This window comes from Streptomyces camelliae, assembly GCF_027625935.1.
Taxonomy (GTDB): Bacteria; Actinomycetota; Actinomycetes; order Streptomycetales; family Streptomycetaceae; genus Streptomyces; species Streptomyces camelliae.
This window is the reverse complement of the sequence record NZ_CP115300.1, coordinates 7853319-7910989: the sequence shown is the minus strand read 5'-3', so window position 1 is coordinate 7910989 and position 57671 is coordinate 7853319. Positions and strand designations below refer to the sequence as shown.

Genomic DNA, 57671 nt, shown 5'->3' with positions numbered 1-57671 from the left:
CGCCTCGACGGCTTCATGACGTACCGTCAGTTCCGTCAACTGCCGCCCGGGGGACGGCGATCGCCGCGCCGAATCATCGCGCGTGGCGTCCCCGGCGGCAGGCCCTGCCGGCCGCGTGGCGGGTTCGGCGGCAGGCTGCGGAACGGCGGCGGTCAGCACCCCGTGCCGCGGAGCGGTCTGTTCGCGCAGCACCAAGGGCAGGTGCTGGAGGACGGGCTGAACGGGGCCGCTGCGCGGCATGTCCTCCACCGGACTACGGCGCGCAGCCGGTTCCTCCGTACGCCCTGCGGGCTCCGCCCACTGCCGCTCCTCGGTATCCGGTCCGAGTGGCTCCACACGCGCGCCGAAGGCGTCCATCCGCTCGAACGGACCCGGCAGGCGCGGGCGCACCCGCACCACACCGGCGTCCCTCCCGCCGTCCGCCCCGCCGGCCGGCGCGGCCGCAGGAGCAGCCCGCCCCACCAGGCGGTCGAAGTGGTCAGACATCCGCACACAGCTCCAGGTAGTAGCGGCGCCGCAGCGGGCTGAGCGCCAGGATCTCGGACTCGCTCCATCCGTAGTGGCCGGCGAGCAGATGGACGTCCTGCAGGGTGCCCCGCGCCCAGGCGTCCAGTTCGGCCCACAGGTACGAGGCGATGTCCAGTTCGGCGGTGGCCGCATGGCCGCAGGCCGGGCAGGCCAGGTTGAGCCGGATGTCGGCTGCCGGGTCGGCCGCGGCCGCGGCCTGGGCGACGCGCCGGCGCACATGCTCGGGCAGTGCGTCGGCCGCCACCTCGGTTCCGGAACGTTCGGCGTGCAGCACGCAGCGGGCGACCAGTTCGGCGCCGGCGTCCGCGGAAGGCGAGGCCTCGACCGCCGCCAGGTCTCCGGCCGTCGGCAGCCGGAACCGCACCGTCCAGCCGTCGGCGTCGACGGACAGCGGTCCGTCCGCGACCTCGGCCGCCCCGGCGCCGATGACGTCCTGCACGCCGAGCGTGAACTCCATCTCCTCGGCACACTGACGACACGTCACACGCAACTCCAGCCGTTCGCCGAAGAGTTCGCGTCGCAGCGCGAACAGATCGGCGTCGCGGTGCCCGACCGGGACCGACAGCAGTTCCTCGCTGCCCGCCGCCGGGCGGGCGGCGGAGTGCAGCAGCAGGGCGCGCTGGGCGTACCCCGCTGCCAGCCCCGCCTCCCAGACGGCCAGCAAGCCGGCCGCGCCGACCGAACGCTCGGAACTCACGGTCGGCTACGCGGGGTTGGTGTACGTAGGCTCCTGCGGCTCCGGGACCGACCAGTCCCGGTCCCAGCCCTCGCACTCCAGCTTGAGGCTCTGGATGGCGACCGCGTTGGCGTTGGCGTCCATCTCGCCGAGCACCTGGTACTCGCTCGGCCAGGCCCGGAACACCTTGTGCGCGACGGCCACCTGTCCGGCCTCGTTGAGCACCTGGATGACCAGGTCCTTACGGAAATCGGCGAGGGAGACCTCGGCACCCGGACCGGCGCCGACCTGCCAGACCTTGTTGGCCCAGCGGTCGAACTCCGGATCGTGGGTGACGCCGCGCTCCAGGGTGATCGCCTCGAACTCGGTGCGGCCCGGGGACTTCCGCGGCGAGCTGGGATCGCCGCCGTTGCGGTGCTTGACCACCTCGGTGGTCCGCTTCAACGGGCTGATCTTGCTGATGCCTGCGACCACCCGGCCGTCCCAGACCACCAGGAACTTGAAGTTCTTGTAGGGGTCGAATCGGTGCGGGTTGACAGTGAACTCGGCCATGAAAGCTGCTTCCTAACCCCTGAACCTATGCCTCGAACTGCCCGGCCATCTGCTCGATCTGGACGACGACGAACTCCGCGGGCTTCACCGGGGCGAAGCCGACCAGCACATTGACCACTCCGCGGTCGATGTCCGCCTGCGTGGTGGTCGTGCTGTCGCACTTGACGAAGTACGACGTGCGCGGAGTCGTCCCCTGGAACGCCCCCTGCTGGAAGAGCCGCTGCAGGAAGGCCTCGGCGTTGAGCCGGATCTGCGACCACAGCCGCTCGTCGTTCGGCTCGAAGACCACCCACCGCAGCCCGCGGTACAGGCTCTCCTCGATGAACAGAGCCAGCCGCCGCACCGGAACGTACTTCCACTCGGACTGCAGCGCGTCCGAACCCGCCAGGGTCCGCGCGCCCCACACCACCGGGCCGACGACCGGGAAGCTGCGCGCGCAGTTCAGGCCCAGCGGGTTGAGCAGCCCGTTCTCCTTGTCGGTGAGCTTGACGCCCAGTGCCCGTACCCCGGAGAGCGGGGTATCCGTCCCGGCCGGCGCCTTCCACACCCCGCGGGCGGCGTCGGTCCGGGCGTAGACCCCGGCGACCGTGCCGGACGGCGGGAAGGAGCGCAGTCGGCCGGTGAGCGGGTCGACCAGCTCCAGCTGCGGGAAGTAGAGCGCCGTATGGTCGCTGCGCACCGGGTCGAAGGCGGACAGGCCCGCGCGCGCCGCGTCCACGCTCGACCAGGTCTGCGGGGCGTCGGCGATGACGAAGAGCCGTTTCTCCTCGGCCAGCGCCTGCGCCGCGGACAGCACGGTGAGCTGATCCTCGATGTCCGGGTAGGCCGCGATCTCGGGCAGCACCAGCAGATTGACGTCCTGGACGTCGCGCAGCGCCTGGATGCCGCTCTTGGCCTGCTCGCTGCCGATCAGGTCGGTCGGGCCGGGCGCAGCCCCGTCCTCGCCGCCGGCCAGTGCGAAGACCGGCGGATTGACACCGGCCTCCAGGCCGAGGTTGTTGGCGGCCTCGCCGACGAAGCGCACGGTGTCGGCGGGGTCGGTGGAACCGGCCACGATCTGCAGGCGCTTGCCGAAGGCGGTGACGGTGGTCCCCGCGAAGACCCGCCGGCCCGGGGCGTCCGGCAGCGCACGCAGCTTGCGCTCCAGCAGCAGGGCGAGATCGGTGACGGTCTTGGGGGCGTCGCCGTCCCGCTCGGCGTCGTAGATGCGGAAGGTGCGCGCGACCTGCCCGATCTTGACCTCGATCTCCTTGGTGAGGTCGGGCAGGGTGGCGGCGAAGGGCTTGGAAACGGTGCCCACCGGGTCCGGGCGCTGCGAGGCGAGCACCTTCACCCTGATGGCATCGGACCCGCTGTTGACCACGGTCTCGGCGAAGTTGGGGTCGCCTGCGGTGACCGACAGCCCGGTGAAGAACTCGCTGACGCCGCCGGTGACGTCGAAGACCCGGAGGTTGAAGGTGCTCTCCGGAGCGGTGGTGTCGTAGTCCACGAGGAGCCGCAGGCCCGCACCCCAGGCACCGGGCTGTTCGGCGGTGACCTCCAGGACCGGGGTCTCGGTGCTGCTCTCGGTCGAGTGCAGCGTCACCGCAGCCGACTTGCCGGTGCCGGCCGCCACCGCGCGGACGATGACGGCGACGGTGCCGCCGTTGACGAAGAACTGCTGCACGGCGTAGCTGACCGGGCTCTGCGGGTCGAGGCCGCCGTACTGCCGCTCGAAGTCGGCGAAGCTGGTGATGGTCACAGGCCGGTCGACGGGTCCGCGCCGGGTGCGGCCGACGAAGGCGGTGACCGAGGTGGTCACGGTGCCGATCGTGCGGACGCTGCTGGGCAGTTCCTCGATGTAGACCCCGGGATAGGTCGGTGTCGTCGTCAATTCCCCCTCCATTCCCTTGTCGCACCTGGGGACAGGAAGAAGGAGGAAGGCGCGCGAACCGGCTGGCGGCGCCGAGTGCGCTGTCGCCGAACGTGCGTGGAGTCACGACACGCGAGCACCGGAAGAGGCTCGGTGAGGCCGTTACTGATTCCCCCGTCGCAGCCCCCGCGGCACCCGTACCGCGGGGGGTTGCGCTCGTTGTGCAAGAGGTCCCTGGTGCCTGAATGCAGGATGAGTCTCAGGTCCGATCGCGCGCCAGTCAAGGACTACAGTCGGTCACTTCCGGTCATTCCCGACCCGGAGACAGTGATCTGCACGCTTCACCCCAAGGTCCTTCACAACTCACCTGATTGCATCAAGTCTCGGTAATTGACGCACTCTTGACGTGTCGTCAGCCACCTTCGGGGAGCTTTGTGTAGTCGATCGCGTGACTGCCGGCGGCGGAAGCAGCCGCGGGTGCGTAGGCGGGCGGCCGGGCCGCTCCCAGGAACCAGCCCCAGCGGGCCCCGTAGCGGTGCTCCAGCACACGGAAGACGGCGTAGTAGACCGTGCCGAAGCCGGTGGTGAGGGCGGAGTTCACGGTGGCGTTGTTCAGATGGATGCCCAGCCGGGCCGCCTGCAGTACGACGAAGGCCACCAGGTAGGGCACGCAGGTACGCCAAAGGGACAGGACGATCTGGTACATGACGTTTCCTCAGTCTCGGGCGGCAACAGGTCACTCGACGGCGAAGCCGTGCGCATGGCCGAGCCTGGTCAGCGAGTCCTTGCCGGGGATGCCGTCGGCCATCATCCCGGTGTAGCCGTAGCGCTTCTGGAGCTCCGAGTAGGCGGTGACGGTCTTGGTGCCGAAGGAGCCGTCGACCCACTTGCGGTCGAGCAACCGCTCATCCGCCAGGGCGAGTTCGACGGTGAAGACGTCGTCCGGGTTGCTGGTGGCGCCCTGGGGGGCGCCCGGGTCGTGCCGCGCCGAGTCGACCACCTTGGCGTGCGCGACCGTGGCGAGCGGGATCGCCCCGTGCAGCAGGGAACGCAGCGAGCGCTCACCGGGGACACCGTCGGCGTCGGCGCCGGAGAAGCCGAGACTGCGTTGGTAGTCGGCGTAGTTGAGGGTGTCCGCGTCGGTCCACTCGGGGCCGGGACCGTCGTGGTAGTGCTTGCCGAACCCGGCGCCGACCAGCGCCCGGCCGACCGCGGTGACGTGCATGCCGTTGGCGCCGAATCCGTAGTGCAGCCCCCCGATGGTGACCTGACGGCGTGTCGGTGGCTCGGGGCTCGGAGTGGGCTTGGGCTGGGGCTTCGGAGTGGGCTGAGGCTGAGGGCTCGTGCCCGAGCCCGACGGCCTCGGCGCCCCTTCGCGCACCCATGCGTAGAGCACCGGCCCGGGGCAGTCGGTGGCATACCCGTCCCGATGGCCCTTGATCTCCGGGCCGGCCGGGCCGTGCTTCTGGCAGTACTCGATCGCGTCCCGCAGGCCGTTGAGCTGGTCCCAGGTGGGCGAGGTGGACCCGGAGGAGCCGACCAGCGCGCAGACCGCGTAGTGCGCCTCGTTGAGCGGCACGTTTCCGTTGGCGCTGTTGCGTCGCTCCAGGCCTCGGCCTTCGAAGACCACGCCGTGCTCGCAGACCACGAAGCTGTAGCCGATGTCGGACCACTTGTCGAAGTCCATGTGCCCGGCCTGGATGCGGCGCACATAGGCCGCGCAGGTGGAGTGAGGGCCGAAGGTGTACGGCGTCCCCAGGTAGTGGACCTTCACTCCCTTGCGCGGCTCGTGGTACGGGATCGACCCGTTCGGCTCCCGCCAGGGGCGGGCGCCCCATTCGGCGCGCGAGACCAACTGCAGGCCATGCCATGGCTGGGGTTTCGGCTGCGGTTTCGGCTGGGGTCTGGGCTGCGGCTTGGGCTGTGGCGCAGGGCCCGGCTTCGCCGCGGCGCCCGCCCACTCCCGCAACTGCTGCATCGTGCCGTGATACACATCGGTGTCCATCGGCCGGTCGGTGTACTGGTGGAACTTCCACGGAGCCCGGATCCTGGGCGCGCCCGGTGTGACGTAGTCCGCGATCCAGAGGAAGTCACCCGCGTTGTCGTCGGTCCGGAACCAGAAGTCGCGGTCGACGTAGAGGCCGACCCGGTTGTCCGGGTAGTGCCGCTTCACCGCGGCCAGCCACTCGTTCTTCACCTGGGTCGCGTGCCCGTCGCTCACGTTCTGGCCGTACGGCTCGAAGTCCAGCGCCAGCAGCTCACCCGGCGGCACATGGCCGACGACCCGGCAGAAGTGGTCCACCTCGTCCGCCACCGCGTTCTCCGCGTGCAGGAAGTGGTAATGCCCGACCACCAGTCTGCGTCGTCGGGCCTCGCCCAACTTCGCCTTGTAGCCGCTCTGTTCGGTGTGCGCCCCCTCGGTCGCCTTGATGAAGACGAAGCCTGCGTCCCCCGGTATGCCCGACTGGAAGTCGGATACGTCGTATCCCTTGGCGTAAGCCATCGACAGTCCTCCCGTTACCCTGATCACCGCCACGCCTGATCCCGGCGCCGGTCCATGGGTAACTCCCAGTAAAGCCACACCCGGAGCCCGACGTCACGCGGCCCTCAGGACTTTCATCGGTCGGCCAGGCCGGTCTCCACACATCGTCCACATGTGCAACTCGCTGGCCACAACGGCGAGTTGCACGTGCGGCGGCATGGGCAAGATCCCACCGTGCGCCAGTGGGCGACCGGGCGCGCGGGCTCGCGGGCACGCGGGCACGCGGGCACGCGGGCACGCGGGCACGCGGGCACGCCGAGGATGCTGGAACCGGCTGAGCCAGGGCTACACGGTGTCGGCCGCTGTGGTGTTCGGGGCCCTGGTGCCTGTGCTGCCGAACCGAATGCCCTTGGCCTCCTTGCCTGCAGCGCTCAGCACGATCACCGCGGCCAGGGCAGGCACCACGGTCCATGTCATCGCCGCCGGATAACCGTGCCGTCCGGCGACGGCCTCCTGGATCGGCAGGTTGAGGGCGGCGATCAGGTTCCCGAGCTGGTAGGTGACGCCCGGATAGAAGCCCCGGATCGCATCGGGGCTCATCTCGGTCAGGTGCGCGGGGATGACGCCCCAGGCCCCCTGTACGCACACCTGCATCAGGAAGGAAGAGAGCATCAGCCAGCCCACGGCCGTGGACAGCACGAAGAAGGGCACCACCAGCAGGCCCCCGGCCGCCGCGATCATGATCGTACGACGGCGCCCCAGCCTCTCGGACAGGGAGCCGAGCAGTGCGCCTCCGATGATGGCGCCGACGTTGTAGACCACCGCGATGGCGATGGACGTGTCCGCGGACAGGCCCAGCCCCTTCTTCACGAAGGTCGGGTAGACGTCCTGGGTGCCGTGCGACATCCAGTTGAAGGCGGTCATCAGCGCGACGAGGTACACGAAGCGCCGCAGCACCGCCGGGTTCTTGAACACCTGGTACGCGGGGGTGCGGTTGACCTTGACGCTCTGCTCCCACACCTCGCTCTCCTCCACCCGGGTGCGCACCCACAATGCCACCAGGGCGGGCACCAGGCTGAAGGCGAACAACCCCCGCCAGCCGAAGACAGGCTCGATACCGAAGAAGGCGACAGCGGCGAGCAGGTATCCCAGCGAGTAGCCGCTCTGCAACAGGCCCGACCAGAATCCGCGCCTCGCAGCCGGGATCTTCTCCATGGCGAGAGCCGCGCCCAGGCCCCACTCGCCGCCCATGCCGATGCCGTAGAGCAGGCGCAGCACCAGCAGCACGGCGTAGTTGGGCGCGAAGGCGCAGGCGAATCCGACGACCGAGTAGAAGACCACGTCCACCATGAGCGGCAGACGGCGGCCTCGGCGATCCGCCCACATGCCGAAGAACAAGGCACCGACCGGCCGCATCACGAGGGTGGCGGTGGTGAGGAAGGCCATGTCGGTGAGGGACACATGGAAGTCGTCGGCGATCTCGCTGTAGACGAGGACCACCAGGAAGTAGTCGAAGGCGTCCATCGCCCAGCCCAAGTAGGCGGCGACGAAGGCGTTGCGCTGATCCCTGGTGAGACCCGTCGCCTGCTCCCGGACGGTCTTCAGCATGCCTGCCCTCCCGCGGTTCCAGGTGAGGCTAGGTCCGAGCAACGAAACGGACAACGCAAGGTCCGGCAAAGCACGGACCACAATCACACAAAGAGACGCACGCGCCGGTGAGTTCGTCAGCCATGGCGTCTGACGGCTGGATGACGGTGGGCCGTTCGACGCAGTCGGACATGACACCGGACGCGACGGTACGGCGGTAGCCCATGGCCGAACCGCGGAGGCCGGCGATACCGGATCCGGCTGCCGGTGATGTCTTCGTACGGGGACACACCCGCTGGAACACCGCCCCCCGGGACCAGTACATCGTGGAGATAGGGCAGTACGTGGTCCACTACCGCGCGAGGCCCGATTCCACCGTGTCCCCGCTGCCTCGCCCGAGGCGTTCGTCTTCCACGGCACCGCGGGCAGCGGGAGGACGGCCCTCGCCCAGGACGTCTTCGACGAAGCCGTGAAGCGGGCGTGGTGGGACTGTGGGCGAACGCCGCCACCGAGGTCGCGCTCCGCGCCGGCATGCCGGCCGTCGCCCTCGACCGAGGAGCCGACCCGGGACGCGTGGAGGCGGCGCAGGTCTGCCGACGCCCAGCCGTCGATCTCGCCCGGCAGCACCTCGAAGCCTCCGCCCAACCACGGCTGTTCTTGTCCGCCAACCTCCGTTATGGCATCCCTAGGCTGACCGGGTCGCGATCGCGCACCCAGCGTCGGTGCCGTCGTCATCCCTCACGGACCAACCACGCCGGCCGCGACGGCGCCGACTCCGCGGCCGCGCCAACTCGTGGGAGATCCTGAGGGCACCCGGTCCCCAACGGGGGTGCCGGCGGCGCAGCTCGCAGATCTCGGCTATCGACTTCGGCGGACAGGGGGTGGGGCTGTGGGATGCACCGCGAAGATCACGTTTGCGCGCATTCCTCTACTGGGTCGCCCAGACGGGCGCCGCCTTCCTCGCAGCGCCGACCCGTCGTCCTCGGGGCGGCGACCATGAGACTGATCGCCTGGTCCAAGGTGTGGACATGGCTGGTGGCCAACACGGCGGCGGGCATCGTCGCGGGCTTGGTCTTCAACCTGCTCAAGAAAGGGCAATCTCAAGTGCGCCCGGCCTCAACCGGTCGAGGGCCACAGGTCTTCGCCGTCTGTACGGAGTCGGCGCCGATGCCCCTGCCCACGAGTGTCCCGGCGAGTCACCCCGGGGTCGGCGAGGCTCGGCGGCCGTCCGCCCGCTGAGAGCGTGCCACCGAGTGTCAGGGCGCGTCAGACCGCACCGTCACGACCTGTCTGGTCGGCCCGATGACCGGCACCAGGCGGAGCCGTCCCACCGGGCAGACCTTCACTGGTGACGAAGTAGAAGACAGGGAGCAGGACGAACACGGCGATCGCCAGCAGCGGTGCGATGAGCACCCCCAGAAGCCCGGCCACGGTGTAAGCGAGGGCGCCTGCCCAGGAACGAAGCCGCCCGTGCCGCACGTACGTCTCCTCCACATCAGGGTCCAGCAGCTCGGGCCGGCGGGAGATCTGTTGGTAGAAGGCCACCCAGCTCAGGCACATCGCCGCGGCGATGCCGGCGTACAGAGCGACGGCCACCCGCGCGTCCGCGCCCATGGGATCTGCCTGCAGCGCGTCCGCCACCACCGCGGTCGGAAAGGACAACAACCCCGTGGTGAGCAGCAGAAACAGGTTGGCGGCATGCAGCCCGCGATCCATGGTCCTGATACGGACGAAGGCCTGGTGATGGTTGAGCCAGATCACCGCGACGTAGCCGAAGGACGCCACGTAGCCGAGGTAGGCAGGCCACTGAGCCAGCAGAGCCGGGCCAAGGCCGCCCGGTTTGTGCGGAGGGTCGGCGAGATTGAGAACGAGAAGCGTGACGGCGATGGCGAACACACCGTCGCTGAAGGCCTCGGCCCGTGTGGTCTCGGAACGTGAGAACTTGCGGGGGTGGGTACGGGACAAGCCGACTCCTGACGTACTGCCTCGTGTCGTTCACAAGTATCCGTGCGCTGTCTCTTTCAGCGCATCCACCGAGCAGGGCATTGTGCACTTCTGGACACGAAGAAGGCGCGGGTGAGAAGGCGGCAGTGGCCGCGCCGGACGCTGGAACCTGGCACCCGGCCGGCCCCACCGGCGAGCCGACGACCGCTGACAGAGGCCGTAGCGGCATCCGCGCCCGTCGTCAGCTGCCGCCCACTCCCCGTGTCGCCGGCAGCACCAGCGTCGCGGACAGGCAGGCGGATCCATGGTCCAGGGACCCCGGCCGGTGCACGATCCGCGAGGCGCTGTCGAGGCCAAGCTGGGCCCGTCACCCCGCCGCGTGAAGTCTCATACGGCAGCGAGATCGAAGCCGCGGCCGGCAAGCGAGCTCAAGCCACCTGTGAGTTATGCCGATGCCCTGCATATGCATGCGCGGTGATTCAGTGAAGGAATAAATGAAGAGCGCGTTCGAATTCACGAACACTCCACGTTCTTCACGGAATGCATTGCGCGGATTGTGGTGGGGAGGTCCGTTCTCACAGTCGGACAGGGGGCGAATATGAGGCAACGAAACGGGCGATTAACTGACGCGTAGCGGCCGGGAATCCTCATCCCGGTCCACTCCTGGGCACTGCCTTTCACGCACAGCGTCAGGAGGGGCCATGTCCTTGTTCGCCAAGGCGTCCTGGCCGGGAGACCATCGCGACGAGATAGTGGCCGGTGCCCTGGTCGCCGCGGTGATCGTCGTACTCGGGTACGCGTCCGGCATCGGCGCTCCCGCGCCCACGACCTTAGACACAGCCGCACCGCCGGCAGCACCGGCCCCGTCGGCCTCCGCCGACCCGTCACAGGGGACGGCGTCCGGGGATCCCGGCAACCCTGGCGGCGATACGGGAGCCGATTCATCAGGGAATTCCTGGGCCGGAGGCGGCGGTCCCGGAGTTCCGATCGCAAGCGACACGTCGTCTGGCGACGGGCACGGCGGGCAACACGCAGGCGGCGGAAGCGGAGGCTGGATGCCGACGCCCGGCCCCTCCGATTCGGCGTCGCATTCCCCCTCACCGAAGCCTTCCCCCAGCCCTTCTCCAACGCCGTCGGACGGCTGCCAGAAGGGCGAGGTGCACCTGGTCCAGCCGCTGCTGAACGGCACACTCACTTCGCTGACCGACCTACTGAATGGCCTGCTCGGGCCGGACGCCTCCGGAGTCACCGCTTTCCCCGCGCCCTCTCCCTCCTCGTCACCGTCGAGCACCGACCTCTCGCCGCTGTGCGCAGACGTTGCACCGTCACCCTCGGTACTGCCGGAGGTGCTCCGGTGAGACACCATGCTGTGCGCCTATGGACCACCGCGCTGGCCGCTGCTGTGACCTTGCTGCTGTTTGCTCCAGCCGCTTCTGCTCACACCGAGCTGGTGTCCTCCTCGCCCAAGGACGGCACCCGGCTCACGCACACACCGGCCACGGTACGGCTGACCTTCAGCGAACCGGTCGACCTGCCCGACGTCCGCGTCACCGCAGGTGGCAGTCGGCTCGCTCTGTCCCGTCCGGACCACGGCGATCGTCGGAACAATGGTGTCGAGGTCTCCGTTCCCAGGATGGCCGGGCAGAACCGGCTCGCCTTGGTTTGGCAGGTGCGAGACATGGAGGACGGTCATCCGACCTCCGGGACGCTCTTCTTCCCCCTCACCGCGAAGACGAAGGATGCCTCCCCCTCTGATGACGCCGCGGCCGCACCCAAGCCTTCTGACAGCGTGCGCAAGGCTTGGGCGGCCGCCCGCTGGGCCGGATACCTCGCCCTCGCCCTCTACGTCGGTGGTCTCGTCTTCCTCGCACTTCTCTGGCCACAGGGTGCCCAAGACCGCCGTACCCGCCGCATCCTCACGCTGGCCTGGGCGGGTGGGCTCGTGGCAAGCCTGGTCACACCGGGACTGCAGGGTGCGTACGGTGCGATGGGCACCCTCGGCGACACGTACCGCCTGACCACGTATCGGGACCTGCTGGGCACGGAGGTCGGCATCGTGGCCGCCTGCCGGGTGCTGATGTGGGTGCTCGCCGCCATCGTGCTCGCCGCGTTGCTCCAGGGCGGCGAGCGGGCCGCCCGCTCACCGGGCTGGCGGGTCGGCGCCCTCGCCGTCACGCTCGGGCTGCTGCGTACGACCGGCATGGCGGGCCACAACGCCGAAGGCACGCATCCCGGGTGGGGCGCGGTGGCCGACCTGGTGCACCTGCTCGGCGTGTCCGTGTGGCTGGGCGGGCTGACCCTGCTGCTCCTCGGGGTATTGGCCAGGCGCCGCCCGGAGGACCTGTCGGCCGTCGTCTCCGGCTACTCCACGCTGGCCGGCGTGTCCGTCGCGGCGATCGCGGTGGCCGGCGCGGTTCTGGCCTGGCAGGTCGTCGGCTCGTTCGGGGCCCTGTTCCACACCGGCTACGGCCATCTGCTGCTGCTCAAACTCGCCGTCCTGGCCGCGGTGTTGCTCATCGCCCAGGGCAGCCGGAGGTGGGTGCGCACCCGACTCGACATCGCCGTACTGCTGCGCGGTGACCGCGCCACCGTACGGCCCTTCGTCTACTCGGTCGCGGCCGAGACGGGGCTCGTCCTCGTCGTCCTCGCCGCGACGAGTCTGCTGGTCACGTCCGCCCCCGGCCGCTGACCAGCCCTCACTGCCCCACCCCCCTCACCTGACAAGGAGAGACGCACGATCATGCGTACCGACGACACCACCGCACCTCCGCCACGCCACCGGCAATCCCGGGCCGGCAACCGGGTGCTGCTGGCCACCGGCGTGGGCGCCGGCCTCTCAGCCGTCGCCTGTCTGAGCCTTCTCCAGGCATCCAGCGGCGCCGCCGCTCCGGCCACCGCCGCTCCGGCAGCCGAGGTCCGCTCCATGGCCCAGGCGCAGTCGGCTGCGGCACAGACCAAGGCGGCCGACTACACCATCAAGATCACGAACTACAAGTTCGCCCAGCAGGCCCTGACCATCAAGGCCGGCCAGACCGTGAAGTGGATCAACGAGGACTCCGCTCCGCACACGGTCACCACCACCAGCGGCCCCGCCAAGTTCGACTCCGGCACCCTGAACAAGGGCGACAGCTGGTCGTACACCTTCACCAAGCCCGGCACGTACAAGTACTACTGCGCCGTCCACCCCGACATGACCGCCTCCATCACCGTCGTCGCTGACAGCGGCGGCGGTACGGGAGGTTCGACCAGCGGTTCCGGTGGTTCGACCGGCGGCTCCACGGGCGGTTCGACCGGCGGCTCCACGGGCGGTTCGACCGGCGGCTCCACGGGCGGTTCGACCGGCGGCTCCACCGGTGGGTCCACGGGCGGCTCCACCGGGGGCAGCACGGGCGGATCGAGCTCCGGCGGCTCCAGCGGCGGCTCGCACGGCGGCAGCAGCGGCTCGGGCGGTACGGGCGGAGGCAGCGGGGACGGCGGCAGCGAGCAGTGCGTCAGCATCCAGCAGGTCCTGCTGCCGATCCTCCAGCACATCGACAAGGCTCACCTGGAGGAGTCCCCGGGCCAGCAGGTCCAGGACGCGCTCAACCTCGACAGCTACATCAAGATGCACACCGTCTGGGTGGAGTCCATCCTCGCCCCGGCCGTGAACGGCGCCGGCTCCGTCGGCGACGACACCCTCACGGTGCTTCTCCAGCACATCAACTCCGCGCACCTGGACGAGTCCCTGGGCCAGCAGGTCTCGGACATCCTCAACCCCGACGCCTACGTCAAGATGCACACCGTCTGGGCCGAGCACATGCTCGCCCCGACCGAGGACTACCTCACCAACTCCTGCTGACACCAGGGCGATGAGATGTGGCGGGCCGGCCGAGTCGCAGTCGGCCGGCCCGCCACCACCGCCATTGTCCCCGATCCGGCAGGCGTCCGCCACGAGCCCGAGGTACCGCCATGACCACCGAACTCCCGCCCACGCAACCGCTCCGGGTGCATACGTCGTCGCCCACCGCGACACTGCCTCCGCAGCCAGGCCGTGACTGGCTGCCCCGCCCCGGCGCGTACGCAGCCGCCGCCGACCGCATCATCACCGAACTCACCTACCGCACCGGTCCATTGGTCACCCTGCGCCGACGCGCCGACGTCGTGGAAGTGGCACTGACCGTCGCCCCCGACCCCGAGGACTGTGTCCTGAGCCTCGCGCTGGGCGGCGACGCACTCGGCGGCGAACTGCTCACCTTCACCAGCACCGCCATCGAACCGGTGGCGGGCGGGACGCGGCTGCGCGTGCCCGGGAGCCTCGGCACGGGCGACACCACGCTGGAGCACGTCCCCGCCACGCTGCTGCTGCGCGTCGTCGAACGCGCCGACGCCGATCTCCTCGTCGTCGGCACCGCACGCGTCCCCTACGGCCCGCTGCACCGCACGACCGGATTCGCCCTGTCCCGGACACGCCCCGCACGCCACCTCGGGCTGCTCGTCGCCGCGGAGTTCACATGCATCCCTTGACCGCCCGGCTCCGGCTCGTCCACACCGTACGCCTGCTGCTGGCAGCCCTGCTCCTGGCGAGCGCCGTCACCTTCCTCGCCCCCCGCCCCGCGCACGCTGCCACGTCGTACCGTGTCGTGATGTCCGGCTACGCCTTCAGCCCGCGCAGCCTGACCATCACAGCCGGCGACACCGTCACCTGGGTCAACGAGGACCAGGCCCCCCACGACGTGAAGACCACTTCCGGTCCGGAGTCGATCCACTCCCCACTGCTGAACAAGGGCGGCTCCTGGAGCCACACCTTCACCACGCCCGGCACCTTTGGCTATGTCTGCACCGTGCACCCCGGCATGACAGCCCAGCTCGTCGTCAGGGCCGCCGCCGCACCTACTCCCACCACGCACCCGACCACCCAGCAGCACTCCGGTTCCGCCCCCTCGGCCGCACGGCCCGCCCGGTCGGCTCCCGCGGTTGTCCCCACCACGCACGCCGGCCACAGCGTGTCGGCCGCCGCGCCCGCGTCGGGCAACCCGTCTGCCTCCGCCACAGCGGCAGCCGCCGCGGCAGCGCCGACCCAGCAGGCGGCCGCACCGGCCGACAGCACCACCTCCGCGGCCCGCCCGCTCGATCCGCTGCTCCTCCTCGCCGGGGTCGTCGCGGGGGTCGCCGTGCTCTGCCTGCTCCTGGTCGGATCACGCTCGGCCGCCACAGGCGCGAGCCGCGACACCGCCTCGCCGAGCTGACGTACCAACGGCCGCTCGCTCTCTGCGCGCGCTCAGCGCATGCAGCATGATGACGACCCTCCACAGCGATACTCGGGTAACGCCGGGCGGGTGATGGTCCAGCCGGTCGGGGTTGATCCGCATCGATCGTCGACTCCGCGGCTTCAGCGGCATGGTCAACGCCCTCGGTGGCGTCCCGCTACAGCATCGGCGACGGCTCCGACATCGGCCGCATCGGCCACCAGCAGGAGTTCATGCAGTGCCTCACCTGCCCGGGCTTGCACACCCGAGCCGACACCGCATACACGCGCACGGACACCGCCCCGCCTACGAGCCCGTCTCCCATCAGCTGCATCGGGGTTTCGTCATATGGAGCCGGGTGCCCGATGGGATCGAGCACCCGGATCCACCCTGTTGTCAGGGGTTGCGATCAGTTCTGCTGACACTCAGTCGCCCCAACCCCAACCCCAACCGTCGTCGCCCCAGCCCCAGCCGTGGTCGTGGTGTCCTCCACCCCAGCCCCAGCCGTGTTCGTGGTGTCCTCCACCCCAGCCCCAGCCGTGCTCGTGGTGTCCTCCGCCCCAGCCCCAGCCGTGTTCGTGGTGTCCTCCACCCCAGCCCCAGCCGCCGTGGTCACCCCAGCCCCAGCCGTCGTCTTGGTGGAACGAGGCGACGTGGGTGGGCGCGGCGGTGACGGCTGCGTGGGCGGCTCCGGCTCCGGCGGCGAGGGCCAGGATCGGTGCTGACGCGACCGCGATGGCCACTCTCTTGATACGGGTGTTCGCGCGCATGATGAGCCCCTCTCCGAGGGTGTGCTTGATCTACGGCGGCCTCGACGGGCCGTCCACTTCGCTCAGAGCCTGCGCGTAGCTCTGTGCGTCCCCCGCCGCCCGCGAAGCCCGCTCAGGCGGCGACCGTCAATTCCGACATGAAACGGACATAACGGTTTTCCTTTAACGTACGACCAGCTTGCCGCGCAGTCAATCAAAGCAGGACCGACGTCGGCTTGGAGAACAGGCAAAAGACCGGAGCAGAGTCCGGACCTGCCAGGGCATGGAGATTGTGAGGACATCCATGGGAACGGGACAGCCCGCGCAAACACCGCTCTGAAAAGGTGGTCCACGGGAAGTGGCCGTGCGCGGTGAGCCACAGCGGGGAGACGCCGTAGCGGGCGGGCCGGGCTCGCATGCCGCCGCCGACGGATACCCGCCGCAATGATCGGCTACAGTCCGAGCCGCCGCTTTGCCTATTGAGTTGTCGCGCGTCAGATCTTGACAGCGGCGCTCCGTGACTGGTCAAGCTCGCTTCCAATGCCATCACCGGCCGCGCCCTCGGCGTCACTCAGGTCCATCCCGATTGGTGGATCCACCGGGAAATGCGCCGACGCCGAAACGCTTTTCCATACCGCGGGGAATGGCAGTACAAGACGCAAGATGAGATGATCGGCACGTTGCATCCGATCTGGAACGGCACGGGTGCTCACTGAGGCGCCCGCGCGAAGGTGGTTGAGGCACCAAGTATCAAGTATTTCCGGTCGGGGTCGCTGCGCCGGGAGTACTTCCTGGACAGTCCGCCCCACGGCAGTGGGCCCGCGGACGGGGGGCGGCCGTGAGCACGCCGCTGCGCGTCGACGGCCGACTCACGACTCAACACTGCGTAGCCCGGTACTGCCTCCTCGCCGACAGCATCGAAACCACGTCGGAAGGACGTGACGGCTGGAGGCCCTGAGCAGGCGTCGCAAGCCGTAGCACCAAGGGCGGCCGAGAAGTCGGCGCGCAATCTTTTGCCGGGGCCCTGCCCCAGCGGCTTGCGCCTGTGGAGAGGAGACTCCGATGGCCGGGGCGGTCGTGCTGTGCGGCGGGGGGAGCCTGGGTGCCATCCAGGTGGGCATGCTGCCGGCGCTGGCCGACCACGATGTCGTCCCCGACCTTCAGACGCACACGCATCAATGATCGGTTGCAGCCTTCGCGGGCTGCCGACGTCAGGGTGAGGAGGTCAGGCAAGTCGGAGGTGTTCCGGATGGGAAAGTGCTCTTCAGGATCGGCCGCCGGCGAGCGGCCGGAGCGCCATGACGGGTACGCGCCGCTGCGGGAGTACGCGGCCATCGGGGACGGCCGCACCGTCGCGCTGGTGGCCCGCGACGGTGCCGTGGACTGGCTGCCGGTGCCCGATCTGGACTCCCCAACGGTATTCACCGCGGTCCTCGACAGTCATCACGGTGGCAGCTGCACTGTGCGGCCGACCGTGCCCTGGGCAGTGGCCCGCCGCTACCTGCCTGGCACCAACGTGCTGGAGACCACCTTCACCACGGCCCTGGGCACGGTCCGTGTCACCGATGCGATGACAGTGCCGGACACCCGTCTGACGCCCATGCGGGAACTGCAGCGCCGGGTCGACGGGCTGTCGGGAAGCGTGCCGATACGCTGGAGCGTGACGCCCCGCTTCGGCTACGGCAGCGGCCCGACGCACATCCGCACGCGGGCAGGGGCCCCGGTGGCCTCCTGCGGGGCGGACGCGGTCGCGGTCTGCACCTGGCAGGCCGGCCGACCGCAGTGCACCGAGTCGGCGATCAGCGGCCACTTCGAAACCCGGCCGGGGTCCCGCGCACTGATCGCCTTGTCCTTCGCCCACCAGGAGCCGCTGATCCTCCCCTCGTGTGTCGAGTGCGATGCGCGCCTGGTACACACCTGCACCGTCTGGCGCCGCTGGCTGGGCGAGCGCAGCTGCGGCGGGCCATGGCAGCAGGCGGTGGAGCGCAGCGCCCTGGCGCTGAAGCTGCTGGACTTCGCCCCCTCGGGCACGATCGCGGCAGCCGCCACGTCCTCATTGCCCGAGCAGATCGGCGGGATCCGCAACTGGGACTACCGGTACTCCTGGATCCGGGACTCCGCCTTCACCCTGGACGCGTTCCTGCGGCTGGGCTGCGCCCGCGAGGCGCACGCCTACTTCTGGTGGCTGATGCACGCCACCCAGCTCACCCATCCGCGCCTGCGCGTGCTCTACCGGCTGGACGGCGGCGCCCGCGCGATCGAGCGGACGCTGCCGCTCCAGGGCTACCAGGGATCCGCGCCGCCCCGGATCGGTAACGCAGCCTCCGACCAGCTGCAGCTGGACACCTACGGTGAGCTACTCCAGACCGCGTGGCTGTACGCGCAGGCGGTGGGACGGCTGGACGCCGACGTCGCTCGCCGCGTCGCAGAGATGGCCGACCTGGTGTGCAGGCTGTGGCGGGAGCCGGACGCGGGGATCTGGGAGGTCCGCAGTCGCCCGCTGCACTTCACCCAGTCCAAGATGATGTGCTGGGTGGCCCTGGACCGCGCCACACGCATGGCCGACCTGCGGCTCATCCCCGCCCGTCACGCCGACCGGTGGCGGCGGGAACGCCAGGCGATCAGGCACTTCATCGAGACCCGCTGCTTCAGCGACCGCAAGCGCAGTTACACCCGCACCGCCGACAGCGAGGAGGTGGACGCCAGCCTGCTGCTCGGCCTGCTGTACGGCTACGCCCACCCCGGCCAGCCGCGGCTGCGCGGCACGGTCGAGGCCATCCGCCGCGAGCTGGCCTTCGGCCCGTTCGTCCACCGCTACAGCGACGCCGACGGCCTGCCCGGCAGCGAGGGCGCGTTCCTGGCCTGTTCCTTCTGGCTCGCCGAGGCGCTGGCCGACTGCGGACGCGTCATGGAAGCAGCCGACCTGATGGACCAGCTGATCACACAGGCCAACGACGTCGGCCTGTACAGCGAGGAGATCGACCCGGCCGACGGCACGTTCCTGGGCAACCTGCCGCAGGCCCTGAGCCACCTGGCGCTGATCAGCGCCGCCTGCGCCCTCACCGAACGGGACCAGCGATGAGTGTGACAGCAGCGCTCGCAGGCGGGTTCCTCGGGACCCTGGTCCTCACCACCATGCTGCGGGCGGCGGGCGAACTCAGGCTCACCCGCATCGACCTGCCCTTCCTCCTCGGCAGCGCCTTCACCGTCAACCGCACCCGCGCCAAGGCCCTCGGTTACCTGCTGCACTTCACCATCGGACTGCTCTTCGCCCTCGGCTACTACGCCCTGTTTCTTGCCCTGGGCCACAGCAGCTGGTGGCTGGGGGCGCTGTTCGGACTCGCCCACGGCGTGTTCGCCGGCACCGTACTGGTCAACATCCTGCTGCCCCTGGTCCACCCCCGTATGGGCACCTCCCTCACCAGCGCCCCCGATGTGGCACTGCTCGAACCTCCCGGCTTCCTCATGCTCAACTACGGCCTGGCCACCCCGATCGTCACCCTCGTCGCGCACCTCGCCTACGGCGTCATCGTCGGCGCCTTCATCTCCCTGAGCGCATAGCCCGCCCGGGCTCGGCATGGCCACGGCGTCACTACGCCTCCCGACGCGCACGCATGGCGGCAGCCTCAGGCCGCAGGCCCGGCGAAGCCGGTGAACCCCGAGCAAGAACATGACGCCGATCAGCAGGAACAGGCGGACGAAGAAGCGCCGGGGCCGACCCCTCGCCGGCCTTCCTCTGCAGGCGGGCGCCGACCAAGGCACCGTCCACCACCCCAGGGACCGCCCACACCGCCAGGTTCCACGGGATCGCAATCAACCGCGCACATGACAACTCCCCCTGTTCATGTGTACGCAGCGCACCAGCCGAGGCAACCTGCGGGCCGCGAGCGGCAAGCACGGACACGGCTCACCGCTCGCAGACGCCACCCCACTCCGATGTGCCGCCCGCCGTGTCGTCACCGCGCAGTTCGACGCAGCATACGCCGGGCCTCGGGGCGAGTACCGCTGTGGTCTTGTCGCTTCCCAGACCGTGCAGGTAACCGGCCAGGAAAGCCTGGTTGACGGCGCAGACCAGCTCGGGGGCCTTGGCCGCCATGGGGTGGAAGGGACAGTTACGCAGGCTCATCAGGGTGGGCCCGATGCGCTCCGGCTCGTAACCGAACTCATCGAGTGTTTCGGCCGCTACGGTCAGTCCGCGCTCAGCACCGAGGCGCCCGGGACGCACCCGCTCACGTTTGGTGGTGCCCAAGGTCTCCCCGCGCCGGTATGCCACGCGGAGCGCGGCCTCGCGAGCCGACTCCTCGTCCGTCTCGGTGAGCACGGCCTCGGTGAGGACGTCGGCCAGCATGCCGTAACGACGCTCGGGAATGGTCACCCCGATCGCCTCGTCCACCGGCTCGTACACCTTGGGCCTACGGCCGACCTTGCGAATACCCCCGGGTGAATCGACGCGCGCCTGGAGCAGGCCGACCGCCACCAGCTTGTCCAGGTGGAAAGCCGCCAGCTTGCGGGAGATGCCAAGGCTGTCGGCCATCTCCTCACGCGTCACCGGCCGCCGCCCTTGCCGGATCAGCTCGAACATGCGGCGCCGCGTGGCGTCGCCCAGGGCGGCCAAGCTGGTCAGCGCGGCGTGGTCAAGTCCCACTCAGTCAGTATATCGATCATAAGAATTTGCAGAATTTCTCGGTGATGTTGTTGGGGAGAGGGCTTTGCCTCCTGTGAACTCATACGGAAATGCTGTTGCAGCGGCGCCGTACGCCGTCGTGACGGTGACCGTCGATGACGGGGCGCTCGCCTGTGTCCTGGGTTCCTCCGGTTGCGGCAAGAGCACCTTGCTCCGTGTCGTCGCCGGCTTCCACTCCGCCACCCAGGGGAGGGTCACCCTGCACGGCCGCCTCCTCGACGACGGCGCCACGAGGGTCCCCGCCGAGCGCCGGCGCATCGGCTGTGTACCGCAAGAGGGCGCTCTTCCCGCACCTGACCGAGATCTGCCGTCGCGTCGTAGTTTCGACGGCGGAGCGATCCCGACGAAGGAGAGGCCGGTGGTGCAGATCCAGAACTGGGTGGCAAGGATCTCGGTGCCGGTCGGGCGCAGCAGCAGCGTGGCGACGAGTTCGGTGCTCGCGGGGAGGGTGACCATTGCGAAGGCCGTGCCGAGTCCGGGCAGGATCAGCGGCAGAGCGCCCCGGCCCAGGACCGCGATCCTGCGGGCGCCGGGCGAGCGCGCCACGTCCTCGACTGCGTACGGCACATGCGCGAGGGAGGCCCGCACGGAGGTCAGAACGAGCGTCACCCCCACCACTGCCGCCGCCGCGCCTGCGGAGACCGGCTTCCAGCGGCCCCAGGCCATCGGGGTGCAGCCCCGCGCACGAGTCGAGAGCCACGAGGACCAGGGCGAGGCCGACCAGGGCGGGGGAGGGTGAGCGGCAGCGTGACCCGCCACAGGGTGGCGAGCCTGCCACGGCCCAGGCTGCGCGCGACCTCCTCGGCCGAGGCGTCGGTACAGCCACCGGCAGGAACACCAGCGGATACAGCGAGGATGTCATCACCAGCACCGCGCCCAGTACCCCTGGACCTGGGTCAAGAGCGAGGGCCAGGAGTAGCCGTGGACGAACCCCGGCACTGCGAGGAAGGGAACGTACGACGTGCACTGCCCGGTCGGCAGTCACAAGCAGCTCGGGATGGACCGGCACATCGAGGTCCGCTGAGCCCTTGATGACGGGCTGCGAGCACCGGCCTGGCACCGGCAGCCTGGCGGGGTGTGGGCCGGGCCATGGTGGGTCAGTGCTCCTCAAGCCACCTGGCCGTCGCCGCCGTTGCCACGCGGGCCCAGCCGCACACAGCATTCGCCCGGCTCTGGGGCGAGGACGACCTGGAGGCCGTTGACCTTGAGGCCGTCGAGGTAGCCGCTGAGGAAAGCGTGGTTCATGCCGCACACCAGGGCGGGGGCCTTAGCGGCCAGCGGATGGAACGGGCAGTTGCGCAGCCGCAGCTGGGTGGGGGTGTCCCGGACGGGTTCGTAGCCGTACTCATCCAGGAGGTGCTCGCACGCAGTCAGCCCCCGCTCGGGGCCCAGGCGGCCCGGGCGGGTCTCCTCCCGCGCGGCCTCGCCCAGCTGCCGGCCACGCTGCTCGGCGGTCCGCATGGCCGCCTGCGAGGCGTTTTCGTCCGCGCCCTCGGTCAGAACAGCGTCCAGGAGCAGGTCGGCCAGGAGCTCGTGGCGCCGGTCGGGGATGCTCACGGTGATCTGGGCGTCGGTGGGCTCGTACACCTTCGGCTGCCTGCCGACCTTGCGGATCCCGCCGGGCGTTTCGTAGCGCGCCCGGAGCAGGCCTGCGTCGACGAGCTTGTCGAGGTGGAAGGCGGCGAGCTTGCGGGAGATGCCGACGCTGGCGGCGGCCTCGTCGCGGGTGACGGCGCGGCGGGCCCGCCGGATGAAGGTGAACATGCGCCGCCGCGAGTCCTCGCTCAGGACGCTGACGGAGTCGATGGCGCTGTCGGCTGCGTCGGCCTGCGTACTCGGATCTGAAGCCACGCGACCACGGTAACTCCCACCTACGTGGGTACAAGCGTTCTTCACTCCTTCTGGCTGCGCACCTTGACGCCCACCTTGAATAAGACCAACAATTGTTGGTGAAACTAGAGGAGAGGAGGTTGCGATGGTCCATGAGTCACGACTTCAGGCGAAGCGTCCGGTCAACGCCGCGCTCGCCGGCCCGTACGGCCACCCGTTCCATCCGATCCTGGTGACCGTGCCGATCGGTGCCTGGGTGACGATCCTGGTGTTCGACATCGCATCTCACGTCGTGCACCGCCCGGGATTCCTGACCCAGTCCTCCGAGTGGTTGATCGCAGTCGGGGTGATCGGTGCGGTGCTGGCGGCCATGGTCGGCTTCCTCGACCTGTTCGCCGTCCCCGCCGGCACCCCGGCCTTCCGTACCGCCCTGGTGCACATGACGCTGAACCTGCTGGTCATCGCCGCCTACGTCGTCAACTTCCTGTGGCGCCACGGCGACTACGCCGACGGCGCAAGCGTCGGGATCGGACGGCTCGTCCTGTCCGCGCTCAGTGTGACGGTTCTGGGTGTCTCGGGATTCCTGGGCGGCAAGCTCGCCTACCGCTACGGCGTGCGCGTCGCCGACGAGAGCACCCAGACCGAGGGATACACGCCCGCCGACGGGAGCGCCCGCACCCCGGCCTGACCCGGCCCCACCCTGCCACGGCGGCCGGCCTCCCCCTGCTGCCTCCAACACAACCTCACCCGGGAGTTCGCTCATGGACATCGCCGCACTGATCACCTGGGTGGTCACCGCTCTCGGCGGTTTCTACATGCTCGGCACCTGGATCCAACGCGGCGGAATCCGCCGGCACCAAACCGGCACCAGCCGCTTGCCCGCACCCGTCGTCTTCGGCCACTTCGCCCTGGCCGCGATCGGACTGGTGGTGTGGATCATCTATGTCGTGGCCGACAAGACCGCCCTGGCCTGGACCTCGTTCGGCCTGCTCCTGCCGGTCGCGCTCCTGGGTTTCGTGATGCTGGCCCGATGGATCCCCGTCTACCGTGACCGCGCCACGGCCACCCCGGCCGCCGCTGCTGCGGGGGCGGAGGGGAGCGTCCCGGCCGAACGGCACTTCCCGCTGCCCGTGGTCCTGGCCCACGGCCTGCTGGCCGTGGTCACCCTCGTCCTCGTCCTGCTCACCGCCCTCGGCATCGGCGGCAGCTGACATGACCGAGTCCTCGCACCGCGCCACAGCCCGAATACGCCCCGCCGACCAGGAAGAACAGGCATCCGCACGACCCGCCGCCCTGCGGGTTGTCCACGAGCCCGACGGCATCGACCTGGACGCCGCCGAACGAGCAGCCGGTCAGTTCCTGAAAGCCCTCGGCATCTCCACCTCGTCGGAGAGCCTGCGGGGAACACCGGGCCGCATGGCCCGCGCGTATGCCGAACTGTTCAGCCCCCGCCCCTTCGACCTGACCACGTTCCCCAACGACGAAGGCTACGACGAACTCGTGCTGGCCCGCCGCATCCCGGTCCGGACCGTCTGCGAGCACCACATGCTGCCGTTCGTCGGCGTTGCACACGTCGGCTACCTGCCCGGCGACCGCATCGTCGGCCTGTCGAAACTGGCCCGGATCGTCGAGCACTTCGCCTGCCGACCGCAGGTCCAGGAGCGTCTGACCAAGCAGGTCGCCGACTGGCTGCAGACCCACCTGGAGCCCAAGGGCGTCGGCGTGGTCATCGAGGCAGAGCACACCTGCATGACCCTGCGAGGCGTCCAGTCCACCGGCTCCAGCACCCTGACCTCCACCCTGCTCGGCCTGCTGCGAACCGACGGCCGCTCCCGCAGTGAATTCCTCGCCCTGACCGGCGCGAACCCCTGACCACGCCTGACGTCACTCCCGCCGGCCGGCACCGACCGGAGTGCAGTGCGCCGCTGTCTGGAGCAGCCACCGACCGTGAAAGAGATCGAACAGGTGCTGCGAAGGCTGGATCTGGAACCCTGGGACATCACCCGCACCGGAGAGCCGGCTGCGGTCGATCTTGGCATGGCGACCTGGGAACGCAACGCCGCACACCGCGACCGCTGGATCCGGGCCCTGGCCGACCATCCGATGCTCGTCCAGCGTCCCGTCATCACGGCGGACGACGGAACGACGGTGGTGGGCCGTTCCAACGACGCCGTCCGGTCCCTCCTTGCCTGAGTCGTCCGGTCGCCGGGCAGGCGCAGCGTTCCGACGACGACCGCTGGCGTTCGGCCCGGTGGCGCCGGCTTGAGCCGTAGCAGCTCGCCGCGCGCTCTGGAAAGGCGACGTGGTCGCCCGCGGGTCATGGTGCCGGCTGATAGACCAGGAGGGCCGGGTGGCCGCCTGTGCCGTGGGGGATGGGGTAGTAGCTGCGATGGGTGGTGGAGTCGACGGCGACGACGTGGGCGCCGTCGGCGAGGTGGGCGCGGCCGGTGACGGTGAGGTGCCGGTCGTGGGTGTCGGCGGTGGTGACCCAGCCGGATTCGGCGGCGACGTAGAGGTGGCGGGCGACGGGGTCGTAGGCGAGGACGTCGGGGTCCTGGCCGACCCGGTCGGTGCCGGTGACGTGCCAGGTGTTCAGGTCGACGGTGAGCAGGCGGGCGTTGCCGTCGCAGGCGACGAAGGCCAACCGGTCGGCGGGGGCGAGGATGAGGCCGTGGTCGTGGTCGCAGCCGGGCAGGGACACGCGGCGGGTGATTCGGAGGGCAGCCGGGTCGATCACGGCGAGCTCGTTGCGGGTCTGGACGTCGACGAGCATCTGCCGGGTGGTGGGGTCGTAGGCGACGTTGCCGGCCTCGCCGCCCAGGGTGACGGTGCCGCGTACGGCTCCGGTGGTGGCGTCGACGACGGTCTCCGAACCGCCGGTCTCGTTGGTGGTCCACACCGTGTGGTGCACGGGGTCGTAGGCCAGTCCATCCGGGGTGTCGCCGGTGGGGCCCCGGTGCAGGACCTTGCCGGTGGTCTCGTCGATGGCGGCGACCTGGTTTGCGTCACTGGCGGTGGCGTACACCCGGTGCAGAGCGGGGACAACCAGGACACCGTGAACGCCGGGCAGGTCGTAGATGGTGCGTACGACCTTGTCCGCGCGAGTGTCCACCTCGATGACCTGGCTCGCGCCGAGGTGGGCGATGAACAGCAGGCCACGGCCGGGGTCGAGGCTGGCGTAGTCGAAGCGGGAGCTGTCACCCGGCAGGGAGATCTCCTTGACCAACCGGAGGGGCAGCGCCACCTTGGACGGCTGGCCGCCGTCCCGGGTGAGCGTCACGCCGGCCACGGCGGCGGCGATCGCGAGGACCAGGCCGGCGGCCAGGGCCAGCAGGGCGCGGGGACTGCGACGACGGATCATCTGCGGGTGCTCCCGAGGTCGGCGGTGAGCCGGCGAGAGCCGTCCCGCCGCCCGTGGGTCAGCCGATGCCGGTACGGCTCGGCTGGGGGGCCAGCGGGCCGAGCGGGTGGCCGAGGGAGGGGGCGGCGCGGGTGAAGACGCCGCAGCCGGTGTCCCACCGGCTGATGGGGAAGACGGTCGCGGGTGGATCGGTGAGGAACCGGCCTCCGCGGGCAGACCACAGGATGGCGTTCCAGGCGAGGGGCCGACGACTGCGGCGACCGCACAGGCCATCGCCACCGCTCGGGTGCGGCCCCGGGCGGCGACGACGAGGACGGCGGCGAGGAGCCGACAGCACCGCGCCGCAGCCGATCTGGCCCGGCCGATCCGGGCCCGGGAGCCGGCGGGGGCGCGTCCAGGGCCGGGCGCAGGGCCTTGGCCAGGGTGGCTCCGTCGGCGGTGGCCACATCCACACGAGCAGCATGTCATGTAACCCTGTCCACTGATGCAAGCCGGCCCGGAGTGTCTGACTGCGTGACGACATCGACGCACAGCCACGGACTAGCGCGGACGCCTGCGGACCTTCAGCGCAGGTGAGAGGCAGAGCAGCCCAAGGCGGATCTGCCGTCCAGATTGCTTCGGGAAGAAGAGGTCGTAGGTTCAAGCTCCGACACGCGACTGTGTTTGTGTCCGCCAACCTCCGTTGAAGCAACCGTCAGGACAGCGAGGCGGGCCGGCTCCGGCCGGAAGACGGGTTCGTCCTTCTACACGTACCAGCGAGTGTGGCGATGCCGCCAAGTGGCGCTGTTCAAGGGCGAATTCAGCCGGACCAGCACCCACGGCGGCGCTGCCGTGGGGTGACTCTCGCGGCGCCCGCCAGGTCCTCATCCGCGCCTCCTCGCCCAGCCCAGGTGGACTCCACGGGGACACGGCCAGCCCATGTGGACTCCACGGGGACACGGCTCGGTGAGCGGCAAGGCCCACGTCCAGCACGTTCTCACGGCAATCGCCGTCACTATCGAACGCCTCAGCGCGCAGGAACCCACCGACACCGCCCGCCGACCGCGTTCCAGCAATACCTCGACGCCCACGGACCACCCGACCCCGCTGGTGCGCCAAGGGCAGTGAGCCCTGCCCTTTCCAACCTGCCTCACATGCCGGCCAGTTGGGCTGACGAACGAGTGAAGCCCCTGACAGACGGGTTTTCGACCGAGAAGAACCGTCTCCGCCAAAGACTTCGCGTGCTTGTCCACCCGTCCGGGCTGAACCCGTCCAGCTCTGCCCTGCGCTTCCTCACCACTGGCCTGCGAGAACACCGCCGGGTGCTCGGCGCCCGATGGCGGCGCCTGAGCGCCGGCCGGTACGGAGATTCGGCGGCCGCACTCAGGACGACTTTGCTCAGCCCAGGAAGCTCAGTCGAACCTGACGGTTGGCATTGTCCTTGTTCGTGTCCACCAGGCAGACGGACTGCCAGGTGCCCAGTTCCAGGCGTCCGCCGATGACGGGCAGGGTCGCATGCGGCGCGACGACGGCCGGCAGGACGTGGTCGCGGCCGTGGCCGGGACTGCCGTGGCGGTGCTGCCAGCGGTCGTCGGCGGGGAGCAGGGTGTGCAGGGCGGCGAGGAGGTCGTCGTCGCTGCCGGAGCCCGTCTCGATGACGGCGATCCCGGCGGTGGCGTGCGGGACGAAGATGTTGAGCAGCCCGTCGCGGCCGGCCGCCGCCTCGCGCAGGAAGTCGTCGCAGTCGGCGGTGAGATCGACGACGCGCTCCCGGGAACCGGTGGAGACGTGCAGCGTACGGGTGGTGAAGGCATCTGGCATGCCCCCATCCTGACCCATACGCCAGGCTTCCCTTCGGCGGCACGACCGCCTGCCGATATCCGAGGTCCACAAGGCGAGACACCATTGACCGTGGACCACCCGGCTGGCTACGTTCTGCCGCATGTTGCGTTCAGCCCTGCTCACCACGCGCGGTCACATCGACCTGCTGCGGGTGGCCTCCGCCGCGTGTCGCCGCGGCTGCTGACGCCCTTTTCCCGCCTCACCCTTCCGGCGTGTCCCGCCGTCGCTCCCGTACGCCTGTGACCAGCCGTTCCCGGAAGCCGCGACCGGCCCTTGAGACAGGCGTGACGCGGTGGTGCGCCGTTCGCCGCCCCTCCGCTCTCCTTTCACCCCACACCCGCTTCACCCCATCCCCACCTCAGCCGCCCCTCACTTCACCGCCACCCCGCTGACCCCTCTCCGCGGAGCATCCATGAGCATCAGCCACGCCCCACCCAACTCTCCAGAACCCGATATTTCTGGCATATCCAAGTACGAGGATCCCGCAAGAGGGCGCTCCACCCCCACCGTCCCCGACCTCCAGCCCGTCGTCCCCGCCCCCTCCCGTTCCCTGCGCATCCCGCGCTGGCTGCGCCGCACCGCGGGCCCGATCCTGCTGCTTGCCCTGTGGCAACTCCTGAGCGCCACCGGCGTGTTGACGGCCGACGTACTGGCCTCTCCGGGCCGGATCGCGCAGGTCGGCTGGGATCTGATCAGCGACGGCTCGCTGCCGTCGGCCATGGGGACCTCGCTCCAGCGCGTCGCTCTCGGACTGCTCTTCGGGACCCTGACCGGCACCGGACTCGCCCTGGTCTCCGGGCTGTTCCGGATCGGCGAGGATCTGGTGGACGCGCCGGTGCAGATGCTGCGGACGGTGCCGTTCGTCGGTCTCATCCCACTGTTCATCATCTGGTTCGGCATCGGTGAGGCCCCGAAGATCGCCATCATCACCCTCGGCGTGACCTTCCCGCTCTATCTCAACGTGTACGCCGGCATCCGTGGCGTCGACGCCCAACTCATCGAGGCGGGCGAGTCCTTGGGCCTGTCCCGGTGGGGGCTGGTACGGCACGTCGTCCTGCCGGGCGCCCTGCCCGGCGCGCTGACCGGGCTGCGCTACTCGCTCGGCATCGCCTGGCTGGCGCTCGTCTTCGCCGAGCAGGTCAACGCCGACGCCGGCATCGGCTTCCTGATGGTGCAGGCGCGGGACTTCCTGCGGACCGACGTGATCGTGGTCTGCCTGATCGTCTACGCCTTCCTCGGCCTGCTCGCCGACTTCATCGTCCGCTCCCTCGAAAGGCTGCTGCTGCAATGGCGACCGACGTTCACCGGCCGGTGAGCCCCACGAGTTCCACCGGGTCCCCCGGGTCCCCCGTGTCCGCGGCCGTGCACGTCGAGGGGCTGACCCGCTCCTTCGACGGCCGTACGGTCATCGACGCTCTGGACCTCGACATCGCGCCGGGCGAGTTCGTCGCCCTGCTCGGCCGCAGCGGCTGCGGCAAGTCGACGCTGCTGCGCATCCTCGCGGGCCTCGACCGGGACATCGAGGGCACCGCGCTGGTCCCGCGCCGCCGGGCCGTGGCCTTCCAGGCGCCCCGGCTCATGCCCTGGAAGAAGGTGTGGCGCAACGTTCTGCTCGGTCTGCCCGGCAGGCCCGAACGCTCCGTCGCCGTGCGGGCGTTGGACGAGGTCGGCCTCGACCACCGCGTCGACGCCTGGCCGAGGACCCTCTCCGGCGGCGAGGCCCAGCGTGCCTCCCTCGCCCGGGCCTTGGTGCGCGAGCCCGATCTGCTGCTGCTCGACGAGCCGTTCGGCGCCCTCGACGCGCTCACCCGGATCAAGGCCCAGCGCCTCGTCGGGGAGTTGTGGCAGCGGCGCGGCTGCGCCGTACTACTGGTCACGCACGACGTCGAGGAGGCGGTACTGCTCGCCGACCGCGTCCTGGTGATGGACGGCGGCCGGATCGCCCACGAGCAGCGCATCGACCTCGACCGGCCGCGCGAGATCACCGACCCCCGCTTCGCCGCACTCCGCACCGGACTGCTGGAACGGCTCGGCGTCCACACCGCCGCAGAAGCCGCCTGACCTTCCTCCCGCCAACTCCCCCCGACATCCCTACCTCGGCATTCCGCCCTAGAGGCCTCTCCCCCGAAGCCCGTCCCGAAGTCCCTGTACCGCTCGAATCTCCCGCACATGAACGGAACCGTCATGCGACGACGCCTCCTCCCCGCCGCAGTTCTCCTCCCCTTCGCGCTCCTGCTCACCGCCTGCGGCGGGAACTCGTCCGCGAGCACCGGAAGCGGCACCGACGGACAGGGATCCGTCACCCTCGACGTCGGGGACCAGAAGGGCGGTTCGGAGGCCATTCTGCGTGCCGCCGGCGAGCTCAAGAATCTGGACTACAAGATCAAGTGGTCCACCTTCACCTCCGGCCCGCCGCTGCTGGAGGCGGTCAACGCGCAGGCCGTCGACATCGGCGGTGTCGGCAACACCCCGCCCGTCTTCGCGGCCGGCGCCGGTTCGAAGATCTCGGTCGTGGCCGCCTGGCACGGCACGTCCAAGGGCGATGCGATCCTCGTGCCCAACGGCTCCTCGTTGACCGGGCCGAAGCAGCTCAAGGGCAAGTCCGTCGCCGTCGCACAGGGTTCCTCCGCGCACTACCAGCTGATCGCCTCGCTCAGGGCGGTCGGACTCAGTCTGGCCGACGTCAAGGTGAAGTACCTCCAGCCGGCCGACGCGCTGGCCGCGTTCACCTCCGGCAAGGTCGACGCCTGGGCGGTCTGGGACCCGTACACCTCCCAGATCCTGCGTGCCAAGCAGGGCCGCGTGCTGACCACCGGCGAGGGCATCACCAACGGGCTCACCTTCCAGGTGGCCGCGCCCGCCGCGCTGAAGGACCCGAAGAAGGCCGCCGCCATCAAGGACTATCTGGCCCGGCTGCGGCGGGCGACCGCCTGGGTCCACGACCATCAGCAGGAGTGGGCCACGGTGTGGGCCAAGGACACCGGGCTGCCGTACGACGTGGCGCTGGACTCGGTGAAGCGAACCAATTCCACGCGCTTCGCGGTCGCCGTCGACAAGCCGCTCGTCGCGTCCGAGCAGCAGATCGCCGACGCCTTCACCGAGCTGAAGCTGATCCCGAACAAGGTCGACTTCGGCGACTTCGTGGACACCCGCTTCAACGACGCCCTCCCACCGTCGACCACACCGGTCAAAGGCTGACCCCGGCCAAGGGGTGACCCCGGCCAAGGGGTGACCCCGGCCAAGGGGTGACCCCGGCCAACGGCCCGTTCCGGCTGAGGACCGGCTCCGGTCAGGGCCCGGCATTCGGGAAGATCCGGCCCCTCCCCCCGGTTAGTAGAAGCGTGAACGAATCGCGCGAGGTCGAGGTAGTCGTCATCGGCGCTGGTCAGGCCGGGCTGTCCAGCGCCTACCATCTGCGACGCACCGGCTTCGAGCCGGACCGCGACTTCGTGGTGCTCGACCACTCCCCCGCACCGGGCGGTGCCTGGCAGTTCCGGTGGGCCTCGCTGACGTACGGCAAGGTGCACGGGATGCACGCGCTGCCCGGCATGGAGCTGACGGGCGCCGATCCGGCGCGGCCGTCGGCGGAGGTCATCGGTGAGTACTTCGACCGGTACGAGCGCGCCTTCGACCTGCGGGTGCGGCGGCCCGTCGACGTACGGGCCGTCCGGGAGGGTGACGGCGGCCGACTGACCGTGGAGACCTCCGCCGGCAACTGGTCCACGCGGGCGCTGATCAACGCGACCGGCACCTGGGACCGGCCGTTCTGGCCGCGCTACCCCGGCCAGGAGACCTTCCGCGGGCGGCAGTTGCACACCGCGCAGTACAGCGGTCCGGAGCAGTTCGCCGGGCAGCGGGTCGTGGTCGTGGGCGGCGGCGCCTCGGGCACCCAGCATCTGCTGGAACTGGCTCCGTACGCGGCCGCGACCACCTGGGTCACCCGGCGGCCTCCGGTGTTCCGCGAGGGGCCGTTCGACCAGGAGGCGGGCCGTGCGGCGGTCGCGCTGGTCGAGGAGCGGGTGCGCCAGGGGCTGCCGCCGCGCAGTGTGGTCTCGGTCACCGGGCTGCCCCTCAACGACGCCGTCCGGCAGGGCCTCGCGGACGGGGTCCTGGACCGGGAGCCGATGTTCGACCGGATCACCCCGGACGGCGTGGCATGGAACGACGGGCGCCACGTCGACGCCGACGTGATCCTGTGGGCCACCGGGTTCCGGCCCGCGCTGGACCATCTCACCCCGCTGCGGCTGCGCGAGCCGGGCGGCGGGATCCGCGTCGAGGGCACCCGGGCCGTCGCCGATGCACGCGTCCATCTCGTCGGCTACGGCCCCTCCGCGAGCACCATCGGCGCCAACCGTGCCGGACGTGCCGCCGTCCGGGACATCAGGCGGCTGCTGGCCGAGGAGCAGCCGGTCGCCGCCTGAACCGGTCATCGCGTCTCCGAGTCCGCGTGCGGGCGAAAGCCGCCAACCGGGCCGAGCCCGTGAGTCCCGCCGGCTCAGCGGACCGAGGGCTGCGCCGGGACCGAGGACCGGGCCGGGCTCCGACCGGACGTCTGCCCCTGACCTGTGCCTGGGTGGAGGGCGTTGAACTCCGCCACGTTACGCATGTGCGTCCTGTAGTCGGCGGAGAAGCGGGTGTCGCCCGGCTTGACCGTGACGAAGTACAGCCAGTCGCCCGGCGTCGGGTTCAGCGCGGCACGCATCGCCTCCTCGCCGGGGTTGTCGATCGGTGTCGGCGGCAGCCCCATGCGCCGGTAGGAGTTGTACGGGCTCCCGATGCGGGTGTCGTCCTGACTGGTGCGGACCGTGTCGCGGTTCAGCGCGTAGTTGATGGTGGAGTCCATCTGCAACGGCATCCCGTGCTCCAGCCGGTTGAAGACGACCCGGGCGACCTTGCCCATGTCCGCCTTCGTCGCGGCCTCGGCCTGGATGATGCTGGCGATGGTGACGGCCTGGTAGATGTTCATCGCGTTGCGCTGTGCCCCGGCGGCGATCGGCGCCGCGTTGAACCTCTTGTTGGCCGTGTCGGCCATGGAGCGCAGCAGGGACTCGGGGGTCGCTCCCTTCCCCAGGGGGTACGTCGCCGGGAAGAGGTATCCCTCCGGGTTGCCCCGGGCGTCGCTCGGCAGCTTCAGGCGCGCTTTTCCCAGGGAGTTGCGGGTGCTGCCCTGAGGCAGTTCGAGGGCCTTGTCGATGGCGTCGTACACCTGGCTCGCGCGCCAGCCCTCGGGGATGACCAGCGCGGCGGTCCGGGACTGCGCAGAGCGGTCGGCTTGCATCAGCAGCGGCACCGCCACGGCGATACCGGCCACGACGGCGGCGGCCACGCCGAGGACGAGTCTGCCCCGGCGTGTCAGCCGGATCGTGCTCCGTGGCGGAATGTTCGTCTGCATGCGGGAACGTTAATACGCATAACCCCCTAGTTGCGGCATATGTTCAGTTTGTCGGCTCCAGTTGCGCGTCCCGGCGCACCAGGGCCGCGTACCGCCCGTCCTGCTCCAGCAGCTCCTCGTGCGAGCCGCGTTCGGCGACCCGGCCGGAGTCCAGCACCACGATCTGGTCGGCACCGCGGATCGTGGACAGACGGTGCGCGATGGTGATCGTCGTCCGGTCGGCCGACAGGGCGTCGATGGCCTCCTGGACCGCGGCCTCCGTACGGGTGTCGAGCGCGCTGGTCGCCTCGTCGAGGATGAGGACCGGCGGATCGCGCAGGATGGTGCGGGCTATCGCGAGCCGCTGCTTCTCGCCGCCGGAGAAGCGGTGACCGCGTTCGCCGACAACCGTGTCGTAGCCCTCGGGCAGCGCGGCTATGTGGTCGTGTATCTGCGCCGCTTCGGCCGCCGCGTGCAGCTCCTCGTCGGTGGCATCCGGCTTGGCGAAACGGAGGTTGTCGGCGACGGTGGCGTGGAAGAGGTACGTCTCCTGCGAGACGACGCCGACCGCGCGGGCGAGGGTGTCGAAGTCGAGGTCACGGACGTCGATGCCGTCCAGCGTGACCCGGCCGCCGGTGACGTCGTAGAGCCGGGGCACCAGATAGCCGAGCGTGGACTTGCCGGCGCCGGTCGGGCCCACGACGGCCAGGCTGCCGCCCGCCGGCACGGTGATGTCTATGCCGTCGAGGACGGGGCGGGCCTTGTCGTCCTGGTCGTAGCGGAACTCGACGCCCTCCAGCCGGACTTCACCCTTGATCTGGTCGAGCCGAATGGGCCGCTCGCGCTCGGTGATGTCGATCGGCAGGTCGAGGTACTCGAAGATGCGCTGGAAGAGCGCGAGGGAGGTCTGGATCTGGACGCCGGTCGCGAGCAGGCTCACGGCCGGGCGGAACAGGCCCTGCTGGAGCGAGACGAAGGCGACGATGGTGCCGAGGGAGACCTTCGGGCCGCCGAACTGCAGGGCGAGACCCGCGGTCCAGTAGATGACGGCGGGCATCGCGGCCATGACGATCGTGATCACGGCCATGCGCCAGCGCCCCGCCATGTTCGACCGCACCTCAAGGTCGACCAGGCGCTCCGACTCATCGACGAAGGACGCGGTCAGCGAGTCCGAGCGGCCCATGGTGCGACCGAGCAGGATGCCGCTGACCGAGAGCGACTCGGTGACCGTGGCGGCCATCGCGGCCATCTGCTTCTGCCGCTGCGTGGTGATCTTCTTGCGTTCGTTGCCCACGCGGCGGCTGATCCACACGAACACCGGCAGCAGGAGCAGCGAGACGATCGTGAGCCGCCAGTCGAGGGCGATCATCGCGACGATCGTGGCGACCACGCTGGTGGCGTTGGAGACCAAGGAGGTGGCCGTGGAGGTGACGGTGGCCTGCATGCCGCCGATGTCGTTGGCTATGCGGGACTGCACCTCGCCGGTGCGGGTGCGGGTGAAGAAGGCGAGCGACATGCGCTGCAGCCGGCCGTAGACGGCGGTGCGCAGGTCGTGCATGACGCGCTGACCGACGGTGGTCGAGATCAGCGTCTGCAGGACGCCGAAGACGCTGGAGAGGACCGCGCTGAGGATCATGCCGAGCGCGAGCAGACTCAGCAGGCCCGTGCGGCCCTGGGGGATCGCGACATCGAGGGTCTCCTTCAGCAGGAACGGCGTGGCCACCGAGACCAGCGAAGAGGCGCCGACGAGCAGGCCGACGATCGCGAGCCGCCCGCGGTAGGGGCGGAAGAGCTTCAGGATGCGGCGCACCTGCCGGGGATGTTCCTTGGCATCGGCAGGCGGGGTCCAGGACGTTTCACGGTCGGGATGCATGGGCTCCTACGGAGGTGAACGGGCGCCGGCCAGGGGTCGGCCGACGATGACTGACGGATCGTAGCTCATTGTTACCTATATTCACAATGAACGGCATCCTGATATTGTTCCCGCATGAGCACCCCAGATTCCGACGGCCTGCTCGCCGAGCAGTTGCTGCGGCTCACCCGCCGGGTGCACCGCATCCAGAAGCGCCATCTGGAACAGCGCGACCTGGGCATCACCCCGGCCCAGTCCCGGCTGCTGCGCACCCTCGCGCACTATCCCTCTCCCCCGCGCATGGCCGACCTGGCCGAGCGCCTGGAGGTGGTGCCGCGCGCGGTGACGACGCTGGTCGACGGCCTGGAGGCGAGCGGGAAGGTGCGGCGGGCGGCGGATCCGGCGAACCGCCGCGTGACCCGGATCGAGCTGACCGACGAGGGGCGCGCGACCCTGCGCGAGCTGCGCGGCGCCCGCCGGTCGGCGGCCGAGGAGATGCTCGCTCCGCTGACCGAGAAGGAGCGCGAGGTGCTGGGCGTCCTGCTGGACACGCTGATCGACGGGGACACGGCGAAGACCTGCTGACCGCGGCGCGGCCCCGCTCCGCCGAGCAGGCAGAGGGGGCCGCGCGCACCCGATGGAGGCGGTGTCAGCCGGCCTCGGGAGCGGCTTCCTTCACAGCCGGCCGTACCGTCGTCGCGCCCCCGGCCTCCTGCCTCTCCTCCGGCACGAAGGCGATCTCCCCGTCCAGCACCTTCTTCGCCCGCACGGTGTCCAGCGCGCCCTCCCAGCGGGAGACCGCGAAGACGGCGACGCAGTTGCCGAGCAGGTTGGTGGTGACCCTCATGGAGTCCATGATCCGGTCGACGCCGAGCAGCAGGGCGACCGCTCCGGCGGGGATGACGCCCAGCGAGGTCGCGGTCGCGGACAGCGCGAGGAAGGCGGAACCGGGCACGCCCGCCATCCCCTTGCTGGTCAGCATGAGCACGAGGACGACGGTGAGCTGCTGGCCGGGGCTGAGGTCGACACCCACCGCCTGCGCGATGAAGAGGGTGCCGATGGAGAGGTAGAGCGAGGCGCCGTCGAGGTTGAAGGAGTAGCCGGTGGGCAGCACCAGACCCACGGCGTCGTCGCGAGCGCCGGCCTTGCGGAGCTTGTGCATCACCCGTGGCATGACGGACTCGGTGGAGGCGGTGCCGAGCGCGAGCAGCATCTCCTCACGGATGTAGCGCAGGAACTTCCACAGGCTGAGCCCGGTGACCATGCGCAGGGCGACGGCGAGCAGCACGATGAACAGCGCCGCGGCCGCATAGCACAGGACGATCAGCTTGGCGTACGTCTCGATCACGCCGAGCCCGTACTGGCCGATCAGGACGGCCATCGCGCCGAACACCGCGATCGGCGCCAGTCGCATGACGAAGCCGACGATCGCGAAGATGATCTCCTGGGCCTGCTCGACGGCGGGCAACACCTGCGGCACCTTGGTGTGCCCGAGGTGCAGCAGCGCGGCGCCCACCAGGCAGGCCAGGATGAGCACTTGGAGCAGGGAGTTCTCGGCGAAGGCGCCGATGAAACTGGTGGGCAGCGCATTCACGATGAACTCGGTCGTCGAGGGCAGTGATCCGCCGCCCGTCTTCGCGTCGACCGCCTTGGCGCTCAGCGCGGACGGGTCGACGTGCATTCCCGAGCCGGGCTGGACGACGTTGGCAGCGATCAGCCCGATGATCAGCGCCGCCGTACTCGCGACCTCGAACCAGATCAGGGCCTTGAGCCCGATCCGGCCGAAGGCCTTGAGGTCACCGGCCTTGGCGATGCCCACGACGACAACGCAGAACACCAGCGGGGAGATGATCGTCTTGATGAGACGGGTGAAACCGTCACCGAGCGGCTTGAGATCCGTGGCCACGCCGGGCCACAGCCTCCCGACGACGATGCCGAGCACGAGCGCGCAGGCGACCTGCGCGAAGAGGGAGGTACGCAGTATGCGTGCGACGCGTCGCGGCAGGGACGGTACGGACTGCGGCACGGGCACTCCTAGGGGATGTCGACTTGCGGAAGCCGAGCGGGACTTCTGCGATACGGAAAGCGGCTTCCGTGCCGATCACTCTGGAGGTGTCGTTGATCCCTTCTGAGACGCCCGTGTCACAGCCGTGTAAATCACGCCGCCGGTGGCGCATCCCCCAGCGCCACGCTCAACAGCCCTCGCGATCCTCCGTCAGCACCCCCTGAGCCGTGGCCAACGACCGGTCGTAGCAGCCGTCGGAGCCGTCCAGGCGGTAGCGCTCACTGGAGGTCCCGACCGCATGCCGCTGGTCACGCGGGACGTTGATCGTGTACGCCGCGTCACCGTTGTAGGTGTCGTCGAGCCGGGACCACGCGGTGCGCCGGCCGCCCCGCCGCTCCGTCACCGACGCGCGGTCGCCCAGGGTCAGCACCGTACGCAACCGGTTGTCCGTACCGATGGTCGTCGCGCCGTCCATGGTGTACGTCCGCTGCGTCCGCGTCGTCCGCGCGGGGCCGTGTCCGCCGACGGTCACCGTCTGGTCGTCGGTCCAGGTCGCGTCCAGCCCGTCCGTGTTCTCACCGTCCGTCCAGCGGTGCACGGAGGTGTTGGCGAGCGAGCGGGTGACCGTGGTGGTCACGCGGCCGTGCGAGGTGTCGAGGTATCCGGAGACGGTGAGCCGGTGTCCGGCCTCGGTGTTCACCCGGTTCTCCGAACCCGGCGTGTAGCTGGAGGAGTTGGCGAGGTCCGTCGCGTCGTCCGCGGTGAGCGCTCCGGTGATCTGGGCGCGGTGGGCGTCCTGCCAGACCAGCACATTGACCGGCGCGCTCCAGCCCGGCTGCCCCGCGGGCACCCCGACGACGGAGACCTCGACGCGGTGCGGGCGGCCGTCGTCGAGGAGGCCGGCGAAGGGCGTGAGGTCGTACTCGATCGGCCGGACGTCGAAGGCGTGCGGGGCCGGGACGACGTACCAGAGGAAGGGGTTGGACCAACCGCCCGTCCAGACGTTCGGGAACGGCGCGGCGATCCCGGCGAGCCGGCCGTCAACCTTGATCTGCACCTCGCGGTAGGGGCCGCGGTCGGCCTTGCAGGAGTACGACGCCGGGTCGGCCACGGTCAGGTACCAGAACTCCTCGCAGCCACCCCCGGATCCCGTCGCGTACACCTCCGCGACGATCCGCTCGCTGTTGCGCGGGGTGGTGAGAGTCGTGCCGTCGGGCGTGTCGGCAAGCGTGAGGACGCGGTCGGGGGTGCGCTCGGCGGGGCGGCCTGCATAGAAGGTCAGCGTGACGTGCACGTCGATGACGCCGGTGTACGTGTCGTCCACGACGTTGCCGATCAGCATCTCGACGTCCCGCGCGCTGCGGAAGGTGTCGCTGTAGCGGGTGACGTCCTTCTCGACGTGCCACTCGATGCCGTCGGGCGAGGGCTCCGGGGTGGACGTGCGCAGAATCTCGACACCGCCGATGTGCAGATAGCCGAGACGGTCGTACTGACGGCCCTTCACCTTGCCGTCGAGGCGCAGGACGACCTTGCTCCAGCGATCGCCGCAGCCCTGGGGCGGGGTGTACGTCCCCCGATAGGGTGTGAAGTCGCGGAACTGGGCGTCGGCCAAGGTGACCTGGCAGGACTTGGTGTGCGGCCGGTCGACGGGCGGTGCCGCGGTCACCGGGTCGTGCCAGTCCGTGCCGAACTCGCCGGGGACGTCGGCCGCTTGGGCGGCAGCGGCCCCGGTGCCGAAGAGCGCGCTCGCCAGGAGGGTCGCCCCCGCGAGCATGGACATGACTATCCGTCTTCTCATGGCCCGTGTTCTACGGGGAGTCGAGCCCGCCCCGCAATGACGCCTCGTCGCCTCAGGCGCGCAGTGCCTCCTTGTCCCCCATCACCATCACCGGATGCCGGGCCGGGTCGAGCGTGCGCAGCAGGAACTTCATCGCTCCCTTGGGAACGCTGACACAGGCGGCCGTGCCGTCGCCGTGGTCGGGATGCAGCCAGACGCCGCCGCCCTTGTCGTCGCCGTCGGGGCGCGTAGGGTCGTGCGGAGGCGTGCCCGGCAGGCGGTTGTAGTCAATGGCGATGACGTAGTCGAAGACATGCTCGTACGCTTCGGTGTCGATCGTCGGCGCGTAGGCGTACTCGTCCTGGTCGTACGGCAGCATGCTGCCCGGGTCGTCGAGCACACCGCCCGCGTCGGAGAGCCCGAACACGCCGACAGGACTGCGCTCGTCACCCGAGTGATGGTCCGTGGTCCAGCCGTTCCGGCCATTGTGGCCGGCCCAACGCGCCACCGGCCGCCACTCCGGTCCCTCCTTCATGTACAGCACGACCGTGGAGTCGGGTGAGTCCTCACCCTTGCCGTACACGGCGACGACCTGACTGGAGTCACGAGGGATCCACCGATGCAGACGGTCGCCGACGCCCGGGATACGGGTCGGGTCGGTCGCAGGGATGGCCGACACCACCGGGTGACGGGGGCCCTGCGCGCCCTCGGCGTCGACAGGGCCGGATCCATCGCTGCCGCACCCGGACAGGGTCGTCAGGAGAGTTCCGAACGCCGTCACCGCGACTGCACAATGCCGCACACTGTAGATCGCCACACGTCCATGGTGGCATCACACACCGAACGACAATGTGACTTATCTGGGCATTTCACCGGGTTGGCTGACAGCATCGCCGGGGTGACCTGCGCGGAGCGGGGTCACCCGGCCGCCGACACCGGCCGGAGTCCTGGTGCGAGCGCCGGCATCGGCCACGTCCTCGTGAAACCGATGGCCGGAAGGCCGGTGGATGCGGCCGGTCCCTCAGGAAAACCGTTTGAAATTCACCACTCTGCAACGCGAACCTTTCACGGCTTGTTGCCACTCCTCATCGCCTCCCCCTCCCTGACACGAGCCACTGGGACGTCATGCAGATTCAAGACCTTCCGTATTCCGATCCGGGCGTCCCAGACGTACGTTCGGGCCCCCGATTCCTGTGGTGGCTCTGGCGGAATCAGCTGGGCGGGCAGCTGAAATCACTCGCCTGGGGCCTGTTGCACTTCGTCTCCGTCTCGGCCCTGCCCTTTTGTGTCGGCCTCGCCGTGCAGGCGGTCGTCGACCGCTCCGGCACCCGGCTCGCCCTGACGGGTGGTCTGATGCTGCTCTGCGGCACGGGCATCGCCGTCGGCGACACCTTCCTGCACCGGGCCGCCGTCACCAACTGGATCACGGCGGCCGCTCGCGTCCAGCAACTGCTGGCCCGCAAGGCGGCCCAGCTGGGCTCCGCCCTGACCCGACGGGTCGCGGCCGGCGAAGTCGTGGCCGTGTCCACCGGTGACGTCGAGAAGGTGGGCTGGTTCGTCGAGGCCGTCTCCCGGTTCACCGCGGCCGCGCTCACGGTCGTGGTGGTCGGTGTCGGCCTCCTCGTCTACCAGCCCGCTCTCGGCGTGATCGTCGCGATCGGGCTGCCCGTCGTGGCGTTCGCGGTGCTGCCGCTGCTGCCCCGGGCCACGCGCCGCGCCGACCTCCAGCGGGAAAAGGCGGGCCGGGCCACCGAGCTGGCCTCGGACACGGTCGCCGGGCTACGCGTGCTGCGCGGCATCGGCGGCGAGGAACTGTTCCTCGACCGCTACCGCCGGGCCTCGCAGGAGGTGCGGCACGCCGCGGTGCACAGCGCCCGGATGTGGTCCCTGATCTCCGCCGTCCAGGTGCTGCTGCCCGGACTGCTGCTCATCGCCGTCGTCTGGCACGGCATCCATCTGGCCCGCCAGGGCCGGATCACGGTCGGCGAACTCGTCACCGTCTACAGCGCGGTCATGATCCTCAACTACCCGCTGCGGCACTTCGAGGAGATCGCCATGGCGTACTCCTTCTCCCGCCCGTCGGCCAAACGGGCGGCCCGGGTGCTGTCACTGGAGCGCGCCACGGCCACCGACGGTACCCGCGAGGCCGAGGTGCCGACCGGGGATCTGTACGACCCCGAGACCGGTCTGCTGGCTCCCGCCGGCCGGCTCACCGCCGTGGTCTGCGGCGACCCGGACGCGGCGGGCAGGCTCGCGGAACGGCTGGGCGGCCATCCCACCGAGCCGGGCCGTTCGGTGCTGCTCGGCGGCGTGGCCCTGGACGAACTCCCGCTGGACAGCGCCCGCAGTGCCGTCCTCGTCCAGGACAAGGACCCGGTGCTGCTGTCCGGCACGCTGCGCGAGCTGCTCGACGTGCCCGCCTCCGGAGCCGTGGCGGCCACGGACGCGCTGGCCGCGGCACAGTGCGACGACGTCCTGGACGCGCTCGTCCAGGGATCGCTGGACGCCACCGACCCGATGGACGCCCGTATCACCGAGCGCGGCCGCTCCCTGTCCGGCGGCCAGCGCCAGCGGCTGGCACTGGCCCGGTCGCTGGTCACCGATCCCGAGGTGCTGGTACTGGACGAGCCGACCTCCGCGGTCGACTCGCACACCGAGGCCCGGATCGCGGACGGGCTGCACCGGCTTCGTTCGGGCCGGACGACGGTGGTGTTCACCTCCTCGCCGCTGCTGCTCGACCGCGCGGACCTGGTCGTCCTGGTCCACCAGGGCGAGGTCGTGGCGGTCGGCGCGCACCGCGAACTGGTCGACGGCGAGCCACGGTACCGGGCCGTGGTGACGCGTGAGACGGACGAGGAACTGGCCGCGGCCGACGAAGGGGTCCTGCTGGACGCCCTCCAGGAGCTGGAAGAGATCGAGGAGAGCGCATGATCGGCGTTGCGCCACCGGCGTACGACCCGGCGGCCCCGACGACCGCCACCACCCTGCCCGTCGGCGCGGCCGCGACCGTGCGCGCCTACGTCACCGAGCTGTTCCGCCGGCACCGGCGGGCGTTCCTGCTGCTCATCGCGGTGAACACGGTGGCCGTGATTGCCTCCATGGTGGGTCCCTACCTGCTCGGCGGCCTGGTCGAGCGGGTCTCCGACCGGTCCCGCGATCTGCAACTGGGCCTGACCGTCGGGCTGTTCGTGCTTGCGCTGGCCGTGCAGGCCGTGTTCGTACGGCAGGTCCGGCTGCGAGGCGCGGTGCTCGGCGAGCGGATGCTGGCCGACCTGCGCGAGGACTTCCTCGTCCGGTCCGTCGGCCTGCCGCCGGGCGTGCTGGAGCGGGCGGGGACCGGTGACCTGCTCTCCCGCATCACCACCGACATCGACCGCCTGGCCAACGCGATGCGCGAGGCCGTACCGCAGCTGGCGATCGGTGTCGTGTGGGCGCTGCTGCTGCTCGGCGGGCTCGTGGTGACGGCCCCGCCGCTGGCGGCGGCCGTGCTGCTCGCCGTGCCGGTGCTGGTGGCCGGGTGCCGCTGGTACTTCAAGCGGGCACCCTCCGGCTACCGCTCCGAGGCCGCCGGGTACGCCTCCGTCGCCGCCGCGCTCGCCGAGACCGTGGACGCGGGCCACACCATCGAAGCGCACCGCCTGGGCGCCCGCCGCGTCACCCTGTCGGAGCGGCGGATCAAGGAGTGGACGGCCTGGGAACGCTACACCCTGTGGCTGCGGTCCGTGCTGTTCCCGGTCATCAACGCCGTCCACGTCATCGTGCTCGGCTCGGTCCTGATGGTCGGCGGCGTGTTCGTGCTGCACGGCTGGATCGGGGTGGGCCGGCTGACCACCGGAGCCCTGATCACGCAGATGCTCGTCGACCCGGTGAACCTGATCCTGCGCTGGTACGACGAGGTGCAGGTCGCCCAGGTGTCGCTGGCCCGCCTGGTCGGGGTGCGGGACATCGAACCGGACGCCGGGGACGCCTCGCTGGCCCCCGACGGGCGGGACGTGTCCGCCGAGCGGGTGCACTTCGGCTACCTCGACGGTGTCGACGTCCTGCGCAAGGTGTCCCTGGAAGTCGCGCCGGGCACCAGGATGGCCCTGGTCGGTCCCTCGGGAGCGGGCAAATCCACGCTGGGCAGGCTGCTCGCCGGTATCTACGCGCCCCGGGAGGGCAGGATCACGCTGGGCGGCGCGGAACTGTCCCGGATGCCGGCCGAACGCGTCCGCTCGCACGTCGCCCTCGTCAACCAGGAGCACCACGTCTTCGTCGGCTCGCTGCGCGACAACCTCCTGCTGGCCCGGACCGGTGCCACAGACGCCGAGCTGTGGGCGGCCCTGGGCGCGGTCGACGCGGACGGCTGGGCGCGGGCCCTGGACGACGGCCTGGACACCGAGGTCGGCTCCGGCGGCCTGGCGCTCACCCCCGCCCAGGCCCAGCAGATCGCGCTGGCCCGGCTGGTGCTGGCCGATCCGCACACGCTGGTCCTGGACGAGGCGACCTCGCTCCTCGACCCGCGCGCGGCACGCCATCTGGAACGCTCCCTGGCCCGCGTCCTGGACGGCCGCACCGTGGTCGCCATCGCGCACCGCCTGCACACCGCCCATGACGCCGACGTGATCGCCGTCGTGGAGAACGGCCGCATCAGCGAGCTGGGCAGCCATGACGAGCTGGTCACGGCTGACGGGGCGTACGCGGCGCTGTGGCGGTCCTGGCACGGGTGAGGGTCCGCCGGGCCTGACGGTGGCCGGTACGGCGGTGGAGGACCTGCCGCCGACGCCGGCCACCACGGCCACCACGGCCACCACGGCCACCACGGCCACCACGGCCACCACGGCCAGGATGGTCACGGTGGCTGAGCCGGTGGCAACACGGCGCAGCGGGATCACGATGCCGCGACTGGCTGGGATCAGCCGTACCGGGGTGCCTTCGGCCTCCGGAACGCGAGGCGCCCCTGCCTCGTCCGACTGGTCCTGCGCGGAGGTTTCGGCAGTCGCAGGGTGGACCGGCCGGGTCCCGTCACGCCAGCCTGCCCTGGGGACTTCCCTGGCCGAAGCGTGCCGCGACCAGGGCCCGACGAGCCGCATCACGGTGCGCCACGCCGGGTTCCCGTACCCATGCGCAGGTCCTTGCCGGAGGTCGTGCCGTTGCGCCTTCCCGAGCCGGAGTGGAAGGCTGGAGAGCGGCACCGGTTCGGGGAGCGCCGGCGGACCGTCCGGTTCGCGGTGTGTGACACCCGTGCCGCGCATGCCGGCGGCCCATCGCCCGGCGCGGTGGTATGCGGCCGTCCTCATCACCCGGAGGTACTCGTGGACAGCGCCGACAGCTGGGGGGACGACGTCTACCAGCCCGATTCCTCGGAGATCCGGGAGGACTCGGGACTCCTCGACGTCGAGGACACACTGGAGTCCGACGGCGTCGACGACCCGCTCGACCGCGGCTGGTCCCCTCCTGAACGACCGTGGGCGGTGGAACACACCGGTGTCACGGCGGCCGAGCGCCAGGCGGGCGAGACCCTGGACCAGCGGCTGGCCGAGGAACAGCCCGACCTCGTCGTACCCGACGGCGACGACATCGGTGACCGCGACATCGACGGGGAACTCCTGGACAACGAGGTCGGCAACCTCCGCTCCGGCCGCCTGGTCGCCCCCGACGAGGGGGCGCACGAGGACGACGAGGCCGCCCTGGTCGCCACCGATGTCGGCATCGACGGCGCCGCCGCCTCCGCCGAGGAAGCCGCGATGCACATCGTCGACGAGGACTCCTTGTCCGGCTGACCCGCCCGCCGCCGGTCCGACCGCCCCGCACGAGGAGCCGCCATGCAGCAGGACAAGCACCCCGACTACCACCCCGTGGTCTTCCGTGACCGCGCCGCCGGGTACGCCTTCCTCACCCGGTCGACCGCGCAGAGCGAACAGACCATCGAGTGGGACGACGGCGAGAGCTACCCGGTGATCGACGTGGAGATCTCCTCGGAGAGCCACCCCTTCTACACGGGCAAGGCCCGGACGGTCGACACCGAGGGCCGCGTCGCCCGCTTCGAGCGCCGGTACGGCGGCGGGGCCGAGCCGGGCGAGGTCGGCTGACCGGGAGCGATCACTCAGCCCCCGTGGGCCGGAGCGGCGGGACGGACCGCAGGGAGCGTCCCGCGGCCGAGGCCGGCAGGTCAGATCACATTGAGCGCTGCCGCGCAGCCGACGCCGCCGAGCAGCATGAACGCGGGCATCAGCACCTTCAGCTCCACCCAGCTGCCGGCCCGGAACCGCATCGCCTTCGGCGGCCCCACCGGGTACCAGCGCTTGCGGCCCACCGGGATGGGCCACAGGATCGGGCAGCCGGACACGGTCAGCGCGTCCCCGATGTCGTGGACCAGCGCGCCCAGCACGATCGGAAGCCCCAGCCACAGGTACCGCTGGTCCGACGCGGTGAACAGCCAGTCGGAGCCGTTGCCCGGCTTGTCCAGTATTCCCGCGAGGATCCATGCGCTGGTCGCGGCCAGCAGCCAGACCAGGACATCGCTGCTGGAACCCCGGGCGGCCCGCCACAGCAGACCCTCGATCGCCAGCACCATGTGCACGAAGAGGATCGCCAGCACCGCCCAGCGGCCCCCCGTGATCGCCGCCGCAGAGCAGCCGGCACCCAGCAGGACCGCCCACACCCAGGTGTGCGTCAGCGTGCGGTGGCCGCCGTTGCGGCGCGGGTCGCCCTTCATGCGCGTCGCCTTGTAGACGGCGTAGGACAGCTTGTCCACGATCTCGCAGATCCCATGGGAGATGGGCCCGAAGGAACGCGAGATGGTCGCGGCCTTGTGGTCGAGGTCCGGGGCGAGTGCGGCACCGGCACAGATCAGCGCGCCGACGAGGAGAACGGGCCAGGGCATCGGGTGCCCGGCCGCGGCGGCGGCCGCTCCGACACCGAGCCAGGCCGCGGCCCCCGACAGTGAGTGTGCTGGTCCCATCATGGCTGCTTCCCGCCCCATTCCTCATGTGCCGCTGTCCAGTTGCCCTGGTGCACTGACGCCCCGTCGGCGACACAGCGTAGCTGCCATGATCTTCGTCCCCGCAGCCGATTCCCCTCTCCGGCACAAGGCCAGGCAAGATGGGGGCGTGACCCTCATCGATCAGCTGCCGCCGACCGCCGACCCCGACGCCCTGTACGAAGCCTTCGAGTCGTGGGCGCAGGAGCGCGGTCTCACCCTCTACCCCCACCAGGAGGAGGCGCTGATCGAGGTGGTCTCCGGGGCGAACGTGATCGTCTCGACGCCTACCGGATCCGGCAAGAGCATGATCGCCGCGGGCGCGCACTTCGCAGCCCTGGCCCGGGACGAGGTCACTTTCTACACCGCCCCGATCAAGGCACTGGTGTCGGAGAAGTTCTTCGAACTGTGCAAGATCTTCGGCACCGAGAACGTCGGCATGCTCACCGGCGACGCCTCTGTGAACGCCGACGCCCCCGTGATCTGCTGCACCGCCGAGGTACTGGCGTCGATCGCGCTGCGCGACGGCAAGAACGCGGACGTCGGCCAGGTCGTCATGGACGAATTCCATTTCTACGCAGAGGGCGACCGCGGCTGGGCCTGGCAGATCCCGCTGCTGGAGCTCCCCCAGGCACAGTTCATCCTGATGTCGGCCACTTTGGGCGACGTGTCCTTCTTCGAGAAGGACCTCACGCGCCGCACGGGCCGCCCCACCTCGGTGGTCCGCTCGGCCACCCGCCCGGTTCCGCTCTCCTACGAGTACAAGCTCACCCCGCTCACCGAGACGCTCACCGATCTGCTGGAGACCAGGCAGGCCCCGGTGTACATCGTCCACTTCACCCAGGCCCAGGCCGTGGAGCGGGCACAGGCGCTGATGAGCATCAACATGTGCTCGCGTGAGGAGAAGGACCAGATCGCCGAGCTGATCGGCAACTTCCGCTTCACCACCAAGTTCGGCCGCAACCTCTCCCGTTACGTCCGGCACGGCATCGGCGTGCACCACGCCGGCATGCTGCCCAAGTACCGCCGCCTGGTGGAAAAGCTCGCGCAGGCCGGTCTGCTGAAGGTCATCTGCGGCACAGACACGCTGGGCGTGGGCGTCAACGTGCCGATCCGCACCGTGCTGTTCACCGCGCTGACCAAGTACGACGGCAGCCGCGTGCGCACCCTGCGCGCCCGTGAGTTCCACCAGATCGCGGGCCGGGCCGGCCGGGCCGGCTTCGACACGGCCGGTCTCGTGGTGGCGCAGGCGCCCGAGCACGTCATCGAGAACGAGAAGGCTCTGGCGAAGGCGGGCGACGACCCGAAGAAGCGCCGCAAGGTGGTGCGCAAGAAGGCACCGGAGGGCTTCGTCGGCTGGACGGAGAACACCTTCGAGAAGCTCATCGCCTCCGAGCCGGAGCCGCTGACCTCGCGCTTCCGGGTGACACACACGATGCTGCTGTCGGTGATCGCCCGTCCGGGCAACGCCTTCGAGGCGATGCGCCATCTTCTGGAGGACAACCATGAGCCGCGCAGGCAGCAGCTCAGGCACATCCGCCGGGCCATCGCGATCTACCGATCGCTGCTCGACGGCGGGATCGTGGAGAAGCTCCACCAGCCGGACGCCGAGGGCCGCATCATCCGGCTCACGGTCGATCTCCAGCAGGACTTCGCGCTCAACCAGCCGCTGTCCACGTTCGCACTCGCCGCGTTCGAACTCCTCGACCCCGAGTCGCCGCCCTACGCGCTCGACATGGTGTCCGTGGTGGAGTCCACGCTGGACGACCCGCGCCAGATCCTCGTCGCCCAGCAGAACAAGGCGCGCGGCGAGGCCGTGGCCGCGATGAAGGCGGACGGCGTCGAGTACGAGGAGCGCATGGAGCGTCTCCAGGACATCACGTACCCGAAGCCGCTGGAAGAGCTGCTCTTCCACGCGTACAACACCTACCGCAAGAGCCACCCGTGGGTCGGCGACCACCCGCTGTCCCCGAAGTCCGTCATCCGCGACATGTACGAACGGGCGCTGTCCTTCACGGAGTTGGTGTCCTTCTACGAGCTGGCCCGCACCGAGGGCATCGTCCTGCGCTACCTGGCCAGCGCCTACAAGACCCTCGACCACACCATCCCCGACGACCTGAAGTCCGAGGACCTGCAGGATCTGATCGAGTGGCTCGGCGAGATGGTGCGCCAGGTGGACTCCAGCCTGCTGGACGAGTGGGAGCAGCTGGCCAACCCGGAGGAGATGACCGCCGAGGAGGCCCAGGAGAAGGCCGACGAGGTCAAGCCCGTCACCACCAACGCGCGTGCCTTCCGGGTGCTGGTCCGCAACGCCATGTTCCGCCGCGTGGAGCTGGCCGCGCTCGACCAGGTCGACGAACTGGGCGAGCTGGACGCCGAGGCCGGCTGGGACGCCGAGGCCTGGGGCGAGGCGATGGACAAGTACTGGGACGAATACGAGGACCTCGGCACCGGCCCCGACGCCCGCGGCCCCAAGCTGCTGGTGATCAAGGAGGAGCCGGAGAACGGCCTCTGGCGCGTCCGCCAGATCTTCGACGACCCGAACGGCGATCACGACTGGGGTATCAGCGCCGAGGTCGACCTCGCGGCCTCGGACGCCGAGGGCCGTGCCGTCGTCCGTGTCACCGAAGTCGGCCAGCTGTGAGCCGCTTCCGACCAGGTGTGACCCAAGGAGAGACCCGCCGATGACGAACCCGGCCGAGAGACTGGTCGACCTGCTCGACCTGGAGCAGATCGAGGTCAACATCTTCCGTGGCCGCAGCCCGCAGGAGTCCCTGCAGCGAGTCTTCGGCGGCCAGGTGGCGGGCCAGGCGCTGGTCGCCGCCGGCCGCACCACGGACGGCGACCGCCCCGTGCACTCGCTGCACGCGTACTTCCTGCGCCCGGGCCGTCCGGGCGTGCCGATCGTGTACCAGGTGGAGCGGGTCCGCGACGGCAGATCGTTCACGACGCGCCGGGTCACGGCCGTGCAGCAGGGCCGCACGATCTTCAATCTGACCGCCTCCTTTCACAAGCCTGAGGGAGGATCGTTCGAGCACCAGCTGCCGCCGGCCCGCGATGTGCCGGACCCGGAATCGCTGCCCACGGTCTCCGAGGAGATCCGCGAGCACCTGGGCGCGCTGCCCGAGCAGTTGGAGCGGATGGCACGCCGCCAGCCCTTCGACATCCGCTATGTCGACCGGCTGCGCTGGAACGCCGAGGAGATCAAGGGGGCTGAGCCGCGCAGCGCCGTGTGGATGCGCGCGGTCGGACCACTGGGGGACGACCCGTTGGTCCACACGTGCGCGCTGACGTACGCCAGCGACATGACCCTGCTGGACGCGGTCCGCATCCCGGTCGAACCCCTGTGGGGTCCGCGAAACTTCGACCTGGCCTCGCTGGACCACGCCATGTGGTTCCACCGGCCGTTCCGCGCGGACGAGTGGTTCCTGTACGACCAGGAGTCGCCGATCGCCACCGGCGGGCGCGGTCTGGCGCGAGGGCGCATCTACGACCAGCAGGGGCGCATGCTCGTCTCGGTCGTCCAGGAGGGTCTGTTCAGGGCCCTGTAGCGGGCGGATCGGCGCGGCTGCGGCCGAGCGGGATCACATGGGCGCGGGCCATGGGCTTCTGCGCCGCAGCCAGCCGCGCAGACCTCGACCGGCCGGGCTCCGGTCCTGCTCGGGCCGGCGGTTCCGGCGCGTCGGTGAGCCGGGCGGCCGTCCGACCGCCCCACGGTGCCACTCGGCCTCTCGGCCCGCCGCCCCACCGTCCGGCCAGGGCGCCCCGAACACCGGACCGTCGTCCGGCTCGGGCGCCGAAGCCGACTGCTCACCGCTCTGCACGGGTGCCACGATCATCGGCTCGCCCTGCGCCTCAGGCGTCCCAGGCATCGGCTCGGTCTCGACCTCGGGCTTCTCCAGCCCCGGCTCCCCGTTCGACTCAGGCACCCGTACGACAGGCGATTCCTCCGCCGCCGTCCGCGCCGCCGGTTCGGTGTGCCGTGTGACCGTTCGCGCGATAGGCGGGATGGGCCGTGCGACCGCACGTACCGTCGGCACGGGGCGGCGGGTGGCCGGGCGCGGGGCGGGGGACTCGGCGCGTGCCTCCTCGACGGACCGGCCCAGTTCGCCGCGCAGCCAGTCGATCTCGTCGGCGTCCTGCGCGAGCGCGATCCGCTCGGCGAGGTGCGCCGCGGGCGATCCCGGGGTGCCCTGACCGGGCGGCGTGGGCCGGAACCGGTTCAGGTAGGCACGTTCGTACGGGTCCTTGACGACGTCGGCGATCTCGACAGGCGCGAGGAAGGACGCCACGGCTCCGGCACGTACCCATGGCTCCTTGGACCGCCGCAGCAGTGAACCGAGATGACGTCCGCGCCAGTTGCGGGCGCGCAGGTCCACTCCCGCCTCCAGTTGGCCGCGCAGGGTGTCCGGCGTGCGTCCCTTGAGCAGGTGCGCGTTCTCAGGGCCCCGGGTGAAGTTCCGCAGGTCTTCCGCCAGATAGAGCCAGACCACAGCGCGGTAGCGGTTCAAATACCAGTTTACGGGCACGATCAGCCCGAGACGGGCGAGGCGGGTGAAGCGGCCGGCCGGGATCTCCATGAGTGCCGCGCCCTCGGCGGTTCCCACCACCCGCACACGCTCACGCAGGACTTCCGGGAAATCGTCCTGCGCACGAAGGCGGTCGATCTCCGCGCGCTCCACCCGGCGGGCTCCTCCCCCGCCCTCGTCGGGCACGGTGCGGATGTGCCCGAGGTGCACAGCGAGGTCGAACTCGCTTCGTTTGAGGCCCAGTTCCCGAGCGGCGCGGCTCGGAGTGACGGGCCGGGGCGGACTGAAGATGCTTGCCGACATGGCTGTAACTCCCCCGTGGAGTGGAGGCTCACGCCCTGTGCGCAAGCCGTGTACACACCGTAGCCGGTTCCGCGCATCGCGTGGCGAGCCTGTGGATAACTCCACGAAGGCGGGCGAACTCGCAGGTCAGAGATCTGTGTTGGGCGCCCTCTCGGGCTGCCTGGCATCAACGCCGAGGTGTTCGCCGACGCGGTTGACGAGCAGGGTCATCTCGTAGGCGATCTGGCCGATGTCGGCCTCCACCCCGCTGAGCACGCACAGACAGCTGCCGGTGCCCGCCGCAGTCACGAACAGCACGGCGTCGTCGTACTCGATCATGGTCTGGCGCACCCTGCCCGCGCCGAAGTGGCGTCCCGAACCCTTGGCCAGGCTGTGCAGCCCGGACGCCACGGCGGCCAGATGCTCGGCGTCCTCACGGCGTAGGCCCGTACTCGCGCCCGTGACCAGCCCGTCGTTCGACAGGACGAGCGCGTGCCGCACATGGTCCACCCGCTCGGTCAGATCGTCCAGGAGCCACCCGAGTCCCTGGTTCTGCGCCATCTCCGTCTCCCCGTGCGATGTCTCCCCCTGGCTGGAGGAACTCCCCGCCAGCCTTCACCACGAGCGGCGCCCGGGCAAGCCGGACGGACGCATGGCGCAGAAGATGACCGACGGGTGATGTCGGGCGTTCGTCCCGGACGGCACACATACCGGCAATCGGTCCACGTTCCCGCCGGCTCAGCCGACCGAGTCCAGGAGCCGGGCGGTGTGCATCCGCCCCGCGTACTCGACGAGCCGGATCAGGACTTCCTTGCCGGAGTCCCGGTCGCGCGCGTCGCACAGCACCACGGGGGTGCCGCGGTCGAGGTCGAGGGCGCGGCAGACGTCGTGGGCGCCGTAGGCGCGGGCGCCCGCGAAGCAGTTGACAGCCACCACGAACGGGATGCGCCGGTGCTCGAAGTAGTCGACGGCGGGGAAGCAGTCCTCCAGGCGCCGGGTGTCCGCGAGGACGACGGCACCGAGGGCGCCCTGCGACAACTCGTCCCAGAGAAACCAGAACCGGTCCTGTCCGGGGGTGCCGAAGAGGTAGAGGGACAGGCCGGAGCGGATCGTGATGCGCCCGAAGTCCATAGCGACGGTGGTGGTGACCTTCTGGTCCACACCGTCGGTGTCGTCGACCAACTGCCCTGCCTGGCTGAGCAGTTCCTCGGTACGCAGCGGCCGGATCTCGCTGACGGCCCCGACCAGGGTCGTCTTGCCGACGCCGAATCCGCCGGCGACCAGTATCTTCAGCGCCAGCGCGGCGGTGTCGCCGGTGGCGTCGGAGTGCTCGGAGACCATGATCACTTCTCTCGGGTGGACCGGTTGCAGCCGGCGTCCGCGTACTTCGGGCGTGAAGTCAACATCATGACAAATGAGGCATCCGTGCGGCGGGTTGGACCGAAATGCACCTGATCTGACCGATTCCCGTACGCTCGGCGGCACAGTGCGCACGGATGGGGATGCGGGAGAGCGTTCGTCTTGCTCGGCATGGTCATCTAGAGCGCTCGCAATCCATCGATGACCTCGCGCAGAATCCGCTCGTCGGGCAGGTGCGCCGGGGGTACGGGGCGGCTGACGGAGACACAGCCGAGTTCCAGGAGGTCCCCGAGGAGCACCCTGATCACGCCGACAGGAAGGTCCGCGTCCGCGGCGAGTTCGGCGACGGACTGTGTCTCCGTGCGGCACAGCTCGATCAGAGTCCGGTGTTCGGGGCCGAGCGGTGTGTCGTCGTCGAGCGCCGGGGACGCGGGGACGAGGGTGACAAGGGCGATCAGGTCGAAGCGCACCGCGGTGGGCCCCGGCTGGGTACGACCGCCGGTCATGGCGTACGGGCGGACGAGGGGCCCGGCCTCGCCGTCGTACCACTGGCTGCCCGGCTCCGGCGGGCCGTCCATCGGGTTCTCGGTCATCGGTACCGGCCTTCCGGCTCATCCGGCCGCGGGCGGCTGTGCGCTGACACGAGGTGGCGTGTAGAGGTGCTCGCCGACCCGCTTGACCAGGCGCGCCATCTCGTAGGCGACGAGGCCGATGTCGGCGGTGACGGCGGTGAGCACGGCGAGGCAGGAACCGTCGCCCGCGGCGGCCACGAAAAGGAACGCGTCGTCCATCTCGACCAGGGTCTGCCGCACACCGCCTGCTCCGAAGTGCCGTCCCGCACCCTTGGCCAGGCTGTTGAAGCCGGAGGCGACGGCGGCGAGATGCTCGGCGTCCTCCCGCGCGAGGGCCGTGGAGGCGCCGACGGCCAGCCCGTCGTTGGAGAGCACGACGGCATGCCGTACCTCGCTCACTCGGGTCACCAGGTCGTCGAGCAGCCAGTCCAGTTCGCCGGATCGCTGCCCGGCCCTCGTGTTGGGGTCCTGGATCATGCCGGGTCTCCTTCGCTGCTGTCACTGGCCGTTTCGGGTTCCGGGGCGGCACCGCGGCCGGGCTGCCTGCCGCCGCCGCGCGCCCAGCCGTCGCGGTAGGCCGTCATGCGGTCCCGCACCAGTTCGGGGGTGCGCCGGTCCTCGCCACGCGTGCGTGCCGGGGCCGGCTCTTCGGGCCGTTGCTGCCGGAGCTGAGGGGCGAGGCTCGCCTGGCGCACACGGCGCGGGAGGTCGTCGGAGGGCTCGGAGTCGTGCGGCGGGCGGTGGGGCCTCAAGGCGGTGACTCCGGGGGGCGGGGTCTCGTGGCTCATGCCGTGTCGTACCGACTCGCTGACCACGTCGTTCCGTTCCGGCCCCTCCGCCGTGTCGTGCGGGCCGGGAGCGGTGGCCGCGAGGGCGGGACGGTCCGGCCGTGCGAGGGCGGTCTCCTGGCGCCGACGCGTGCCGGGCACGTGCGCGTACGCGCCTTCCTGCTCGTCGTGGGCCTGTTCGTTCTGCTGGGACGCGGTGTCGGCCGAGCCCCGGTGGAGCAGAGCCGTGGGCAGCAGGACGACGGCGGTGGTGCCGCCGTACGGGGAAGTCCGCAGGTGCACCCTGACGTCGTGCCGGGAGGCGAGCCGGCTGACCACGAAGAGCCCGAGCCGGTCACTGTCGAACAGGTCGAGGGCCTCGGACTGTTCGATGCGCCGGTTGGCCTCCGCGAGGGTCTCGGCACTCATACCGAGACCCCGGTCCTCGATCTCCAGGGCATAGCCGTTGCCGACGGGCTCACCGGTGACGCGCACGCGCGTGTGGGGCGGAGAGAACTGGGCGGCGTTCTCGACGAGTTCGGCGAGCAGGTGGGTGAGGTCGGCGACGGCGGCACCGATGACATGGGCCTCGGGGAGCCGGCGCACCTCCACGCGCGCGTAGTCCTCGACTTCGGATACGGCGGCGCGTACGACATTCGTGAGCGAGACGGGCATGCGCCAGGCCCGGCCGGGTGCCGCCCCGGAGAGAATGATCAGGCTCTCGGCATGGCGCCGCATCCGGGTGGTCAGGTGGTCCAGACGGAACAGGTCGCTGAGCTCGTCGGGATCGTCGGAGCGGCGTTCCATGCTGTCGAGAAGGCTGAGCTGACGGTGGACCAGCACTTGACTGCGGCGGGCGAGGTTGACGAAGACTCCGGAGATGCCGCTGGCGAGCTCGGCGCGTTCCACGGCGGCGTGCAGGGCTGCCCGGTGGACGGTGGTCAGGGCCTCCGAGACCTGGCCCGTCTCGTCCTCGGCCGGTGGTCCCGCGGGGGCCTCCGCCTGAATGTCGAGTTCCTCACCCGCGCGCAGTCTGCGCATCGCTTCCGGCAGCTTGCGACGGGCGATCTCCAGGGCGTCGTTGCGCAGGCTGACGAGCTCGACCACGAGCCCTCGTCCGATGCGGACGGAGATGACCAGCGAGGCGGCGACGGCGGCCAGGCCGAGGAGCACGGCGGCACCGGCGGGGCTGAGCAGACCGCGCGTGACCGGATCGGCGCGGCCGGCGACGGCCCGGCCCGTGTCCGTCGCGATGTTCCGCATTCCTTCCTGCACGCGTGCGTGGGCGGCGTTCCAGGCGGCCTGTGGAGCCGCGCCGGCCTGCCTGGCGCCCGGCACGGCGGTGACGATCTTGTCCTCTGCGCTGCCGAGTGAGGCGTAGGAGCCGCTGTCGGCCAGGTCCCGCCAGGCAGCGCGCTGGGCGGTGGGCAGATCGGCGACGGCCGTGTCGGTGAGGCTGCGGCGCGCGGCGGCAGCGGCGCTGAACAACCGCAGTCGCTCGCCTCGGAGACCCTCCGTTGTCCGCGCGCCGCTGAGCAATGCGTCCTCCTGGGCCAGTGCCTCGGCGGCCCGGGAGAATTCGAGCAGTACGCGCGCGTCGGAGCCGACGTCAGCCTGCTGGATGCCGGTGAGGGCACCGTCCACGGCGAAGGCTGCCGCAATGGTCTTCGTGTACTGCGTATACACCGTGTCCCAGCCGGCCTTGTTGTCGAGTACGGCCGTACGCAGCGTGCGCAGCCGCTCGGCGCCGGTGACGAAGGCGTCGAGGCGGCCGGAGACCGCGGCGGGCAACTCCTCGCTGTCGGCGACGGTGCTGTCGCTGCCGAGCCGCAGTGCGGCGACGGCCCGGTCGGTGCGGGCGGCGAGGCCCTGGAGGTCGCTGCCGTCGTCCGCGCCCGGTGCGGTGGCGTGGCGCACGGCCGCGGTGCGCTCGGCCTGCAGGGCGGCGACGGCCGCGGCCACCGGGGTGCGCAGTTCGGCGTCGACCCGCTCGGACTGGCGCAGCCTCGCGACGTCCTGGGCGGTGCTCACGGTGGCGTACGCCCACAGCGCGAGCAGGGAGACCACAGGCACCATCAGCAGGCTGACCACCTTGGCGCGCACGGTACGAGGGCGCAGGTGCCGGCGATTCACGCGCGCGCGTGCCGTGGTCGGCGACGCGCCGAGGAGGCGGTCGGTGCCCTCGGCGGCGGGCGGTCCGGCGTGCGCACGGCGGCCCCGCGGAGGGCGTTCCGGGGCACCGGCTTTCGGGGAGGTACGGGGTGGGCGCATGGCCTCCTCGCTCGGGACGTGGGGTCGGGGCGCTCGGGCCGGGCTCCCGCTAACGGGCGACGGTCTCGACGGGCCGCTGGGCGGAGGCGGACGCCTCACGCTCGTCGGCGGTGGGTGAGAGGGCGACGAAGGCCGAGGTGATGAAGAGATAGGACCCGAGGCCGACGGCGAGGGGGAAGATGAACTGCATCGCCGTGGCCCCGGGCAGGGCCTCGCCGGAGGGGTTCACATGCACGCTGACCGCGAACATCCCGGTGTAGTGCATGCTGCTGACGGCCGCTCCCATGAGGAGGGAGGCGACGGTGACCGCGAGGGGCGACTTGATGTTGAGGCCGGCCCACAGGGCCGCTGTCGCCGCTACTACGGCGATCAGCACCGACAGTCCGACGAGGACGGGGTCGTACCGGACGTCTCCGTGCAGCCGGACCGCCGCCATGCCCAGGTAGTGCATGCTGGCGACGCCCAGCCCGGTGGTGAGTCCGCCGATCAGGAGCGCTCGGTTGCGGGCGCGGCTGTAGCCGACGACGAAGACGCCGGCGCAGACGACGACCATGGCGACGAGGAGGCTGAGGATGGTCAGCGGCACGTCGTAGCGGATGTCGGTGCCGCTGACGCGGAAGCCGAGCATGGCCACGAAGTGCATGGTCCAGATGCCCGTCCCGATCGCGGAGGCCGCGGTGACGAGCCAGTTGCGGCGCGAGCGGCCGGTGGTGGCGAGCGCGCGGACGGTGCAGCGCAGTCCGAGTGCGGCGCCGGTACAGGCCATCACGTATGACAGCACGGGGGTCAGCCAGCCGAAGGCGGCGTGGTCCAGGTGTCCCATGGCCAAGGGACGCTAGGGGGCACGGGCGCACATAGGGGGCGCATTTCGAAAGCTGGTGGAATATGACAGGTGGATGCGACGGAACGATCGGGTCCGGCCCGAACATGTGCGCCTACATATCCCTCGTGACGGTGAGGAATCATGCGGAACATGAGCGACGACCACACACATGTGCAGGAATTCTTCGGCGCCCGGGCCGCCGACTGGGACAGCCGGTTCCCCGACGACGGCCCCGCCTACGCGGCCGCCGTGGACGACCTCGGACTGCGGCCGGGTGACCGCGTGCTGGACGCGGGCTGCGGCACCGGACGTGCCCTGCCGCCGCTCCGGGCCGCCGTGGGCCCCTCCGGGGTGGTGCTGGGTGCCGACCTGACGCCGGAGATGCTCCAGGCGGCCGTGCGGGCGGGGCGGGAGCGGGACGGGTGGCTGCTGCTCGCCGACGTCGCCGCACTGCCACTGCGGCCGCAGACGCTGGACGCCGTCTTCGCGGCCGGTCTGATCGCCCACCTGCCGAACCCGGTGGACAACCTGCGGGAACTGGCGCGCGTGGTGCGGCCGGGCGGCACGCTCGCGCTGTTCCACCCCATCGGGCGGGCCGCCCTCGCGGCCCGGCAGGGCCGCCAGGTCACCCCCGACGACCTGCGCGCCGAGACCAACCTCGGTCCGCTCCTGGCCCGTTCGGGATGGCGCATGACGTCGTACGTCGACGAGGACGCGCGCTTTCTCGCGCTCGCGACGCGCGAGAACTGAGCGGCACGCCGCTGCGGACACCCCTCGCGCCGTGCCGCGCAGGCTGAGAACCGCCGGTGGGGCCGGTCCGCCGGGCAACCGTGCCACGGCGCCGGCCGGCCTTCCTTGCCGGCGCCGGCTGCGCGATGCCCTCGCCTCACTCGGCTGCTTCGGCCGCCGAGGGGTCCCTGTGCCATACCGGGCAGCCACTCAGTCCGGGGACCGGGCGGGTACCCAGGCCGTCGACTCGGTAGCCGTTCGGGTAGCCCTTGATCTCCCGGTTCTGGCGGGCGAAGTGCGGGGCGCGGCGCGGCGGCAGCAGCCGGACGAGCCGGCCACGCGTGCGTACGGCGCGGCGCACGAGCGCGGTGGTGGCCGCCCCGGGCGGCGCGTAGCGGAAGGCGTGCAGCAGCGGCTCGTCGAGCAGGGCGAGGGTCGCCGTACGCAGCACCGGTGCCAGCGGCCGCGGATACCAGGACGCCATCAGGTCGAGGGTGGCGTCGGAGACCTGCCGGGACTGTTCGTCCCAGCCGAAGTGGTCCCGCTCGTAGGCGTCGAGGAGTGCTTCGAACTCCTCATAGGTCCCGGGGATGCCGGGGATGCCCATGTGCCGGCCCAGGGTGCGGTAGTACTCGGTCGCGGCGACGATCTCGTGCCGGGACAACCGCCGCCATCCGTAGGCGTCGATCCATCGTCTGGGCACCACGACGAAGGTGCTCAGCACATAGCGCATGTCGTCGTCGCTGATGTCGTAGCTGCGGTGCATCTGGTTGATGCGGCGGATCGCCGTGCGGCCCTCCTCGGCCGCGAAGCCGTTCTCCACGATGGTGTCGAGGAGCAGCACCGTGTCGTCGTACCGCTTCTGCGTGCGCTCGGTCAGCTGCGCCGTCTCGGCGAGCAGCCGGCCGATGCTCGGCACGGCATAGGTGCGGTACAGGGCCAGTTCGAGCGCGCGCGTGTAGTCCCAGGGGAACTCGAAGGCCGTGCTCAGCCGGTAGATCTCCACCGCGTCCGCCACCGGGTCCAGTCGGCGGATCCTGCCGAGCCGTTCGAACCGCTTCACCCTGCCGTCCTCCTTTCTC

At 70.5% G+C, this 57671-nt stretch carries 50 protein-coding genes and 2 pseudogenes (1 of these 52 only partly in view); 25 read left to right on the top strand and 27 right to left on the bottom strand.

Annotated elements, in window-relative coordinates:
• The 8 genes from O1G22_RS36315 to O1G22_RS36280 all read right to left on the bottom strand — a co-directional run.
• Window positions 1–486: the 5' portion of a hypothetical protein gene (locus O1G22_RS36315; protein ID WP_270085171.1), read on the bottom strand. Its footprint begins 285 nt before the window's first position; only the first 486 of its 771 coding nucleotides appear in the window; the start codon lies at window positions 484–486; the stop codon falls past the left edge of the window.
• A complete protein-coding gene (locus O1G22_RS36310) occupies window positions 479–1225 on the bottom strand; it encodes a T4 family baseplate hub assembly chaperone (protein WP_270085170.1) in 747 nt (248 codons plus the stop codon). Before O1G22_RS36310 ends, O1G22_RS36315 begins: the two co-directional genes overlap by 8 nt.
• Before the next feature lie 6 nt (window positions 1226–1231).
• Window positions 1232–1756, bottom strand: coding sequence for a phage tail protein (locus tag O1G22_RS36305; RefSeq protein WP_225095807.1), 525 nt, complete (start codon window positions 1754–1756; stop codon window positions 1232–1234).
• Between the two features lie 25 nt (window positions 1757–1781).
• Window positions 1782–3629, bottom strand: a complete 1848-nt coding sequence (locus O1G22_RS36300; RefSeq protein ID WP_270085169.1) for a phage tail sheath C-terminal domain-containing protein — start codon at window positions 3627–3629, stop codon at window positions 1782–1784.
• A 391-nt stretch (window positions 3630–4020) separates the two neighbouring features.
• Entirely contained in the window at window positions 4021–4314 is a 294-nt protein-coding gene (locus tag O1G22_RS36295) for a hypothetical protein (RefSeq protein ID WP_270085168.1), read from the bottom strand.
• A 30-nt stretch (window positions 4315–4344) separates the two neighbouring features.
• Complete coding sequence (locus tag O1G22_RS36290) at window positions 4345–6111, bottom strand: peptidoglycan-binding protein (RefSeq protein WP_270085167.1); 1767 nt, start codon at window positions 6109–6111, stop codon at window positions 4345–4347.
• Window positions 6112–6435: 324 nt separating this feature from the next.
• Window positions 6436–7698, bottom strand: coding sequence for an MFS transporter (locus tag O1G22_RS36285; RefSeq protein WP_270085166.1), 1263 nt, complete (start codon window positions 7696–7698; stop codon window positions 6436–6438).
• 1245 nt (window positions 7699–8943) lie between these two features.
• Complete coding sequence (locus O1G22_RS36280) at window positions 8944–9642, bottom strand: TMEM175 family protein (RefSeq protein WP_270085165.1); 699 nt, start codon at window positions 9640–9642, stop codon at window positions 8944–8946.
• A 1333-nt stretch (window positions 9643–10975) separates the two neighbouring features.
• On the opposite strand from O1G22_RS36280, the gene O1G22_RS36275 reads away from it, so the two are divergent.
• The 4 genes from O1G22_RS36275 to O1G22_RS36260 all read left to right on the top strand — a co-directional run bounded on the left by O1G22_RS36275 (window position 10976) and on the right by O1G22_RS36260 (window position 14846).
• Window positions 10976–12310 carry a copper resistance CopC/CopD family protein gene (locus O1G22_RS36275; RefSeq protein WP_270085164.1) on the top strand — a complete coding sequence of 445 codons (1335 nt, stop codon included), beginning with the start codon at window positions 10976–10978 and terminating at the stop codon, window positions 12308–12310.
• Window positions 12311–12361: 51 nt separating this feature from the next.
• Window positions 12362–13459, top strand: a complete 1098-nt coding sequence (locus O1G22_RS36270) for a cupredoxin domain-containing protein (RefSeq protein WP_270085163.1) — start codon at window positions 12362–12364, stop codon at window positions 13457–13459.
• A gap of 110 nt (window positions 13460–13569) precedes the next feature.
• Complete coding sequence (locus O1G22_RS36265; protein WP_270085162.1) at window positions 13570–14124, top strand: hypothetical protein; 555 nt, start codon at window positions 13570–13572, stop codon at window positions 14122–14124.
• The gene (locus tag O1G22_RS36260) at window positions 14112–14846 is read left to right on the top strand and encodes a cupredoxin domain-containing protein (protein WP_270085161.1); all 735 of its coding nucleotides are present in this window, start codon (window positions 14112–14114) and stop codon (window positions 14844–14846) included. The genes O1G22_RS36265 and O1G22_RS36260 overlap by 13 nt, the downstream gene beginning before the upstream one ends.
• Window positions 14847–15271: 425 nt before the next feature.
• On the opposite strand, the gene O1G22_RS36255 is transcribed toward O1G22_RS36260, so the two are convergent.
• A complete protein-coding gene (locus O1G22_RS36255) occupies window positions 15272–15616 on the bottom strand; it encodes a hypothetical protein (RefSeq protein ID WP_270085160.1) in 345 nt (114 codons plus the stop codon).
• 1228 nt (window positions 15617–16844) lie between these two features.
• On the opposite strand from O1G22_RS36255, the gene O1G22_RS36250 reads away from it, so the two are divergent.
• Together O1G22_RS36250 and O1G22_RS36245 are read left to right on the top strand one after the other, a co-directional pair.
• Window positions 16845–18677 (top strand): glycoside hydrolase family 15 protein, encoded by a 1833-nt coding sequence (locus O1G22_RS36250; RefSeq protein ID WP_270085159.1) that lies wholly within the window; start codon window positions 16845–16847, stop codon window positions 18675–18677.
• The gene (locus O1G22_RS36245; protein WP_270085158.1) at window positions 18674–19156 is read left to right on the top strand and encodes a hypothetical protein; all 483 of its coding nucleotides are present in this window, start codon (window positions 18674–18676) and stop codon (window positions 19154–19156) included. The genes O1G22_RS36250 and O1G22_RS36245 overlap by 4 nt, the downstream gene beginning before the upstream one ends.
• Window positions 19157–19502: 346 nt before the next feature.
• Here the strand turns inward: O1G22_RS36245 and O1G22_RS36240 are convergent, their stop codons facing one another.
• Window positions 19503–20240 carry a helix-turn-helix transcriptional regulator gene (locus tag O1G22_RS36240; RefSeq protein ID WP_270085157.1) on the bottom strand — a complete coding sequence of 246 codons (738 nt, stop codon included), beginning with the start codon at window positions 20238–20240 and terminating at the stop codon, window positions 19503–19505.
• Window positions 20241–20364: 124 nt separating this feature from the next.
• On the opposite strand from O1G22_RS36240, the gene O1G22_RS36235 reads away from it, so the two are divergent.
• Window positions 20365–21018, top strand: coding sequence for an ATP-binding cassette domain-containing protein (locus O1G22_RS36235; protein ID WP_270085156.1), 654 nt, complete (start codon window positions 20365–20367; stop codon window positions 21016–21018).
• A 368-nt stretch (window positions 21019–21386) separates the two neighbouring features.
• On the opposite strand, the gene O1G22_RS36230 is transcribed toward O1G22_RS36235, so the two are convergent.
• Window positions 21387–22130: a helix-turn-helix transcriptional regulator gene (locus O1G22_RS36230; RefSeq protein WP_270085155.1), complete on the bottom strand. Its 744-nt coding sequence runs from the start codon at window positions 22128–22130 to the stop codon at window positions 21387–21389.
• A 124-nt stretch (window positions 22131–22254) separates the two neighbouring features.
• Between O1G22_RS36230 and O1G22_RS36225 the strand changes: the two genes are divergently transcribed.
• The 4 genes from O1G22_RS36225 (at window position 22255) to O1G22_RS36210 (ending at window position 24302) form a co-directional block, all read left to right on the top strand.
• Complete coding sequence (locus O1G22_RS36225) at window positions 22255–22797, top strand: DUF2231 domain-containing protein (protein WP_270085154.1); 543 nt, start codon at window positions 22255–22257, stop codon at window positions 22795–22797.
• Between the two features lie 73 nt (window positions 22798–22870).
• Entirely contained in the window at window positions 22871–23320 is a 450-nt protein-coding gene (locus tag O1G22_RS36220) for a hypothetical protein (protein WP_270085153.1), read from the top strand.
• A 1-nt stretch (window position 23321) separates the two neighbouring features.
• Entirely contained in the window at window positions 23322–23981 is a 660-nt protein-coding gene (folE, locus tag O1G22_RS36215) for a GTP cyclohydrolase I FolE (protein ID WP_270085152.1), read from the top strand.
• 6 nt (window positions 23982–23987) lie between these two features.
• On the top strand, window positions 23988–24302 hold the full coding sequence (locus O1G22_RS36210; RefSeq protein ID WP_333492488.1) for an ArsC/Spx/MgsR family protein: 315 nt from the start codon (window positions 23988–23990) through the stop codon (window positions 24300–24302).
• 124 nt (window positions 24303–24426) lie between these two features.
• Here the strand turns inward: O1G22_RS36210 and O1G22_RS36205 are convergent, their stop codons facing one another.
• Window positions 24427–25470, bottom strand: a complete 1044-nt coding sequence (locus O1G22_RS36205; RefSeq protein WP_270085151.1) for a YncE family protein — start codon at window positions 25468–25470, stop codon at window positions 24427–24429.
• Between the two features lie 1220 nt (window positions 25471–26690).
• Between O1G22_RS36205 and O1G22_RS36200 the strand changes: the two are divergent.
• Window positions 26691–26810, top strand: a pseudogene (locus tag O1G22_RS36200) (IS5/IS1182 family transposase); the annotation flags it as partial.
• Window positions 26811–26847: 37 nt separating this feature from the next.
• On the opposite strand, the gene O1G22_RS36195 reads toward O1G22_RS36200, so the two are convergent.
• Window positions 26848–27270, bottom strand: a complete 423-nt coding sequence (locus tag O1G22_RS36195) for a secondary thiamine-phosphate synthase enzyme YjbQ (RefSeq protein ID WP_270085150.1) — start codon at window positions 27268–27270, stop codon at window positions 26848–26850.
• 121 nt (window positions 27271–27391) lie between these two features.
• Here O1G22_RS36195 and O1G22_RS44970 point away from each other — a divergent pair, with 121 nt between their 5' ends.
• The 5 genes from O1G22_RS44970 (at window position 27392) to O1G22_RS36175 (ending at window position 31712) form a co-directional block, all read left to right on the top strand.
• Window positions 27392–27475, top strand: coding sequence for a putative leader peptide (locus tag O1G22_RS44970; RefSeq protein ID WP_349817350.1), 84 nt, complete (start codon window positions 27392–27394; stop codon window positions 27473–27475).
• A 228-nt stretch (window positions 27476–27703) separates the two neighbouring features.
• Complete coding sequence (locus tag O1G22_RS36190; RefSeq protein ID WP_270085149.1) at window positions 27704–28606, top strand: ABC transporter permease; 903 nt, start codon at window positions 27704–27706, stop codon at window positions 28604–28606.
• Window positions 28579–29352: an ABC transporter ATP-binding protein gene (locus O1G22_RS36185; RefSeq protein WP_270085148.1), complete on the top strand. Its 774-nt coding sequence runs from the start codon at window positions 28579–28581 to the stop codon at window positions 29350–29352. Before O1G22_RS36190 ends, O1G22_RS36185 begins: the two co-directional genes overlap by 28 nt.
• A 123-nt stretch (window positions 29353–29475) precedes the next feature.
• Window positions 29476–30489, top strand: a complete 1014-nt coding sequence (locus O1G22_RS36180; protein WP_270085147.1) for an ABC transporter substrate-binding protein — start codon at window positions 29476–29478, stop codon at window positions 30487–30489.
• 143 nt (window positions 30490–30632) lie between these two features.
• Window positions 30633–31712 (top strand): NAD(P)-binding domain-containing protein, encoded by a 1080-nt coding sequence (locus tag O1G22_RS36175; protein ID WP_270085146.1) that lies wholly within the window; start codon window positions 30633–30635, stop codon window positions 31710–31712.
• A gap of 74 nt (window positions 31713–31786) precedes the next feature.
• Here the strand turns inward: O1G22_RS36175 and mltG are convergent, their stop codons facing one another.
• Window positions 31787–32683 (bottom strand): endolytic transglycosylase MltG, encoded by an 897-nt coding sequence (gene mltG / locus O1G22_RS36170; RefSeq protein ID WP_270085145.1) that lies wholly within the window; start codon window positions 32681–32683, stop codon window positions 31787–31789.
• A 43-nt stretch (window positions 32684–32726) separates the two neighbouring features.
• On the bottom strand, window positions 32727–34535 hold the full coding sequence (locus O1G22_RS36165; protein ID WP_270085144.1) for an ABC transporter ATP-binding protein: 1809 nt from the start codon (window positions 34533–34535) through the stop codon (window positions 32727–32729).
• Window positions 34536–34649: 114 nt separating this feature from the next.
• Between O1G22_RS36165 and O1G22_RS36160 the strand changes: the two genes are divergently transcribed.
• A complete protein-coding gene (locus O1G22_RS36160; RefSeq protein WP_270085143.1) occupies window positions 34650–35099 on the top strand; it encodes a MarR family winged helix-turn-helix transcriptional regulator in 450 nt (149 codons plus the stop codon).
• A 64-nt stretch (window positions 35100–35163) separates the two neighbouring features.
• On the opposite strand, the gene O1G22_RS36155 is transcribed toward O1G22_RS36160, so the two are convergent.
• From O1G22_RS36155 to O1G22_RS36145, 3 genes are all read right to left on the bottom strand, one after another.
• On the bottom strand, window positions 35164–36540 hold the full coding sequence (locus O1G22_RS36155) for a cation:dicarboxylate symporter family transporter (RefSeq protein ID WP_270085142.1): 1377 nt from the start codon (window positions 36538–36540) through the stop codon (window positions 35164–35166).
• Window positions 36541–36706: 166 nt separating this feature from the next.
• Window positions 36707–38317, bottom strand: coding sequence for a peptide-N4-asparagine amidase (locus tag O1G22_RS36150; protein ID WP_270085141.1), 1611 nt, complete (start codon window positions 38315–38317; stop codon window positions 36707–36709).
• Between the two features lie 52 nt (window positions 38318–38369).
• Window positions 38370–39113, bottom strand: coding sequence for a hypothetical protein (locus O1G22_RS36145; RefSeq protein WP_270085140.1), 744 nt, complete (start codon window positions 39111–39113; stop codon window positions 38370–38372).
• A 308-nt stretch (window positions 39114–39421) separates the two neighbouring features.
• Between O1G22_RS36145 and O1G22_RS36140 the strand changes: the two genes are divergently transcribed.
• The 4 genes from O1G22_RS36140 (at window position 39422) to O1G22_RS36125 (ending at window position 44367) form a co-directional block, all read left to right on the top strand.
• A complete protein-coding gene (locus O1G22_RS36140; protein WP_270085139.1) occupies window positions 39422–41227 on the top strand; it encodes an ABC transporter transmembrane domain-containing protein in 1806 nt (601 codons plus the stop codon).
• On the top strand, window positions 41224–43005 hold the full coding sequence (locus tag O1G22_RS36135) for an ABC transporter ATP-binding protein (protein WP_270085138.1): 1782 nt from the start codon (window positions 41224–41226) through the stop codon (window positions 43003–43005). Before O1G22_RS36140 ends, O1G22_RS36135 begins: the two co-directional genes overlap by 4 nt.
• A 585-nt stretch (window positions 43006–43590) precedes the next feature.
• Window positions 43591–44058: a DUF5709 domain-containing protein gene (locus O1G22_RS36130; RefSeq protein ID WP_225098973.1), complete on the top strand. Its 468-nt coding sequence runs from the start codon at window positions 43591–43593 to the stop codon at window positions 44056–44058.
• Window positions 44059–44100: 42 nt separating this feature from the next.
• Window positions 44101–44367, top strand: a complete 267-nt coding sequence (locus O1G22_RS36125) for a type B 50S ribosomal protein L31 (RefSeq protein ID WP_270085137.1) — start codon at window positions 44101–44103, stop codon at window positions 44365–44367.
• An 80-nt stretch (window positions 44368–44447) separates the two neighbouring features.
• Here the strand turns inward: O1G22_RS36125 and O1G22_RS36120 are convergent, their stop codons facing one another.
• Entirely contained in the window at window positions 44448–45242 is a 795-nt protein-coding gene (locus tag O1G22_RS36120) for a metal-dependent hydrolase (RefSeq protein ID WP_270085136.1), read from the bottom strand.
• Between the two features lie 145 nt (window positions 45243–45387).
• Between O1G22_RS36120 and O1G22_RS36115 the strand changes: the two genes are divergently transcribed.
• Together O1G22_RS36115 and O1G22_RS36110 are read left to right on the top strand one after the other, a co-directional pair.
• On the top strand, window positions 45388–47901 hold the full coding sequence (locus O1G22_RS36115) for a DEAD/DEAH box helicase (RefSeq protein ID WP_270085135.1): 2514 nt from the start codon (window positions 45388–45390) through the stop codon (window positions 47899–47901).
• A 40-nt stretch (window positions 47902–47941) separates the two neighbouring features.
• Window positions 47942–48808 carry an acyl-CoA thioesterase gene (locus tag O1G22_RS36110; protein ID WP_270085134.1) on the top strand — a complete coding sequence of 289 codons (867 nt, stop codon included), beginning with the start codon at window positions 47942–47944 and terminating at the stop codon, window positions 48806–48808.
• 450 nt (window positions 48809–49258) lie between these two features.
• Here O1G22_RS36110 and O1G22_RS36105 read toward each other — a convergent pair.
• From O1G22_RS36105 to O1G22_RS36075, 7 genes and pseudogenes are all read right to left on the bottom strand, one after another.
• A pseudogene (locus O1G22_RS36105) lies at window positions 49259–50089 on the bottom strand (DUF6397 family protein); the annotation flags it as partial.
• A gap of 126 nt (window positions 50090–50215) precedes the next feature.
• Entirely contained in the window at window positions 50216–50629 is a 414-nt protein-coding gene (locus O1G22_RS36100) for a roadblock/LC7 domain-containing protein (RefSeq protein WP_270085133.1), read from the bottom strand.
• Between the two features lie 177 nt (window positions 50630–50806).
• On the bottom strand, window positions 50807–51409 hold the full coding sequence (locus O1G22_RS36095; RefSeq protein ID WP_270085132.1) for a GTP-binding protein: 603 nt from the start codon (window positions 51407–51409) through the stop codon (window positions 50807–50809).
• Between the two features lie 197 nt (window positions 51410–51606).
• The gene (locus O1G22_RS36090) at window positions 51607–52020 is read right to left on the bottom strand and encodes a DUF742 domain-containing protein (RefSeq protein WP_270085131.1); all 414 of its coding nucleotides are present in this window, start codon (window positions 52018–52020) and stop codon (window positions 51607–51609) included.
• A gap of 18 nt (window positions 52021–52038) precedes the next feature.
• Window positions 52039–52476 carry a roadblock/LC7 domain-containing protein gene (locus tag O1G22_RS36085; protein WP_225098965.1) on the bottom strand — a complete coding sequence of 146 codons (438 nt, stop codon included), beginning with the start codon at window positions 52474–52476 and terminating at the stop codon, window positions 52039–52041.
• The gene (locus tag O1G22_RS36080; protein WP_270085130.1) at window positions 52473–55037 is read right to left on the bottom strand and encodes a sensor histidine kinase; all 2565 of its coding nucleotides are present in this window, start codon (window positions 55035–55037) and stop codon (window positions 52473–52475) included. The genes O1G22_RS36085 and O1G22_RS36080 overlap by 4 nt, the downstream gene beginning before the upstream one ends.
• 49 nt (window positions 55038–55086) lie before the next feature.
• The gene (locus O1G22_RS36075) at window positions 55087–55860 is read right to left on the bottom strand and encodes an MHYT domain-containing protein (RefSeq protein ID WP_270085129.1); all 774 of its coding nucleotides are present in this window, start codon (window positions 55858–55860) and stop codon (window positions 55087–55089) included.
• 150 nt (window positions 55861–56010) lie between these two features.
• Between O1G22_RS36075 and O1G22_RS36070 the strand changes: the two genes are divergently transcribed.
• Window positions 56011–56610: a class I SAM-dependent methyltransferase gene (locus O1G22_RS36070; RefSeq protein ID WP_270085128.1), complete on the top strand. Its 600-nt coding sequence runs from the start codon at window positions 56011–56013 to the stop codon at window positions 56608–56610.
• A gap of 136 nt (window positions 56611–56746) precedes the next feature.
• Here the strand turns inward: O1G22_RS36070 and O1G22_RS36065 are convergent, their stop codons facing one another.
• Window positions 56747–57652 (bottom strand): oxygenase MpaB family protein, encoded by a 906-nt coding sequence (locus O1G22_RS36065; protein ID WP_270085127.1) that lies wholly within the window; start codon window positions 57650–57652, stop codon window positions 56747–56749.
• Window positions 57653–57671 lie beyond the last annotated feature (19 nt).

Coding starts and splice junctions, on each gene's coding strand:
- O1G22_RS36090 (WP_270085131.1), bottom strand. CDS start 52,020: ATGACCGAGAACCCGATGGACGGCCCGCCGGAGCCGGGCAGCCAGTGG.
- O1G22_RS36260 (WP_270085161.1), top strand. CDS start 14,112: ATGCATCCCTTGACCGCCCGGCTCCGGCTCGTCCACACCGTACGCCTG.
- O1G22_RS36150 (WP_270085141.1), bottom strand. CDS start 38,317: ATGAGAAGACGGATAGTCATGTCCATGCTCGCGGGGGCGACCCTCCTG.
- O1G22_RS36080 (WP_270085130.1), bottom strand. CDS start 55,037: ATGCGCCCACCCCGTACCTCCCCGAAAGCCGGTGCCCCGGAACGCCCT.
- mltG (WP_270085145.1), bottom strand. CDS start 32,683: ATGCAGACGAACATTCCGCCACGGAGCACGATCCGGCTGACACGCCGG.
- O1G22_RS36085 (WP_225098965.1), bottom strand. CDS start 52,476: ATGATCCAGGACCCCAACACGAGGGCCGGGCAGCGATCCGGCGAACTG.
- O1G22_RS36285 (WP_270085166.1), bottom strand. CDS start 7,698: ATGCTGAAGACCGTCCGGGAGCAGGCGACGGGTCTCACCAGGGATCAG.
- O1G22_RS36120 (WP_270085136.1), bottom strand. CDS start 45,242: ATGATGGGACCAGCACACTCACTGTCGGGGGCCGCGGCCTGGCTCGGT.
- O1G22_RS36205 (WP_270085151.1), bottom strand. CDS start 25,470: ATGATCCGTCGTCGCAGTCCCCGCGCCCTGCTGGCCCTGGCCGCCGGC.
- O1G22_RS36125 (WP_270085137.1), top strand. CDS start 44,101: ATGCAGCAGGACAAGCACCCCGACTACCACCCCGTGGTCTTCCGTGAC.
- O1G22_RS36185 (WP_270085148.1), top strand. CDS start 28,579: ATGGCGACCGACGTTCACCGGCCGGTGAGCCCCACGAGTTCCACCGGG.
- O1G22_RS36135 (WP_270085138.1), top strand. CDS start 41,224: ATGATCGGCGTTGCGCCACCGGCGTACGACCCGGCGGCCCCGACGACC.
- O1G22_RS36220 (WP_270085153.1), top strand. CDS start 22,871: ATGGACATCGCCGCACTGATCACCTGGGTGGTCACCGCTCTCGGCGGT.
- O1G22_RS36165 (WP_270085144.1), bottom strand. CDS start 34,535: ATGCATCCCGACCGTGAAACGTCCTGGACCCCGCCTGCCGATGCCAAG.
- O1G22_RS36225 (WP_270085154.1), top strand. CDS start 22,255: ATGGTCCATGAGTCACGACTTCAGGCGAAGCGTCCGGTCAACGCCGCG.
- folE (WP_270085152.1), top strand. CDS start 23,322: ATGACCGAGTCCTCGCACCGCGCCACAGCCCGAATACGCCCCGCCGAC.
- O1G22_RS36100 (WP_270085133.1), bottom strand. CDS start 50,629: ATGGCGCAGAACCAGGGACTCGGGTGGCTCCTGGACGATCTGACCGAG.
- O1G22_RS36270 (WP_270085163.1), top strand. CDS start 12,362: ATGCGTACCGACGACACCACCGCACCTCCGCCACGCCACCGGCAATCC.
- O1G22_RS36070 (WP_270085128.1), top strand. CDS start 56,011: ATGAGCGACGACCACACACATGTGCAGGAATTCTTCGGCGCCCGGGCC.
- O1G22_RS36250 (WP_270085159.1), top strand. CDS start 16,845: ATGGGAAAGTGCTCTTCAGGATCGGCCGCCGGCGAGCGGCCGGAGCGC.
- O1G22_RS36180 (WP_270085147.1), top strand. CDS start 29,476: ATGCGACGACGCCTCCTCCCCGCCGCAGTTCTCCTCCCCTTCGCGCTC.
- O1G22_RS36095 (WP_270085132.1), bottom strand. CDS start 51,409: ATGGTCTCCGAGCACTCCGACGCCACCGGCGACACCGCCGCGCTGGCG.
- O1G22_RS36075 (WP_270085129.1), bottom strand. CDS start 55,860: ATGGGACACCTGGACCACGCCGCCTTCGGCTGGCTGACCCCCGTGCTG.
- O1G22_RS36110 (WP_270085134.1), top strand. CDS start 47,942: ATGACGAACCCGGCCGAGAGACTGGTCGACCTGCTCGACCTGGAGCAG.
- O1G22_RS44970 (WP_349817350.1), top strand. CDS start 27,392: ATGTTGCGTTCAGCCCTGCTCACCACGCGCGGTCACATCGACCTGCTG.
- O1G22_RS36245 (WP_270085158.1), top strand. CDS start 18,674: ATGAGTGTGACAGCAGCGCTCGCAGGCGGGTTCCTCGGGACCCTGGTC.
- O1G22_RS36265 (WP_270085162.1), top strand. CDS start 13,570: ATGACCACCGAACTCCCGCCCACGCAACCGCTCCGGGTGCATACGTCG.
- O1G22_RS36305 (WP_225095807.1), bottom strand. CDS start 1,756: ATGGCCGAGTTCACTGTCAACCCGCACCGATTCGACCCCTACAAGAAC.
- O1G22_RS36290 (WP_270085167.1), bottom strand. CDS start 6,111: ATGGCTTACGCCAAGGGATACGACGTATCCGACTTCCAGTCGGGCATA.
- O1G22_RS36190 (WP_270085149.1), top strand. CDS start 27,704: ATGAGCATCAGCCACGCCCCACCCAACTCTCCAGAACCCGATATTTCT.
- O1G22_RS36295 (WP_270085168.1), bottom strand. CDS start 4,314: ATGTACCAGATCGTCCTGTCCCTTTGGCGTACCTGCGTGCCCTACCTG.
- O1G22_RS36160 (WP_270085143.1), top strand. CDS start 34,650: ATGAGCACCCCAGATTCCGACGGCCTGCTCGCCGAGCAGTTGCTGCGG.
- O1G22_RS36140 (WP_270085139.1), top strand. CDS start 39,422: ATGCAGATTCAAGACCTTCCGTATTCCGATCCGGGCGTCCCAGACGTA.
- O1G22_RS36195 (WP_270085150.1), bottom strand. CDS start 27,270: ATGCCAGATGCCTTCACCACCCGTACGCTGCACGTCTCCACCGGTTCC.
- O1G22_RS36255 (WP_270085160.1), bottom strand. CDS start 15,616: ATGCGCGCGAACACCCGTATCAAGAGAGTGGCCATCGCGGTCGCGTCA.